Here is a 40,407-nt window from a genome sequence, read left to right as displayed (position 1 = left end):
CGAAGCGCGACGCTATCAGCGGCTTCGGCCGCCCGTTTGAGTTCGTGTAACGACAAGGCACGCTCCTGTGCAGCAAGAACAAATCAGCAGAGAGTTCACCAGGAGGCAGGCTGCAGCGGACATAAAAAAACCCGCCTCGTGTGGCGGGTTATGTGTCACTGCTATCAGACGCGCGCTAACCCACCATTCGATGAATGATGCTAATAATCAGCGCAATACGGATGTCGAGGCAGTTCATGCGTTCGATCTTCGTTGACTTGAGGCGCTTTGTCAATCCCTGTTGATTGCGATGCGCGCAGCTTTGAGCGCTCTGCATTGCGCACAACCCTGCCCGACGCGGCGCTTACGCGCGATAGTGAACAGCGTCACAGCTATCCCAAACCGGACCCGTCGATCTCAACGCCGGAGAGCCTGCGCGACGCGCAACCCGTGATCCGGCACGGCGGCTGGACGCCGCGCATTCAAGATACGCTCGCGCAGAAACCGGTCGAACTGCGCCATCACCACGTGGCGAGCGGACTGTGAAAAGAGCGCATGGTCGACCTTGTCGATCAGTTTCACATCGATGTTATTCAGCCTATCGAGGCGATTACCACGGGGTCCGAAATGAATTTCGAGTGCGTCCAGTCCTTCATCGAGCGAACCATAGATCAATGACGTCTGCACACCCTTGCGCTCCAGGTCGAGAACGAGTCTGCGCACTACGCCGCCCGGCGTGCGTTGGCCAAGCACCCACTCGAGCCCTTTACCGACGCGAGAGGAAAGGCGCGCGCCCAAACGCCGAGCGAGTTCGATCGCGATCGTCCGGCCATTTGCCTGGCCGGTCAACAAACGTAGCCATTTACGCGGATCGCGCATGGCGCGCCGGTATACGACGCTCGCCGCCATATGGCGAGCGCCGGGCCGCGTTTGCGCGCCGTCCCACGTGAAAAACGGCAGATTGACGGCCGCGCAACCCACCACTGCAGGGTGCGCCTGCGCCGTATGCAGGCTGACGTAGGCACCTGTGCACACGCCGAACATCACGGTTTCCGGATACCCCGCCGCCACGAGCCAATCGACACCCGCTTTGGCATCCGCGAGCGCATATTGCGCGTAAACCTTATCGAGCGACAGAGCGGCGTCACGACGCTGACTATCGCCGAGGCCGCTCAAGTCCATGCGCAACGAGGCGATGCCCTTGGCCGCCAGATAGCGCGTCATCAGCACCGTGAAGCGGCCGTCGCCGATACGGTGCACGCCGCCGGTATTGACGAACAATACGGCCGGCGCACCTTCACACGCTCGCCGCGGCTGACAGAACACGCCCGCATAGCCGCCACCCTCGAACACCACCGGCGTTTCACGCCCATGCGCGAAATCGATCTGCGCGGTCGTTGCGCCCGCAAGCATCGCGACGGGCGGCTCGGGTCCCGTGAGCGCGGCGGCACCGAACCATTCGAGCACGCTCGCGAACGCCTGATCCGGAGTTTCGCTGTAACTGGGATTGACCAGAAACTTGCCGTATTCGCCGAAAAATTGCAGATCGGTTGACGCACCGAGCGTCTGATAATGCGCGGCCACGCGCTTCAGGCGCGCGTTCTCATTCAGATCCTGCAGCAACACGCGCCGCGCGGGCGATTGCGTAGTCCGTTCGAGATCCACCTTGGCGAGCGCTTCGAGCGTATCCGGATACAAACGGAAGCCGTGTGCGCCGACCGTGTTGGCGGCCTCGTCACCGAGGCTGAGTCCGAGCGCCTGCTGCGAACTGAGCCAACTCTGATGCTGAAGCTCCAGCTCACGCATGTAGCCCTTGCCCGAACTGACGGGCATGAGCAGCACCAGATCGTCGACGCCGCCCATCTGTTCGGCGGCCAGCGCCGCCAGCGTCGCGCCAAAACGCAGCCCGCACAGACTCAGGCGCGTCACCGCGGTTTCGGCGCGCAGCCACAGCGCTGCCGCTTCGATGCTGTCGAGCCACGCACGCATGCGTTGCGGGCCGTCTTCGTTGCCGCTCGAATCGCCCGTGCCGGGATAGTCGAAGCGCAGCACCGCGATACCGCGCGCGGCGAGCCTGTCGGCGAGGTCACGCCAGCCTCGATAAGTGCACAGTGCTTCATAGCCAAACGGGTTGCACAGCACGACGCCCGTCTCGGGTTGCGTGCCGGCCGGACGGTGCAGCCATCCGAAACAGCCGCCGAACGTAACGGGTGTCATGGTGAGCTGAGCGGGCGTGATCGGCCGACGCAGCGCCACTTCAGGTTCGCGTTGCAATCGACTCCTCCGGCACGATGAGCGCGATCACGCTTGCGAGGGAATCGATGCTTTCAAACATCTCGTGCGTGATCAGCGCGCCTGGAATCTCCACGGCGAATTCGTCCTCGATGGCCATCATCACGCGGACTGCGCCGAGCGACGACAAGCCGGCGGCGTAGAGACCATCCTGATCGCCGAGCGTATCGACCGATACGGCGAGACAGGCGGTCTGGCGAAGAATGCGGCGCACATGAGTCTTCATTCTGATTTCCCCGATACTTCAATTTTTCACCGCGGCACTCATCCATCGAGCGCGCACAAGAAGACGTTGCCGCACTGCGCTCAGGTGAGCACATCGCCGGTCACACAGTGCTCGGCGAGAGCCCTCTTGTCGACCTTGCCATTTACATTCAGCGGCAACGTGTCCAGCATCACGACCCGTTGTGGTACGGCATACGCCGGCAAGCGCTCACGGCATGCCTGCAGAATCTGCGCGGCACCGCGTTGCGCACACGTCACGAACGCCACCAGGGCACCCGCGCGCCCCGCTTCGTCGACCGGCCACGCGATGACCGCGCACAGCGCCGCCTGACTGCATGATCGAACGACATGCTCGACTTCTTCGAGCTCGATACGGTTGCCGCGAATCTTGATCTGCGTATCCAGCCGGCCTTGAAACACGATTCCCTGACCGGGTACCTCGCGCGCGGCGTCAGCGCTCCGATACCAGCGCGACGCGCTGCGGCCCGCATACAGGTTCGAAATGAATCGGCGATTGCCGGGGTCATCCGCCGACAGATACCCGGACGCGACCTGCGGACCACCAATCAGCAATTCACCGCTGACGCCCGGCGCGACCGGTTCGAGCGCGGCGTCCACGATCAACAACTCCATCCCCGGCAACGCACGGCCAAGCGGCATCACCGTGTGGCGCGGATCGGCAAGAAATGCCGCAGTGACTTCGAAGGTGGTGCACGCAACCGTCGTTTCAGTCGGCCCGTACATGTTGAAAACCCGGCTGTTCGGCGCGGCGCGCCGCCAGGCTTGCACCAGCTGACGCTGCAGCGGTTCACCGCCGAACAGCGTCACGCGCAGGCTGGGGAATTCGTCCGGCTGCAGTTTGCGGAACTGCTGCATGAAAGCCGCGACAGAAGGTACGCTGCTCCAATGCGTGATTGCGTGTTCCTTGATGAAGGCCGCGTTGTAGATCGGCTCGACCGTCTTCGGTACAAACAGGCATGCGCCGTTCGCCCAGCACACGAACATGTCGTGCACCGAGGGATCGAAGGAAAGCTCGCATAACTGCACGTAGCGCGCTTCGGGAAGCTTTTCGAACAATTCCAGTTGCCCCGTCACATAGGCGCAAGCATTCTCGTGCGAAATCGGTACGCCCTTGGGTGCGCCGGTCGAGCCTGACGTGAACAGAACGTAGGCCTGGTCGTGCAACGCGCGAGGAGTGGCCGCTTCGGCCTCGTTTGGCCCGTCAGATAGCCGCGTCTGCGCGAAGCGGGCAGATGCCTCGCAGAGAGGGGATGTCTCCCTGAATTCCTGGGAGACTGTTCTGACTTCTTCGCTTACGTCGTCGAGCAGGAGAATTTTCGGCGACTCGTCCAGCAGCGACACCACTTCGTCGAGTAATGCGGCGCATCGCCGGTCGACCAGCATGAGGGACGCGCCCGATTGCTCGATTACCGCGGCAATACGTGCAACCGGCACGTTGGGATTGAGCGGCACGTAAGCGCAACCAGCCCTGAGGATTCCTAGCAAACCCGCATAGGCATCTATGCTGCGATGGGCGAACAACAGGCAGCGTCGCGCTCGGCCGGCTGGCAATACCGGGCCCAAGGCGGCCGCGATCCCACAGGCTCGCGAGGCAACCTCGCCGTAGGAATACGAGCGCTGGTCGACCCATAGCGCGGGACGATCCGGCTCACGCGCGGCAGTATCGAAGAAGAATGAATCCAGCATTCACGGCCTCGACGCATGGGGCACAGTACCGGCGTTGCCCAACCGGTCGCGCGAGCGTGCCGGAGCGGCGGCCAGCCATGCCAGCAGCCCGCTACCGGGCAACTGAGCTACCCGGCGGCGTGCTGCATTATCGTAGGAGAATTCACAAGACAAAGACGCGGACAGCAACCGGCCACGCAGGCTCGTCGCGCGCTATCGCTTGATGAGCCTGACGGTCAGGTCTTTGTAAGGATCATAGATGCCGGTGAGGCCGGCCTATGTGCGATAGCGCTCTCAACAGACGAATGAGCATTCGTCGGCGTGCCGCCGTCAGCACGCCGGGGCGCCGCGGCCAAATCAGTTGCGCGCGCTGCTCTGCTTCCTGAAGGCGCTGAGAATGCGCTGTTCCAGCGAGTTGTAATCGCCACCGAAGTGGTGATCGCCCGAGGTGCGAATCACTTCCACGCCGGTTTTCGTCAGCGACGGACACAAGGTGTCTTTTTCGTTCTCGCCGTAGAAGCACTGCACGATCGCGGGCGGCACACGGGTCAATTCCGGCTGGACTTTCAGTGCCTTGTCGCTTGCCGGCATGCCGAGCCAGCCGCCCACGCGGATCTGAAAATCGGCGTCCGGCGCGAAGCCGAGCAACGCGATCAGCGATACCTTCTCACGCAACGCGGGCGGCAGACGGTTATAGGCGAACGGCATCACGTCCGCACCAAACGAATAGCCGACGAGCGCGACGTGCTGTGCGTTCCAGCGTGCGCCATAGGTTTGCATCACCCGTGCGAGGTCGCGGCTGGTTTGCGCAGGCGGCTTCTCGCTCCAGAAATAGCGCAAGCTGTCCCAGCCGATCACGGAGACGCCGTCTTTCTGCAAAGCCTGGGCGATGGTCTTGTCGAGATCGCGCCAACCGCCGTCGCCGGATATCACGATCGCCATCAGGCCGTTCGGATGCGCGGCCGGCAATTCGATCAGCGGCAGATCGGACACATCGTCATCGCTTGTCGACACCGCTTGCAGATGTGGCGTGACCAACGCAACGAGCCGCGTGCGATCGGCGCTACCCGTAGCCACTTTTTCGACGAAACCCGGCACCTTGTCGCGGATCACCGTCGGATCCGGCGGACACGGCTGGAAGCGCGGATCGAGCGTGCGCTCGGCGTCCACCGCGACCGCGCCGGCAATCGTATTCGAGGGTGCCTGTTCGAGCACGTGCATGGCGAGCGTCGCGCCCTGCCCGGTACCCACGACGATCGGCGCGAAATAGTGGCTCGATTGCGACTGCCGTTCGAGCTGGTGGCTCAACGCTTCGGCATCACCCACCAGCTGATGGCAGGCTTCTTTCTTCGCACCGAGATTGGCCGCATAGCGGGCGGTGTCGACGCCGACGGTCAACGCGCCGGCCTTCGCAAGCGCGTCGGCGCTCTGCTGATCCGCCGCGCTCCAGCCGCTGGCTTGCGAGTACAGCACCACGAAGCCGCGCAACGGACCTTCCGGCTGCGTGACCTTCACGTCGCCATAACGGCCGCCTGGCACGGTGGTGGTCGCGGCGTGCGCAAGCGCGCCGCCAATCACGAGGCCCGCCACCACGGCGGCCCGGAAGAACGAATGCAATGTCATGAACGCCGGCCTCCCGCCAGCAATGACAGGTCCGCGAGCGTGAAGAACACGCCCACCGAACCCGACGCCGCGAGATAGCGCGGCTCCCAATGCGGCTGAAATTTGCTCTTGAAAGCGCGCAGTCCGCGGAAATTATAGAAACGGCCGCCGAAACGCCACACGATGCCGGCGAACCGGTGCCAGCGCGAAGCGAGCGGCGTGGGCTGCATGCCGGACAGCGGCGCGATGCCGAGGCTGAGCGAGCGGAAGCCCGCCTGCTTCAGATGCAGCGCAAGTTGCGTGAACAGATATTCCATTGCATACGGCGACGCGCTTGCTACATGACGCATCACGCCGACCGTCGCTTCGGTGTTCATATCGGTCGTCATGAAGGTGACGAATGCGGCCGGCTCGCCGTTCTGACGCACCAGCATCACCGATTGCGCCGCGAGGTACTCGTCCGTGAATGCGGCGACCGAGAAGCTCTTTTCGCGCGCGTCGCGGCTGTCGAGCCAGCCATCGGAAATCTCGCGCAGCGTTTCGAGCGACGCCGGCACGTGCGCCTGATCGATCACTTCGACGGTGAAGCCATCACGCTCGCCGCGCTTGAGCGCATAGCGAAGATGCGCGCGATGCGAGCCCTTCAGATCGAAGTCGTCGAGCACGACATGCGCTTCTTCACCGAGTTTCATCAGCGTGAGACCGGCGTCGAGATAAAGCGGCAACGCGTTGGCGCGCACCTGATAAAACGCCGCGCGCCCGCCGTGGGCATGCGCGAGCGCGACGAACTTGCTGATCAGAGCGGCCCACTCTTCGCGCGGCCCCACCGGATCGTGCAAAGCGGCCCATGTGCGGCCATATTTCGCGTACATCAGAAAAGCCTGCCGCGACTCGGAGAACAGGAAGCTCTTGTCGCCCATCAGCGCGAGGCCGGCGTCGCTACGCTCCTGCGCGCGAACGATTCGCGCCGCGTCGTGCAGATCTTCCGGCGCCGGCTTGACGAAGCGGCCCGGTGCGGGACGCAGCAACTGCCAGAACGAGAACACCGCCGCAAAGAGGCTGGCGGCCAACGTCGCGCGCAGCGCACGCGGCGCGCGTTCGTCGAAGGCGAATTGCCACCACAGGTCGCGCGTGTACGGCACGTCGCGAAAAGCAAACAGCATGACCCACGTGGCGAGCATCAGCACCATCGCAACCGAAACCAGCCAGCCCGCGGTAAAGCGCTCGGCGAACAGCGAGGAATGACGGTTGAAACGCTGGCGCGTGGACAGCAGCAGCACGATCAGCATGCCGAGAACGCCGGCTTCCACGAACGCAAGACCTTTGGTCAACGACAACGCGAGACTCAGCACTGCCAGCATGAGCGTCATCCACCACGCGGCGTCCAGCCGCCGCAGCAAACCACGCGCGACGAACAGCAGCAGCACCCCGAGCACGCTGCAGAGCATCTGCGAACTTTCGAGCACCCACAGCGGCAGCACGTCGCGCAGAATGCGGATGCGGTGCCAGAACGCGGGCGTCGCGCTGGAAATCACCAGCATGCCACCCACCACGAACGTGACGAGACTCAGGAACAGCGGCGCGAGCTTCGAGGCGGCGGCCGCGTGTTGAAACGGCAGTCGGCTTTTCAGCGCCCGTCCCTCGAAACCGGCGAGCAGCGCGGCCGCGACGATCAACGGGACACCGAAGTAAATCGCACGATACGCGAGTAACGCGGCAACCATATGATGCGTTTGCACGCTACCGTTCAGCGTGAACACCATCGCCGCCTCGAACACGCCGACGCCCCCCGGCGTATGGCCAATCATGCCGAGCAGCATGGCCGCGGCGTAGACCGTGATGAAGGTTACGAAGCTCACGTCCGCATGCGGCAGCAGCGCCCACAAAGCGAGGCCGGCGGCCACCACGTCGAGGACGGCGAGCGCCACTTGCGCGAGCAGATCGCGGCGCGCGGGAATGTCGAACGAGAGCCACTGCCAGCGCGTGCGGACCGGGCGCGTTTCGCTGCGGCAAGCGGTGGCCGCCAGTCCGAGCACGACGAGCAGCGCCGCACCGCTCCAACGCAGCGCGACCGGTTCGAGATGCAGCATCGGCGCGAGCGTGCCGGCCACGCCGAGCATGCCGAGCGCCGTCATCAGCACCAGCGCGAGCGCGAGCGAGACGCTCGTGAACACCGTCATGCGCCCGATCTGCGCGGGCGTGACGTTCGCCACGCTGTAGACGCGCGCGCGCACGGCGCCGCCTGTCAGCGCACCGAAACCGGTGGCGTTACCGAGTGCGGAGCCCGCGGTCGCACCGATCCACAGCGCCGCACGCGGCACGACTGCGCCCAGATAGCGCAAACCGACGGCATCGCGGCCGACCAGCGCCACGTAACTGAGCGCGGTGGCGCCGAGCGCGGCGGCCCATTCGCCGGCCGTCAGTTCACGCAACTGACGCATCACCGAGCGATAGTCCACCGCTTGCGAGAGATGTTGCAAGACGACCAGCAGCAGCGCGCCAAGCACTAGCGCGAGCAAGGGCGAGAGAAGCCCGCGGTCAGAAAGCGTTTTCGATGCACGGTCGAACATCGCGCCTAGCCGGTCGAATTTATTGTTATATCGATGGAACATGGTCAATGCGGGGCCTTGCTTGGAGCTGTCACGACGACAATTCGTCCGCCGCGGCGTCGCCTCTTATTGGCGATTACAAATGGATAACGGCACAGGGGTGAAAAGGTTGACAGTGTGAGCCCTGACGCGGGGTTTAACCTGGGCCCGCTGCATCGAATGCGGCACGCGGCATGACAGAGCGAAACGCGTGAATAAACGGTCGATATTGCCGATCGGATGGCAACGACACGCACCGCCTTTCGGCAGGGGCTGAAGTTTAAACGCTATTTGCGCGCTGCGAATGAAGAATCGACGGCGCGTGGTGACGGCCGGACAGGATGGGGACGGCGCGCAGGTAGCGGGTCACACTGGTGCCGATGACACTTTTGATCTGCGCGTTGATGACGCGCAGCGACCCGTGCGCGCGAAGCAACGCTCGACATTGTCGAACGGGCCTCGCGGCTACCTCACGCAACGGCACGCGAAAGCGTGCCGTGCAAACAGCAGCGGCGCAACGCTGCGCCCTGCTCTGCGAGTCAGCGCGCGAAGAGCGCGCCGCTTTTGATTACTCCGGACGACGATGCGCTTCAGCGATCACCGCGCAATTTTGCAGATGGAGATTCAGTGCATGCAGCGCCAGTGCGCGCAGCTTGCCGAAAAACGTGTTGCTCGTGGAGACAGTAGCGCGGGCGGCGGCGTTGGAAGCGGTGTTCATGACAGACTCCTGTATAGGGTTTATACCTAGGCAATAACCCGATTATACCGAGCTTCTGTCGCACTGCAACAAATATCAATAAAGTGTCGGACCTTTGCCGCAGAAGGCCGGCCGCCATAGAGACAATCTTAAAAAGGGTGACATCGGAGCGTTGTCTTTTAACCATGCGCACCGTACAGGTGCAATAATGCCGCTTTGACCGTGAACGCCCGACGCAGCCCGCCTTCATGACCGTCGTCCAGAAAGCCCTGATTGCGCCCCTTATCGTCGCGTGCGCGATGTTCATGGAAAGCGTCGACGCGAATGTGATCGTCACCGCGCTGCCGGCCATGGCGCGCGACTTCGCGCGCGATCCGGTCACGCTGAAAATCGCGGTGACGAGCTATGTGCTGGGACTCGGCGTGTTCATTCCCGTGTGCGGATGGCTCGCCGACCGGTTCGGCGCGCGCACGATCTTTCGCACGGCAATTGGCATTTTCGTGACGGGCTCGCTGCTGTGCGCCGCTTCGAACTCACTCGCCACCTTCACGCTCGCGCGCTTCGTGCAGGGTGTGGGCGGCGCGATGATGGTGCCGGTCGGGCGGATCATCATTTTCCGCGTGGTGCACAAGTCCGACTTCATCCGCGCGATGAACTATCTGAGCGTCCCCGCGATGCTCGGCCCCGCCGCCGGACCGCTGCTCGGCGGCTTCATCACCACGTATCTGCACTGGCGGCTGATTTTCTTCATCAACGTGCCGATCGGCATTCTCGGTATCTATCTGACCAACCGGCACATCGCCAACACGCGCGAGCCGGACCCGGGTCCGCTCGACTGGATCGGTTTTTTTCTTTCGGCTGCCGGCGCGGTGTTGCTTCTGCTTGGGCTGTCGCTGGTCGGCGGCGAACTGATTTCGAATCGCGACGCGCTCGGCATGTGCGCATGCGGCGCCATGTTGCTCGCGGCTTATGTCGCCTACGCGCAGCGCGTGCCGCTTCCGCTGCTGGACTTGCGCTTTTTCAAAGTGCCGACGTTCCAGGCGAGCGTGCTCGGCGGTTCGCTGTTTCGTATCGGCCTCGGCGCGTTGCCGTTTCTATTGCCGCTCATGCTGCAGGAAGGCCACGGCATGAGCGCGTTCGAATCCGGCCTGATCACCTGCGCGTCCGCATTCGGCGGCATGTTCATGCGCACGGTCGCCTCGAGCGTGCTGCATCGCTTCGGTTTTCGTTCGGTGCTGGTGGTCAATGCCGCGTTGTCGGGAATCTCGATCGCGGCCTGCGGACTGTTCTTCCCCGGCACGCCGACGTGGATCATCTGGATCGTGGTGCTGCTCGGCGGATTTTTCCCCGCGTTGCAGTTCACGAGTCTGAACTCGCTGACTTATGCGGAAATCGCCAGCCGTGACGTGGGACGCGCCACGAGTCTCGGCAGCGTGGTGCAGCAGATGTCGCTCGGGCTGGGCGTGACGATCGGCGGTATCGTGCTGCAAATCTCGCGCGTGCTGCACGGCCATCCCGGTATCACGTGGTCGGATTTCTGGCCGGCATTTCTGGTGGTCGGCCTGTGCTCGTTCGCGTCGATTCCGGTCACGCTGCGCATGCCACATCGCGCGGGCGAGGAGATCTCGCGAGGCGGTCGCGGCTGATTAGTTGTCGATCGGCTCAACGACTGAACGGCTGGGCGGATTTATCGGTTACGCGCACGGCACGGGCACGCTTCAGGCCTTCTTTCGGATCACGCTCACCTCACCGTTGCGTTCGAGAATCGCCGCGGCCACATCGTTCATTGAACGTGAGCCGGTTTTCTGGCGCACGCTCTCCTGAACATCGGTCGGCGTGATGAGCGCGGCGTTCATTTCGCGTGAGTTGAACTCGCCGTTGCTGAACACTTCCCGTTCGACACCGCCCACCAGCCGCTCCAGCAAGGACGAGCGAATACACGCCCACGCCAGCAAACGATGACACACGACGATCACGAACGACGCCGCCACCGTTGCGACAAACGGCGATGCCCCGACGATCGCCCGGCTCAGCGTTGCACCGAGTAGTATCACCACCACGGAATCGAACGGCGAGCGTTGTCCGAACGAGCGCCGCCCTGAGATCCGGATCAGCACAAGCGCGACCAGAAATACGACGATCGAACGAGCCCCCATCTGTAGCGGATCGAGTGTCCTGCCCTGACCGAACAGCAGGAAGATTGCGTCCATCATGCCGCCCTCCTCGCGGCGTACTGCCGGCTTAGTCGAGTGTTGATTGCGCGTGCCGGAAGCATTGGGCGGCTCCGTACGCCTTATGCGGCCGCTTTAGACGACTGCTTGAGAGCACCGCTTTACCCGACCGCTTCAACCAACCGCCCACCCCGCCAACGTATCGCCGAAACCACCTCGCGCGCGAGCTGCCGCACGCGCACTCGTAATCACGCGCGGCGCCGCGCTCCACGCGATACGCGCACCTATCGCGATCAGCCGGTCCACCAGCGCGACATCCTCGCTGCACGTGAGCGGCGGAAAGCCACCCGCGCGCCGGTACGCGTCGGCCGATACGCCGAGGTTCGCACCGTGAATATGTCGATGACCGTCCGCATCCACGTAAGTCTTGCGGAAATATTCGCGTACGCTGTGCGGATGCGGGGTCCAGTCGTCGACGGCAATCGAGCCGCACACCGCGTCCGCGTCGAGCGAAAGCTGGGCGACGAGCCAACCCGACGACACTCGGCTGTCGGCGTCGGTAAACGCGAGCCAGCGCGCGCCATCCGCAAGCAGGAAGTCCGCTCCGCTCGCACGCGCAATGCCGACATTGCGCGCTTTCAGTGTGAGCGTCTCGACACCGTAAGCACGCGCAATCGCGCCGGTAAAGTCGTCGCAGTCGTCGAGCACCACCACGATGCGAACCGTTTCCCCCGCCAGATCCTCGTGGCGCGACGCTTCGATCAAGGCCGCAAGGCAAGGCGCCAGCAACGCCTCTTCGTTATGCGCCGGAACAATCACGCCGATCATAGGAGCCCCTCGCGCTGCGCGACCGAACGGGCGTCGCGCGACCAGACGTCGATCAGCAGATCGGCTTCATCGTGATGCGCGAGACGCGACAGGCCGCAGCGTGCATCGAACAACGCATGCGCGGCGTCCGCGGACTCGAGCGCTTCGGCGAAGGGCCGGCGCCAGTGACAGGCGAGCAGCGTGCCGTCCGTCGTGAGCGACGCGGAGACTCGCGAAGCCAGCGTTTCGAGTTCCGCGGCGTCGAGGTAGTAAGCGAATTCGCTAATCACGATCAGATCGAACGGGCCGGCCTCGGTTGGCCACTCGCCCGGCACCGTGCGCTGTTCGACACGAACCTGCGGCGCGCCGGCGACGCGCTCGCGCGTCAACTGCACGGCGCGCGCGTGCAGGTCCGCGGCGAGCAGCATGTCGCAGCGCCTCGCCAGTTCAACCGTCAGTTCGCCGTTCGCACAGCCGGGTTCGAACGCGTTCCGGTAGCGCGGACGCGGCAGCAGCGCGAGCGTGAGCGAGCGCTTGCGGCGTTCGTACCAGCCTTCGCGCAGCTTCCACGGATCGTCGCTCTGTTGATAGAGTTCATCGAAGTAGGTGGCGGGCGAGCTCATGTCAGCGGCCCTCCGTGACGGGTGTCAGAGCATCCACGGGGCACCTCCAGCATCGCGATCATCACCGCCCTTGCCTGCCTCGTCCGCTCCCGCGGCGGCGCTCAGTTCACCAAGCGCGGCAAGATCGCGCTCCGCGTGGCTCTGCCGCAGAAACACCGGCAGGTCCGCCAGCGCACGCGCGAAGCGCGCATTGCGGCACAACGGGCCAGCCCCGAGCGTACGCGTTGCGTGATTCATCACGGCGCTCGCGGCTTCTTCCACCACGAGGCGGGCACGCATCGCTCCGCGCTGCAAATCGGCCAGCGGATTGGTGTCGATGTGCGCCGCGGTCTCGCGCAATACCGCAGCGGCGCCCGCCAAGGCAACCTCCACCGCACCGAGATGCGCAAGCCTATGCGAATCCGCCCGCTGCGTGGACGCTCCCCGCAGCATCCGGCCGATTTGCGCGGCGGCGCCGTACCAGCACGCCGCGATACCGGCGCCGCCGTGCCAGAAGCCCGGCCGGCGCACATAGTCGTGCGCGCCACCCACCAGCGTTGCACAAGCCTGGTTGAACGTCACGTCGGCGCTCGCCGTGGCCTGCATGCCGACGGCTTGCCATTTCGACGTATCGATCGTGATCGACGGCTGATCCATCGCCACGGCCGCAAGCACCGGTTCGCCATCCAGCCACGCGGTCACGAGCGCATGCGTGACGACAGCGGCGCCGGAGCACCACGCTTTCGTACCGGTAAGATGAAGGCCTTCGCCATCGCTTCGGAATCCTACTTTGACGGCCTGGACGCGCGCGTCGGGCGGCTCGGCGGCCCACACACCCCAGCGGCTTCCCGCCGGCGCCTCCGGGCCGTGCAATTCCGCGAGAATAGCGAGCGCGTCAGTGTGCCCTTCGAACAGTTTGACGAGGCCGAGATCGCACGCCGCCACCGCGGCGAGCGCGCGCCAGCGCGCGAGCGTCTCGCCGTGGCCCGGCAAGGGCACGACCGGCGCACGGTCATAGCCGCGTTCGACCAGCGCGCTCAACACGCCGCCCAAGGCGACGGAGTCGTTCGGATCGAAACGCGTGCCATGCAGATAATCTTCGAGCGATCCGGCAAGTTTCGCTTCCGTGCGCGCGCGACGCCCCGCGTTTTGCGGAGCCTCGGGGGTGATCAGGCCGGAGCCGTGCGGCGGCCGGGTAGTGACGCCGGCCCCACGTTCACGCGTATCGAGCATCGTGCCTCCTGAAGCTGTTCGATCGATTGCCGGCAGATCCTCAAAAGGGACCGCCGGCCATACGAGGCGGACAGCAAGCGGCGTGCCTCAGCCGGCGAAAGGCGGAGCACGCCAAGGTTTCTTCAGGAAAGCGGAAGCACGCGCAGACTGTTGTCGCGCTCTGGAATGAAGGAAGCGCGGGCTGATTCGAGCGCTAGCCAGTAGCGCGCCCGCTACGCCGCGCCTCTACCTCCGCGAGCAACGTATCGAACAACGCGAGTTCCACGGGCTTCACGAGATGCGCGTGGAAACCGGCCCCGCGGGTGCGCTCGCGATCCGACGCCTGGCCGAAACCGGTCATCGCGGCGTACATCGTATCGGCGAGCGCGGGCATCTTGCGCAGCACCGCGATGGTAGCGTAGCCGTCCATCTTCGGCATTGCGATGTCGATCACGGCGAGGTGCGGCGCGAAGCGCGGCGCGACCTGCAGCGCCTGCTCGCCCTCGTAGGCAATGCGCACTTCGTGGCCTTTGAGTTCGAGCAGCATCGCGAGACTGTCGGCGGAATCGCGATTGTCGTCGACCAGCAGAATGCGCAACGGCGCGACCTGACCGCTTGCCGCATTCGCCTCGTCGTTGGCTGCATCGGACGGCGCGGCGGCCAGCGGCAGACTCAGCGTGAACGTACTGCCGCTGCCCGGCCCCTCGCTGCTCGCGACAATGCTGCCGCCGTGCATCTCGACGAGTGACTTGCACAGCGTGAGGCCGATGCCCAACCCGCCTTCGCCCGAGCTCTGCGCATCTTTTTCCTGGGCGAACAGTTCGAAGATCTTGTCGAGCGAGCGCAGAGGAATACCGCAACCGCTATCGCGCACTTCGAGCACGGCCATGTGAAAATCGATGCGGGACGAAATTTCAATCACACTGCCCACCGGCGAAAATTTCGACGCGTTGTGCAAGAGGTTCTGCAGCACCTGGACGAGACGCGTCATATCGCCTCGAACGAAGATCGGCTCGACCGGCATAAGCAGCACGACGCGCTGCTCGTGCGCGTCCGTAAACGGCCGGGCTGCCTCGACGCCGCGCGCCACCACCTCGGCCAGATCGATGCGGCCGAGGCGCAGCTCGACCTTGTTAGACATGATGCGGCCGACATCGAGCAGATCATCGACAAGCCGAGTGAGGTGCGTAACCTGGCGGTCGATCAGATCGCGCGAACGCGCGAGCGTGGGGCTGACACCGGTTTCGAGTTGCATCACCCCGATCGCATTGCGCACCGGCGCGAGCGGGTTACGCAATTCATGCGCGAGGGTCGCGAGGAACTGACGCATGCGTTCGCCCGAACGCTCCAGTTCTTCGCGCTGACGCCGCTCGGTCAGATCGCGCGTGACCTTGGCGAAACCACACAGCCGGTTCGATTCGTCATGTATCGCTGTGATGTTGACGTTGGCCCAGAACGTCGTGCCGTCCTTGCGCACCCGCCAGCCTTCGTCCTCGACGTGGCCGAGCTGCCGGGCAAGCGCCAGTTCACGCGCGGGCTTGCCCGCCGCCGCTTCCTCCGGCACGTAGAACACCGAGAAATGCTGACCGACGATTTCATCGCGCGTATAGCCTTTGATGCGCGCGGCGCCGGCATTCCAGCTCACCACATAGCCTTGCGGATCGAGCATGAATATCGCGTAGTCCTTGACACAGTCGACCAGCAAACGGAAACGCTCTTCGCTTTGCCGAAGCGCTTCCGTGTACTCGCGTTGCGCGGTCAGGTCGCGCGTGATCTTGGCGAAGCCGGTAAGAATGCCGGCGTCGTTGCGGATCGCCGTGATCACGACGTTCGACCAGAAGGTCGAGCCGTCCTTGCGGACACGCCAGCCTTCGTCCTCGAAACGGCCGGTGAGCGACGCCTGTTGCAGTTCGTAGGCGGGCCAGCCGCGCGCCACGGCTTCCTCGGTGTAGAAGCGCGAAAAGTGCTCGCCGATAATATCCGTGTCTGTGTAACCCGCCAGTTTCAGTGCCCCGCCATTACAACTGACGATCCGCCCGGTCGCATCGAGCAGGAAGATTGCATAGTCTTCGATCGCCTGCACCAGAGACCAGTAATCGACATCGGCAGCCGGGTTCATGCGAGCCGGCGCCGCAGCCTTGGCAGGTTCGCCGTTTTCACCGGTAGAAGGGACATCGAGCTGTTTCATGATTTCAAAGGATGAGGGTTACGTGCAAAAGCATACACCGGCATCCGCTGGCCGCATCCGTTTATGGTGTGCCAACAAAGGACTGGCCGGCGGGCTTCGCGCCGCAATCCACGTGGAAAAACACCAGCTGGCGGGCCAGGCCTCCCGATTGCTACTGCCTGATCGCACCATCATCAAACGAACAGGAGTTGCAATTGAAAAGAGCATTTACCAGCCTCGCCCTTGCGGCAACATTGGCATTCACTTACACCGCAGCGCAAGCGGAAGGCTGCACCAAAGGCGCGGTAGTGGGCGGCGTAGCCGGCCACGTTGCGGGTGATCACGGCGTAGCGGGCGCGGCGGCGGGTTGCGCAATCGGCCACCACGAGGCCAAAAAGAAGGACAAGGAAGCCAGCGCGGCGGCCGGCGCCAGCGAATCCGCAGGGAAGTGAAAGGCGTGTAGAAAAGAGCCGGTAGTGACCTCTCCCGATCACTGCCGGCTCGATCTCGATGCGCTAGTTTCTCGGCACATTTAACCGGCAGCGTTGACCTTTTCCGCCAGCTTCGCGTCGTAACTGGAATGGACGTGCACGCGCTTCTTCTCCGGATACGCGTACGCGTACGCTTTGCGCAATGCCAGCGACGCCTCATGAAAACCCGACAGAATCAGCTTCTGCTTGTTGGGATAATTGGCAATGTCGCCAGCCGCGAAGATGCCGGGCCGTGAGCTCTCATAGTTGGACGTATCCACATCGACACGGCCGGCGTGAATCGACATGCCCCATTGCGCGATCGGTCCGAGATCGGCAACCAGTCCATATAACGCGACGATGTGCTCGGCCGCGAGTTGCGTCTCGCCCTCGATATGCCGCAAGGTGATCGACTTCAATGCATCGTCCTCTACCTGGAGGCCCGCAATCGCGCCGACCATGAAGTCCATCTCGCCCGCTTCGACCGCGCGCCGCATCGACTCGACACTCGAATCCGCCGCACTGAAACCGCTGCGCCGATGCACCAGCGTCACCCGCCGCGCGACCTTGCGCAGCGCCAACGCCCAGTCGAGCGCGGAGTCCCCGCCGCCTGCTACCACCACAGTCTTGCCGGTGAAATCGGCAATACGCGGCACGCTGTAATGCACGTAACGCGACTCCAGTGGCACCGCTTCGGCCAGCGCCAGCTTTTGCGGCACGAACGCGCCGTTGCCGGCTGCCAGCAGGATCGCGGCGACATCGAACACGAGGCCGCGATCGGTACGGACTGTCCAGCGCCCGTCGCCGCCCTGCTCGACCGACTCAACCCGCTGACCGAGATGGATCGGCGGGTCGAACGGCTTGCATTGCGCAAGTAGGCGCTCCACCAGTTCACGCGCCGTGCAGGACACAATGGCGGGAATATCGTAGATCGGCTTGTCCGGATAGAGCTCGATGCATTGGCCGCCGATCTTGTCGAGCCCGTCGACGATCTGGCACGACAGGCCGATCACGCCTGCCTCGAAAGCGGCAAAAAGCCCAACGGGGCCCGCGCCCACGATCAAAACGTCGGTGCGGATCGGCGACGGTGGCTGGTTGGCGGCGGATGTCATGCGCGCTCTCTTCGGATAAGTGGATGACCCACCATACAGAATCGCCCGAAGCCCGGCAACGATGCCATTACCATCGGTAAGGGTGCTCGGCGCGGCGAAATACGGATGACGTTGCGCGCGTGGCCGGCGTGAACGCGGCAGCTCAAACGCGGTTTAGAAAGCGGTCTCGCCGAACGCCCCTGCTCGAAGGCTGCTCGAAATGCAGCCGGGCCGATCCCCACCGCCCGAAGGCCGCTTAATAAACGGCCTCGTGCCGCGCCGTATCGCTCGCGACCTTGAAGGCCGCGGTCAATTCGCTCAATTGCCGCGCCTGATCCGCGAGCGAGTTGGCGGTCGCCGCGCTTTCCTCGACCAGCGCGGCGTTATGCTGCGTGACCTCGTCCATCTGCGTGACGGCGAGGCTCACCTGTTTGATCCCTTCGCTCTGCTCCTGCGAGGCCGTCGCGATCTCGCCGACAAGGCGCGCCACGCGCCCGACCGCGGCTTCGATTTCCTGCATCGTCTCGCCCGCCTCGTTGACGAGTCCCGCGCCGCTCTCGACGCGCGAGGTCGACTCCGCGATCAGCGAACCGATTTCCTTCGCGGCCGCCGCCGAACGCTGGGCGAGACTGCGCACCTCGCCCGCCACCACCGCGAAACCGCGCCCTTCTTCACCTGCGCGGGCGGCTTCCACGGCCGCGTTCAACGCGAGGATATTGGTCTGAAACGCAATGCTTTCGATCGCGGTGATGATGCCCGTCATCTTCGACGAGCCCGCGTGAATCACGCGCATCGTCTCGACCATACTGCCGACCGAATCGCGCCCGCGCGCGGCCATCTCCGAAGCGCGCAACGCCAGTTCGCTCGCGTGCTGCGCGTTCCCGGCATTCAGTTGCACGGTCGACGTGAGCTGCTCCATCGCCGCCGCGGTTTCTTCGAGCGACGCGGCCTGTTCCTCGGTGCGTTGCGACAGATCGAGATTGCCCGCGGCGATCTGCTGGGTCGACGAAGCGATCGAATGCGAACCGGCCCGCACGGTGGTGACGGTCGCGCCGAGTTTGTGCTGCATCGACGCGACGCCGCGCAACAGCGTCGCCATTTCGTCATTCGAACGAATCGGTACCTGGGTCGTCAGTTCGCCGGCGGCGATCGCGTCGAACTGGCGCAGCGCGTCGTTCAGCGGCGCCATGATCGCGCGGCGCAACGTGCGCCAACTGATGAACGCTACCGTGAGCCCCACCAGAATGCTGCCGATGCTCGCGTACAGGAGCGTATGAAAGAGCGTGGCGGAGCGCTCGTTCGCGTCGCTCGCCTGCTGGTTCAGATAGTTCTCCAGATCACCCTGGCTCGCGTTCATTGCCGTATACAGGCCGATCAGATGATTCGCGCGGCTTTCGTCCATCCAGCTCGCGTCGCCCGTGCGGATCGCTTCGATCAGTTTGTCGATACCGTCGCGACGCACGGCGGTACGCTTCGCGTCGAGATCCTCGGTGAGGCGCTGCAGTTCGGGCGTTTTCGGCAGGTCGCGAAAGGTGTTCCACCACTTGTCCGACTCGCCGAGCAGCATGCGGGCGCGCTCGAGTTGCGTGGTCAGTTGCGGCGAGTGCGGGTTGCTCATCGCCCAGTCGAGTCCGAAACGCGCCCGCGACATTGCCGTACCTGATTTGCCGAGCGCGACGACCGAGGCGAAATGAACCGAGTAAGCGTCGCGCTGCGCCTCGTTGCTTTCGTTCATACCGAGAATGCCGAGCACGCCGGTAGCGGTCAGCAATACGCCAAGAAACGCGATGGTGATCGCGATCCGCAAGTTGATGGTCAAGTTCCTGGTCATCGTGGTTTTTATCGCTCTGGCTGGTTTGGCGCTCTGGCTTTTGACGTACGGCCCCCGCGCACGTAAGCGGCCATATGTTCCATATATGGAACATATGGCCGTATTTGGAAAGTATAGCGATCCAGGACTCGGCGAAAAAATAATATTTGGCCAACGCGGTAAACGCGCAACACGCCGGTGACCACCCGTTTCGCCGGTGGTCAAGGCCCTCGAAGTTGAATAAATTAAATTTATGTAACTATAAAAAAACAACATTATTTTTATAACGACCGTCTTCGTATAGTCGAGCCCAGTTCAAATGCGCCTCACGCCAGGCGCCCTCTTTTCCCGCTACTGGACCACGATGAAACTACTCAAGTTCGCCCCTCTCGCGATCGCCGGCGCGCTCTCCAGCGCCGCGCATGCGCAAAGCAGCGTGACGCTGTATGGCCTGATTTCGGCGGGCGTCGGCTACGCGACGAACCAGGGCGGCAAGAACGCGTGGCAGGCGCTCTCCGGCACCAATCAGAATCCGCGCTGGGGTTTGAAGGGCGTCGAAGATCTGGGCGGCGGTATGGCTGCGATATTCCAGCTGGAGAACGGCTTTAACGTGATGACCGGCACCGCGTCGCAAAACGGCCGCCTGTTCGGCCGCCAGGCGTTCGTCGGGCTCGCCAGCAAGAAGTACGGCACGCTGACCTTCGGCCGTCAGTACGACACGGTGCACGACTATGTCGGCCCCGTGATCATCGCGAGCAATGGCGTGAATATCGGCGACAACGACAACGGCTATAACGACATCCGCGTGCAGAACGCGGTCAAGTACGTCACACCCGACTATCACGGCCTGAAGGCCACCGCCGAATATGGTTTCAGCAACGCGACCGGTTTCGCCAACAACAATGCGTACAGCTTCGGCGCGGGTTACGAGCACGGCCCGCTGAAGTGGAGCGTGGTGTACGCGCAGTACAACAATCCGTACAGCGCGACCAACCAGGACGGCGCGATTTCGAACGACTACGCCTCGTCGCTGCTGATCTTCTTGAAGAGCGCACTGCATCCCGCCGCGTACGCGAGCAAACAGCGCATCTTCGGCACGGGTGGTTTCTATACGATAGGCGCGGCGCAATTCGCGGCGCTCTTCACGGATGTCCGCTACGATTATCTCGACAACTCGCATCTGCATTTGCAGAACTACAACCTGAACCTGAACTACCACGTTACGCCCGCCTTCATTCTCGGCGCCGCGTATGCCTTCACCGACGGCAAATACGACGTGATCAACACGAGGCCCAAATGGCATCAGGTGAATCTGCAGGCCGACTACTTCCTGTCGAAGCGCACGGACGTCGCGCTCACGGTGATCGCGCAGCAGGCGGCTGGCGACGCGCAACACGCGCAGATTTTTGCCTACGCCCAATCCACCAGCATCCGTCAGATGATCGCGACGGTCGGCATGCGCCACGCGTTCTGACGATGATGAACGCCTCCGACACGAAACAGGACCGCCGCGCCTTTCTTCGCACGGCGATGGGCCTCGCGGCCGGCGCTTCAGCCTGGCCGATGCTGGCGGGCGCGGCGGGTTCCGCGAGCGCATCCGGTGCGGCCGATACGGCGAACGGCGCGTCGTCCAGCGCCGGATTGCAGGCCGGCACGCGACGCAGCGTGATTATCGATTGCGATCCGGGCCAGGACGACGCGATTGCGATTCTGTTCGCGCTCGGCGCGAGCGAGCGTCTCGACGTGCGCGCGATCACGACAGTGGCGGGCAACGTGCCGCTCGATCTCACCGAACGCAATGCGCGTATCGTGCGCGACTGGGCCGAGCGCACGCATTCGCTACCGATTTACGCGGGCTGCCCGCGGCCGCTCACGCGCGAACTGATCACCGCCGCCAACGTGCATGGCAAAACCGGACTCGAAGGCGTGCCGCTGCATGAACCGCTTGCACCGCTCGCGCCGCAACATGCGGTCGCCTTTCTGATCGACACGCTGCGCGCGGCGCCGCCGCACAGCGTGACACTCTGCGCGCTCGGACCGCTGACCAATCTCGCCACCGCGCTCACGGAGGCGCCGGAGATTCGCAACGGCATCCGCGAAATCGTGCTGATGGGCGGCGCTTTTTTCGAGCGCGGCAACATTACGCCTGCCGCCGAGTTCAACATCTACGTCGATCCGCAGGCCGCGCAAATCGTGTTCGCGAGCGGCGTGCCGATCGTGGTGCTGCCGCGCGACGTGGCCGTGAAAGCGCCGATCACGCCGGCGCGCATCGCGCCGATCCGCGCGCTCGGCAATCGCTGCGGCACCATGGCCGCCGACATCATGGCCGCCGAAGTGGCCTATCAGAAAGGCCGACGCGGTATCGAATCCGCGCCGATGTACGACCCTTGCGCGACCGGCTACCTGATCGAGCCGTCCCTGTTCAAGGGACGCGAAGTCAACGTAATGATCGAAACGGTGGGCGAATGGACGCTCGGCGAAACCGTCGTGGACTGGAGCGGCCACAGCGGCCGCAAGCCGAACGCGACGTGGATCACCGAGGTCGACGCGGACGGCTTCTATGCGGCGCTGCGGGCGCGACTCGCCACGCTGCCGTGAGTTTCGGGTTTAGCGTGCGTTTAAGCGTGTGCGTCGGGACAGGCGTGATGCGAACCGGGCGCGCTGCGTCAGATATGCGCCGCGATCCACTCGCGGCACGCTCGCACATGCGGGCCGCGATCGTCGCCGGCGAGCGAGATCAGCGCGATCGAACGGCTCACGCGCGGCTTGTCGAGCCGCAACGCGACCAGTTCCGCGTCGTGCAGATGCATCGTGTAGAGGCTCGGCAGCACGGCGATCGCGAGGCGGTTGCGCACCAGTTCGTACAACGGCTCGGTGTACTCGACGCGGTACGCGACGTTCAGTTGCAAACCTTCCGCGCCACCGGTGCGCTGCAACGCCTCGCTCACGCTGCCGCGCACGAATGCGGCGAGATCGCGGCCGACCAGCTTCGACCACGCGAGGCTCTTCTTCTGCGCGAGCGGGTCGTCGCGCCGCACCACCACGACGATCTGATCCTCGAACAGATCCTGGTAGCGCAGTGCGGCGGCGGCGTCGTCCGGGCTGGACGCATCGGGCTCGTGCACGCCGATGCCGAAATCGGCCGCGCCCTGGCGCACGGCGTCGAGCAACGCGGTGTTCGGCATATCGTTCAACGTGAAGCGCAGCGACGGTTGCTGCGCACGCAACGCGCAGAGCGCGGGCAGCAAGCGCGCCGCGGCCGAGGGAATCAGTCCGATACGCACCGTCTGCACGCGTTCGGCGAAGGTGCTGGCCATGTCGTCGAAAGTGCCGCGCGCCTGGTTGAGCAGGCGTTCCGCGAGCGGCAAGACGCTCGCGCCGGCATGGGTCAATGTCAGCCGATGCGCGGAACGCGCGAACAAGGGCCCGCCGAGCAGGAATTCGATCTGCCGGATCGCCGCGGTCAGCGCGGGTTGCGTCAACGCGAGCGACTGCGCGGCCTGCGTGAAGCTGCGGGCATGCGCTAGCGTGACGAAGTACTGGATTTGCCGCAGCGTGAGCGCGGGCAGCAGGGAAGAACGGTCGGTCATGGAAAGCAATGCATCGACGCAATGCGCAGCAGTATAAATGGCATGGTTACAGGATGAATCAATTGATCAATAACGAATCTTCAAGCGCCGATGCAACGAGCGGCGTGTCGCTTGCAAACGGCGGCTGGCTCGAACGGCGTTTCGCGCTCGGCGCGCGCAAGACCAGCGTGCGGGTCGAGACGATCGCGGGCATCACCTCGTTTCTCGCGGCCGCGTACTTGCTGGTGGTGATTCCGTCACTGCTCGCCGCGGGCGGCATGGATCGCGGCGCGGCGACCACCGCGACGATCCTCGTATTCGTGCTGAGCACGGTGCTGATGGCGCTGTACGCGAACTTGCCGTTTCTGGTCGGACCGGGTATCGGCGGCTCGGTGATTCTCGGCATTACGCTTGCGGGCGAACATGTCGCGTGGCAAACGGGGCTCGGCATCGCGTTCGTCTCCGGCGTGCTGTTTCTGATCCTGACGCTGGTGGGTGCGCGCAGTCTGGTGGTGCGGCTGATTCCGGCGCAGATCAAGCTCGGGCTCGGCGCATCGATTGGTTTGTTCATCGCGGTGCTCGGCTTTCGCAATGCGGGCATGGTGATCGCCAACGCGAAGACCAATGCGCTCGCGCTCGGCGACTTTTTGCGGCCGGGCACACTCGTCGCGCTGGTCGGACTCGGCGCGGCAGTCGTTCTGCAAGGACGCCGCGTGCCCGGCGCCATTCTGTGGGCGATCCTGATCGCGGCCGCCACGGGCGTGCCGCTCGGCGTCACGCATATGCCAGCGTCGTTTCTGTCGTGGCCGCACAGTATCGCGCCGATCGCGTTCAAACTCGATATCGCCGGCGCGCTGAGCGTCGCGTCCATTCCGTATCTGTTCGTATTCTTCGCAGCCGAATTCTTTTCCACGCTCGGCACCACGCTCGCTGTCGGCGCCAAAGCGGATCTGCTCGACGAAAACGCCAATCTGCCCAATATCAACCGGCCGTTTCTGGTCGATTCGATTGCCGCGACGCTCGGCCCCGTATTCGGCATTCCGGCGCTCACCGCGTTGGTGGAATCGGCGGCGGGTGTGGAAGCGGGTGGCCGCTCCGGCCTGTCGTCGCTCGCCGCGGCCGCCATGTTCGCGCTGATGCTGCTGTTCGTGCCGGTCGCGCTGGCGATTCCGAAAGAAGCGACCGCGCCCGCGTTGATCCTGATCGGCCTGTCGATGTTCAGCACGATCCGCCACACGCATTTCGACGACTTCACCGACTCCCTGCCGGTACTCTCCATGGTGCTGCTCACGCTGATGTCGAACAGCTTCGGCACCGGCATTGCAGGCGGCCTGCTCTGCTACGTCCTTGTCAAACTGCTCGCGGGACGTTTCCGCGAAGTGCCGTGGGGCCTGTATGTGCTGGCCGTGCCGCTCGGCTACTACTTCTATACCGTGGTCAAGCCGCACTGAGCCCCGCGCCTTCGCGCCACGAGTTCACCTTGCATTCGCACTACACTGAGTTTTGCGCACTACCGAAAACCATACCGACATGAAAGAGACAATGGGTAACGTGCCCGCATCGCGTCTGAACATCGGGCTGACCGACGCGCATCGCGCCTTCTTCAAGGCACTGCCGAAAGCCGAATTGCACTGCCACCTGCTTGGCGCGGTGCGTCATGAGACGTTTATCGCGCTGGCCGAAAAAAGCCATGCGCCGCTCAGTCGCGAGGAAATCGATTCTTTCTACAAGCGTGGCGAAAAACCGGTCGGCGTGCTGCGCGTGCTGCGCGCGCTCGACGAACATCTGCTCACGCAAGCGGACGATCTGCGCCGTATCGCCTACGAATATCTCGCCGATGCCGCCGCGCATCAGGTTCGTCACAGCGAATTCTTCTGGAATCCTACGGGCACGGTGCGCGTCTCGCACATCGCCTATGCCGATGCGCAAGCGGCAATCGTCACCGCCATTCGCGACGCCGCGCGCGACTTCGGCATCAGCGCGCGGCTGATCCCGAGCATCGATCGCGAAGCCGATCCCGACGAAGCCGTCGCACTGGTCGCCTGGATGTGCGCCAACCGCGCCGACGAAGTGGCGGGCCTCGGCATCGACTATCGCGAGAACGACCGGCCGCCGGAACTGTTCTGGAAGGCATATCGCCACGCGCGCAACGCTGGCTTCAAAACCACCGCGCACGCGGGCGAATTCGGCATGCCGTGGCGCAATGTCGAAACCGCCGTCGATCTGCTGCAGTGCGACCGCATCGATCACGGCTATACGATCGTGGACAATCCGCAACTGGCCGAGCAATATGCCGCGCGGGGCATCGTCTTCACCGTGGTGCCGACCAACTCGTACTACCTGCGTACGCTGGCCCCGGACGTGTGGGCTGAACAACATCCGCTGCGGCGCATGCCGCAACTCGGCCTGAAGATCCATCCGAATACCGACGACCCCACGCTGCACAAAGTGAACCCGAGCGAAGCATGGCAGTTGATGTACAGCCACTTCGGGTTCAGCGTCGCGGAACTGCGGCAATTCATGCTGAACGGGATTGACGGCGCGTGGGTCGACGAGGCCACGCGCAACACGTGGCGCGCGGAGTGGGCGACGGAGTTCGACAAGCTCGCTGCCACGCTGCCCGCCTGATCCGAACACGCGAAGCGGCGCGTTGTATCGCGCACGCGCCGCCTGCGCGCCCTCATTCCCCGATCCACGATCCGCGCAAATCACTGTCATGCAGCAGCTTCAGCAGCGTGCCCGCCGGCCGGCTCAACCGTTTCGCCGCGAGAGCGATGAATTCCACCGACGGCAGCACCGGCAGACTCGCCGTGTTCAGCGGCGGCGCAAGCCCCCGCGCGGCCAGATACTGTGGACGAACCGTGATGCCGAGCCCGCCGCGCGCGGCTGCGATACAACCCGCGTGACTGCTGCTCGTACATACCAGTTGCCAGCTGAAGCCGGCCTCGGCGAGCGCGTCGAGCACGACGGCCCGCGTCACGCTCGGCTCCGCGACCAGAATCAGCGGCAACGGCTGGCTCAGGTCGACCAGCGTGCCGGCGCGCGCCAGCCACTCCAGCCGACCGGTGAAGAGCGGCACGCCGCGCCGGTCGCCGAGCCGCCTTTTGCCGACCAGCAGATCGATCGCCCCCGCATCGAGCAGTTCGTACAGCTTGCCGGTCATGCCGATGGTGATTTCCAGTTCGACATCCGGATGCGCGTTGCGAAAGGCCGCCAGCACCGTCGGCAGAGGGCCGAGCGCGACGTCGTCCGAGGAACCGAGCCGCACGCGGCCTTTCAGACGCGGCGCGCGAAACTGCGACTCCGCCCGCGCCAGCGCCTGCAGAATCACGCTGGCGTGCGCGAGCATGGCTTCGCCGTCGGGCGTCATGGCAAGCGAATGGGTGTCGCGCACGAACAGGCGCCGGCCGACGCTCTCTTCGAGCCTTCGGATGTGTTCGCTGACGCTCGATTGCGTGAGGTCGAGCCGCCGTCCCGCCTCGGTAAAGCTGTGGCACGCGGCGACGGTCGAAAAGGTCTTGAGCCAGATGGGATTGAGCATGAGCCATTGTCGCCTCGCTTATCGGCAAAGTCGATAACAGTCAGCGCCTCTAGTGGGGTTCCCGATTGACGAGGATGTCAATATCATGACGGAATCGCCCCACCGAATGCTCCGGTTCCGGCTGCCGCCCGCTCATGCCGCCGCCCCGCCGCCCGTTAAAGATGACCAAGGATTCTTCCCAGACCGCACTGCTGTGGATCGTCGCCGCCGGCTTTTTCATGCAGTCGCTCGACACGACGATCGTCAATACGGCGTTGCCGTCGATTGCAAACAGCTTGCACGTCGCGCCACTCGCCATGCAGCCGATCGTGGTCGCGTACACCTTGACCATGGCGATGCTCACGCCGGCCTCCGGCTGGCTCGCCGACCGCTTCGGCACGCGGCGCGTCTATTTCGTGGCAATCCTCCTGTTCGTGATCGGCTCGATCTGCTGCGCGAGCGCGCATACACTCGGCCAGCTGGTGCTGGCGCGCGTGCTGCAAGGTGTGGGCGGCTCGATGCTGCTGCCGATCGGACGGCTCGCGGTCTTACGCAGCGTGACGGGCGAGCAGTACGTGGCGGCACTCGCGTTCATTTCGGTCGCGGGACAACTGGGGCCGATCGCCGGGCCGACGCTCGGCGGCTGGTTCGTTCAGGCGATCACGTGGCACTGGATTTTCCTGATCAACGTGCCGATCGGCGCTATGGGGCTATACGCGGTGCAGCGCTTCCTGCCGGCGCATGGCGAAACCCAGGCGCCGCCGTTCGACTTCATTGGCTGCGCGCTGCTGTCGCTGTGCATGATCGCGTTTTCGCTCGCCGTCGACGCGCCCATGCCGACGCATCGGCTGGCCTGGTCGGCGGCGCTCTTCGTGCTCGCCGCCGTGAGCGCGCTCGCCTACATTCCGTACGCGAAACGCCGCGCCAATCCGCTCTTCAAGCTTTCGCTCTTTCGCGAGCCGAATTTCAGCGTCGGTCTGATCGGCAACCTGGTGTGCCGCATCGGGTCGAGTGCCGTGCCGTTTCTCGTGCCCTTGCTGCTGCAATTGCAACTGGGCTATTCGCCGCTGCATTCGGGGCTGATGATGCTGCCCGCGGCGCTGGCCGGCACCGTCGCCAAACGCTGGATCGCGCCGCTCGTGCGCCGTTATGGCTATGACACGTTCCTGCTCGTCAATACCGTGATCGTCGGTTCGTCGATCGTGGCCTTTGCACTGATCACGCGCGACACGCCGCTCGTGGTCGGGATCGTGATTCTGGCGGTGTTCGGGGCATCCAACTCCATGCAATTCGCGGCGATGAACAGCGTCACGCTCAAAGACCTCTCGCATGCCGACGCCGGCAGTGGCAACAGCCTCTTTTCCATGGTGCAGATGCTCGCGATCGGGCTGGGCGTCTCGATCGGCGGCGGCCTCGTGAATCTCTTTTCCGCGCAAGTGGGATCGGCGGCGCTCGGGTTTCGGCTCGCCTTCGTGTGTGTCGGCGTGATCACGCTGGTGTCAGCCTGGGTGTTTCGTCACCTCGACGAAACACCTGCCTCGCGCACCGTGCGCGCGCAAGCGACCCAAGGCGCGGGCCGCTGACGGGACCATCGGCGGCGCGCGCAATAAAAATACGCGCGATTCCGCGTTGTCCGCTATTCCATCCAAGTATGCCCAATGCATGACGAGAGCCGCATGTTCCTGTTGCATCGGACGAGCTCATGCAGATTGACGCCCGCAGCGTGATTGACGCGGTAGCGTGGCTGTCATTCCACTCATGACATGACATCATTCGTCCGCCTTACCAGGCGGCGTTTCCCCGTTTTGGCGCGTGAATTCAAACGGACTTTCGCGTTAGCATGTCACGCATTAATGCATAACAAAGGACTCTCACATGCCATTTGACGAGCGCATGCTGAACGGCATGGGCGTCTTGACGGCGATCGTCGATTGCGGCAGTTTTGCGGCCGCTGGCGAAGCGCTCGACATGTCGCAATCCGGGGTCAGCCGTTCGGTCGCACGGCTCGAAGCGCGGCTCGGCATCCGGCTTTTCGATCGCACCACGCGCTCGGTCGCGTTGACCGACGAAGGCCGGCGCTTCTACGAACAGATCGTGCCGCTTCTGGGCGGACTCGAAGAAGCCGCGGCATCCGCCGCGCAGGGCGCGACCGCTGTTCGCGGACGTTTGCGCGTGAACATGGATCCGTTCTTTTCGCGGCTCGTGCTTGGGCCAAGGCTGGGCGGGTTTGTCGACCGGCACCCCGACCTGCAGCTCGAACTGATCACCCGCGACCAGTTGGGCGATATGGTCGCCGACGGTTTCGATCTCGCGATCCGTTTCGGCGATCCGCCAGTATCGACGCTGATTGCCCGCAAGCTGCTGGACACACGGATTCTCACCGTGGCCGCGCCGTCGTATCTCAAGAAGCACGGGCATCCGGTGAATCCGGCCGAACTCGAAAGCGGCAAGCATGTGTGCATCAAATTCCGCGATCCGCTGACGGGCTACCCGTTCAGCTGGGAATTTCATCGCGGCCGCAAAAAGACCGTGATTACGCCGCAAGGCCGTTTGACCGTCAACGACGTGGGCACCTTGCATAGTGCCTGCGCAGCCGGCCAGGGCGTCGCGCAGATTCTCGCGCTCGGCGCCGAATCGCTCATGGCGAGCGGCAAACTGGTCGAACTCTTTCCGGATTGGGGCGACGAGCTTTATCCACTGTACGCGCTCTATCCTTCGCGGCATCATCCGCCCGCGAAGGTCCGTGCGTTTTTCGAATTTGTCGTTTCGCTCACGGGCGGCGCACCGCGCGAACCGGCGGCCTGAGTCGTGCTTCGGCGACGTTTGCGCGGCACGCCGCGCCGCGTCAGGAAATCGTGTAGCGGTTTTGCGGGCCGCCGAGATACAGCCCGCGAGCGAGCGTCAGGATTTGCTCGCGATGCCGGTCGAACGCCGCAAGCACGGCCGGTTCGTCGGCGCCCACACTGGGGCTCAGATTCGAAATCACCGAACGGGTGACGACGAAAGCGATTTCGCGCGCATTGTCATAGCCCCAAAAATTGACGCAGTGGTGCGAGGCGTCATAGCTGCGGCTTGGGTTCGGGAAGTTGAGGGACATTTCGTACTCCCGCGAGAAAGGGTTCTCGTCCACGGTGCGCTGAATGACGGGCATGGTCAAGCGCTTGTTTGTAAGTGTGGAGGTCAGCCTGTTCTGGAATCGGCCTTGCGGCAGCAATGCTTGCGCGTCTTCGCTCGACGGCAGTCACCGGAGACGCGTGTCGCGCTCGCGTGGTCATCCTCCGGTAACACACGGCGCCCTGTCCGAGGTGCTTTCATCGTTATGGCAATCCGCCTCAATGGGTTGCAACGCAGCGTCCCTTCAACATAACGAAATGCCCTATGACAAACTCCGTCTCCGATTTTCGCATTCCGTCCGGGAACGCACCCGGCACGCTGCCGAGCCGGCACAACGCTGTCGCCCCGAAGCCCGCAGTCGTGGTGCCGAAAGACACGATCACGCCGGCCGAATTCGCCCAAACCATGCTGCACAAGTATGACGGCGGCAACCAATCGATCAACTACGCAAACGACACGAAAGTCACGCAAGCTCAGGAATCGACGACGAACCTGCTGATGACCGGCTACCCGCGAGGCTTCGCTAACGCGCGGGTGCGTCTGGAGGGTCTCGCGGCCGCTACGGCGCAGATGGACGAGGAAACCCGTGAGGGCTTCGCCGCGCGGGCGAAGGCCGTGATCGGCGAACCGGACGCACAACGCGACGCCGATATCCAGCAACTCAAAACAGACGTGATTGCCCAATTGAAGCGAACGCGCGCCGATCCGCTCAAACGCATGAATGCCGTGTTCAATATGCCGGCTGGCGCCGGGCTGCTCGGCGACGCCGGCACTCAACGCTTGCAGCAGCTGCGCGACCAGTACAGCGCATTTAGCGCACCGGCCGCGACAGCGCAGCAACGCGAGGCCAATTTCGCGCAGGCCGTCAAGATCAAGACTGATATGCAGCGCGATATCCTCAACAAGGCTGGCGACGTCTACGCGGCGACTCAGAAGTCATGGAACGATTCGGCCGCCCGCGTGAACGACATTCTCGACGCGGCGCAGCAGTACAAGCCTGACAAAATCAAACTGCCGAAAACCTCGGACGATCCCGACTGGGATGACAATACGCGCAAGCCCGCCTATGCGAAGACCTTCCCGTACCAGTCGGTAATGGAGAAGCTGCTTTCCGACGACGGCTATTCGAGCCAGGAGCGCGCCACATCATCGGCGCGTCAGCGCCCGCCGGAGCAGATCGCGCAAGATCTGCTGACGTTCCAGCAGGGCATGGCGGATCCAGGCTCGTCGATACATCGTCGCATGCAGGCCTTGCAGGACCAGGCGCTGACGACGATGGACAAGCCCGGAGAGGGCCTGAGCCACGTTGAAAAGCCGCAGACCTTCGAGGACGTCGCCAACAATCCACCTGCACCCGACAAGGACTACGTGGACAATCTCGCGAAGAACTACGGCGGCGCGCTCAAGGACATCGACGGGAAAAACCGCGAAATGCTGCGCGAGGATGTTCCCGGCCTTGCCGACAAGATTCTCTACGGCGTTGGCCGCGTGTTCGCCGACCTGTCGCCGATCCCGGGCGCGGACTGGCTGGCGACCAGGTTGCTCGATGCCGAATTTCCCGATCATGGCGGATTGAGCCGTGGACAGGTGGGCCTGATCGACGCCGGAACGGCAATCGGCGGCCTGTTGCTCGGCGGTCTGGGACCCGAAGGGGAACACCTCGCCGGCGTCGGCGAGCACCTTGCGTCAACTGGCGGCGCGCTCCACCCCGAGCCGTCTGCGTCACTGCCCGCCGGTGCGGTGGACATGTTCGAGCGCAATTTCGCGGGCAGCGGCAGCGAGGCCAAAGCCCCGAGCCCCACCGGATCCGACCATCAACACACGCCGGATGCGCCCGCGCTGCCATCACGCTACGCGGCACAACCTTCAGGCACGTTGCAGCCGGACCCGGCGCACGCCGGAGTCCTGATCGATTCGAAGGGGCAGAGGTACATTCAGGATAACGGCCAGAGCTATCCGGTGCGCTACGACACGGCCAACCAGACGTGGCGCGTCGTGCAACCAGACAAACCGACCGAGCCGGGCGTTCCGGTCGAGCGTCAGCCGGACGGCAGCTGGAAGCCGCATGACGCTGTCGGCCTGCGAGGCGGCGGAAACGAGTCCAGAGACCGACACACTGCCGTGGGCGACGAGCAGAAGGCCTACCAGATCCAGCAGGCACATCAGACATTGGCTCACTTGCAAACGCAACTGCAAACTGTCACGCAGGATGTGCTGTCGACCGCGCGAAGGCTCGAGGAGATACGCGGGCTTCAAACAACCACGGAACAACGGAAGGCGGACCTGCTGCAGCGGAAAAATCAGACAGAACGGGAGAGCGCCAACCTGATCGCCCAGCTTCAACAACTCGAAAGCACAGGGCAGCCTCGCGACGCGCAAGTGGACATGCGCATTCGCGAGCTCCGTGATCGAAGGCAAACCATTCGCGCGGAGCTCACCCGCTTCAACGATGATATGGCGAAACTGAGAGGGGAGTTGAACACTCTACTGCCCCAAATCCACCAACTCAACGACCGGCGGCACCAATACCAGCAAATGGAAAGACAACTTCAGACGCAGATCGGGATAGCGCAGTTTGAACTAAGCCAATTGCTGCACTAGTCAGCGGCAGCCGATTCGGCAGCACTGGCCGCATCGGCTGCGCCGCCGACAGGTTCGCGTTTCACCACACACTGTCGGCGGTGTCGCTTCACACCGCCTCCTCCAGCAACTCCCGCACAGCCGCCCTCGCCTCGCGCGCCAGTTCCTTGAGATCGACACCGTCGATCCGGTCATCGGCCACCACGCGCTTTCCAGCAGAAAACAGCGCCGCGAGCGATGGCCTGCCGCCCGACGCCACCGGCCCGATCGCCGGATCGTGCAAGCCGAAATAGCGCGGGTCGTCGAGCCGATATACCGCGAGATCCGCGGCGAAACCCACCGCAATCCTGCCGACTTCGTCGAGGCCCATGATCCGCGCGCCACCCGCCGTGCCCCAGTGAATCACATCGGCCACACTCGCGGCGTTCGCGCCGCCTTCGAAACTCCCGCCGCGAAACGTGGGTTGCGCGAGCATGCCGCGGCGCGCGCGTTGCGCGAGCCATGTCATGTGCACTTCGGAGATCATGTCGGCCGCTTCGTTCGACGCCGCTCCGTCGACGCCGATCGACACCGGCACACCCGCGTCGGCCATTTCGCGCACCGGACAAATGCCGCTGCCGAGGCGCCCATTGCTCTGCGGACAATGGGCGACGCCCGTGCCGGTTTGCGCCAGCAGCGCGATCTCGTCGGCGTCGACCTTGACGAGATGCGCGTACCAGACGTCGCTGCCGAGCCAGTCGTGCTCGCCGCAAAATGCAACCGGCGATTGCCGGTACATCGCATGCGCGCTGTCCTGGTAGCCCACCGTCTCCGAGAGATGGCTATGCAGACGCAGACCGAGGCGGCGCGCCACCGCCGCCGTCGCGCGCATTTCGGCAGGCGAGATCGAATACAGCACGGTGGTCGGCGCCATCACGACACGCTGCATCGCGCGCGGCGACGCGTCGTGGAAACGGGCGGCGAGCCGTTCGATATCGGCGATGTAGGCGTCCAGTGTTTCAGGGCGCAACGCGGTCGGCAGTTCGGCCTCGAGCTGGCGCGTTTGCGTCGCGCCGCCGCGCAGCAACACGAAACGCAAGCCGAGCTTCCCGGCCTCTTCGAAGAGAATCGCCGAACTGTCGAAGGGCATGTTCGGGTAGTACACGTAGTTGTGGTCGGCCACCGTCGCGCAGCCCGAGCGCGCCAGTTCGATCAGGCCAATGCGCGCCGCGAGCCGGAAGCGCCGCTCGTCGAAGAGCGCCCGGAAGCGATACGGCGTCGCGGCGAGCCAAGGCGTGAGCGTGGCGTCCAGTCCCGCCGTGTCGCCCTTGAGCAGCGACTGGAACAGATGATGATGCGTGTTGACCCATGCCGGATAGACGACGCAATCGGTGGCGTCGACGATCGTCTCGCCCGGCCGCGGGGTGAGCGCGCCGATCGCTTCGATCGTGTCGCCGACAATGCGAATGTCAGGACCGCTCACGCGCGCGGGATCGTCGGCCGAGCCGCGGCCGCCGGTCATGATCGCCGCCGCGTTGCGGATCAGCGTGCCAGGTGTCGTGTGCTGTGTTGTGTCGTGTGTCGTCATGAGTTCGAGCGAGAGTGTGAAGCTGAGTTCGAGACCGCGTCATTCAAAGCTGGCTGTCGTGCCAGCCGCGCAAACCCGCGCGCGACACCCACGCCGTGATGGCGAACAGCACCACGCCCGTCACGGTGATCAGCAGCAGCGCCGCGAACAGACGCGGAATATTCAGCTGAAAACCCGCCTGCAAGATCTGATAGGCGAGCCCCGCGCCGCTGCCGCCCGTACCGGCGACGAACTCCGCCACCACCGCGCCGATCAGCGACAACCCGCTCGAAATGCGCAGGCCGCCGAAGAAATACGGCAACGCGCTCGGAATCCGCAAACGCACCAACGTCTGCCAGCGGGTCGCCCGATTGATCCTGAAGAGGTTGATCAAGCCGGGGTTCACGCTGCGCAAGCCGAGCACCGTGTTCGAGATGATCGGGAACAACGCCACCAGCGTCGCGCACAAGACCAGCGCGACGTTCATGTCCTTGACCCAGATGATGATCAACGGCGCGATCGCCACGACGGGCGTGACCTGCAACAGGATCGCGTAGGGAAAGAGGCTCGCTTCGATCAGTGGACTCTGCACGAACAGCAACGCGATGACGACGCCCAGCACCGTGGCCAGCGCGAACGCCAACAGCGTGATCTTCAGGGTCGCGAGCAGGCTGCCGAACAGCAGCGGCGCGTCCTGCACCAACTCGCTCACGATCGCCGACGGCGACGGCACCAGATACGCCGGCACCTTCATCACCACGCACCAGGCTTGCCAGCACGCCAGCACCACGACGCCGACCATCCACGGCGCGATGGCCTTCATCACGCCGGGGCATTGCAACCACGGCTGCCGCTGGGAACTGGTAGCCGGCCTCGCAGCGGATTTCGCACGCTGCCCTGCGCCCTGCGCTGCAGCCGCAGCTGCCGCAGTCGGCGACGCGGCAGCCGCCCCGCGTCCCGACTTGCCCGAATGACCCGCAAGCACTTCGCCCGTCATGATTGCACTCCTGTTTCTTCGTTCGCCAACGACGCGCGATGCGCATCGGTAATCAACTCCGAGAGCGTCTTGCAATGCTGCATGAACGGCTCGCTGACGCGATAGGCGTCGTCGCGTTCGAGCGGACCTTCGATCGGCACTTCGGCGATGATGCGGCCCGGCCGCGCCTGCATCACGACCACGCGGCTCGACAGATACACCGCCTCGTAAATGCTGTGCGTGACGAACACCACCGTCATGCCGCGCCGCTGCCACAACGCGCGCAAATCGCTGTCGAGGCGGTTGCGGGTGAATTCGTCGAGCGCGCCGAACGGCTCGTCCAGCAGCAGCAGATCCGGCTCGGTCACGAGCGCACGCGCCAGGGACGCGCGCATCTGCATGCCGCCCGACAATTCACGCGGCAGCACGTGGCCGAATTTCGCGAGCCCCACGCCGTCGAGCGCAGCGGCCACGCGCGCGTCGGCTTCGCGGCGCGGCACACGCGCGAGATCGAGCGGCAAGCGCACGTTGTCGGCGACCGTGGCCCACGGCATCAGCGTCGCCTCCTGAAACACCATCGACATGCGCCGCCCCGGCGAGCCGACCGTCTCGAACGCTTGCCCCCACCAGCGCAGATGGCCGTGCGTGGGCGTTTCGATGCCGGCAAACATTTTCAGCAGCGTGCTTTTGCCGCAACCCGACGGGCCGAGCAGCGAAACGAACTCGCCGGGTTCGATGGCGAGGCGCACGTCCTCCAGTGCGATCGTGCCGTTCGCATAGCGCTTGTCGACGCGCTGCACCGAGAGCGACGGCGCGGCCACGTCAGCGATAAAGGCTTGAGTCGCCGCCATGATCATTCCTCCACGTGAATGGGCAATACTTCGCGAAATACTTCGGACTCGCCATGATCGTTCAGCAGCTTGAGCAGCATGCGGCGCATCAGCAAGCCGGGCTGATCCGATTCCATATGGCACTCCTGCTGACGCCGCACGTCGATGCACGCGTCGTAGTCGGTGGCTTCGAGAATGTCGCGGTCTTCGTCGGTGATCGGGCGATCCCAGTCGATCAGTTCCTGCGTCGAACACGCGTCTTCGGTGTCGTTGCGATAGAGCCATTGCGACAGCATCAGCGTGCGGTCGTCGATCGGCGTCGCGCAGTTGTAGATGATGTGATGGATACCGCTTGCCGGATACACGCAGCCAAAGCGCCGCGCGAACGGCATGAACCAGCGGTTGATCAGATGCCGCTCGGTGACTTCCTCGGTCGTGCCGGTGATGCGGTAGCTCGCCGGCGGATTGCGCACGGGCACATGCGTCTCGGCTTCGAAGCCCCAATCGTGCGGACGGAATTCGTACTTCGACGGTTTCGGATTGTCGAACAGGCCGAAGTTGCCTTTATGCACAAAGCTGAAATGCGAGTTGTCGAACGAGTTTTCCATCATGCGCAGCGGACTCGTTTCCCAACGCTCGTAAAACTGCAGAATGCGGCGATAGCCGGGCGCACCGTCTTCGGGAAACTCGGGAATGGGCTGCAACGGTTCCTCGAGCGCGACCCACGCGTAGCCGTAGCGTTCTTCGCAGCGATATGACGGCACCACGGCGCGCGACGGAATCGCGCCGCCGCCGTTCTGCGGAATTTTCACGCATTGGCCCGAGCAGTCGTAGGTCCAGCCGTGATAGCCGCAGGCGATATTGCCGTCGTTATCGACGAATCCCTTCGACAGTTTCGCCGTGCGATGGCAGCAACGATCGCGCAACGCGTGCGGCTTGCCGCCCGCGCCTTTCCATAACACGATCGGCTCGCCGAGCAAGGTAAAGGGCTGCGGTCCGGCGTCGAGTTGCGCCATCGGCATGATGGCGTACCAGAAGCGGCGCAGGACGTTTTGACGGGTGACCAGCATGTGATGCTCCTTCTTTCAGGCGTTCAGGCGTTCAGGCGTTGGGGCGAGCTGCGATGTCTGCTTGAAGGGCCGGCCTCAAGGCATCACCTTCGCGTTCTGAATGAATTGCAGCGTGTAGGCCGCGTGATAGTCGGTAGCGGGCTTGAGCAGTTTCGCGTCGACCATGTAATCGAAGGTCTTTTTCCAGCGCGCGTCGGTCATCGTGCCGATGCCTTGCGTGGCCGCATCGCCGCCGGTTACGAGCTTGAGTTTTTTCAGTTGCGCCACGCCGTAGGCGAGTTGGGCGTCGCTCATCTGCGGGTTGTCTTTCTTGATCAACGCATTGCCCGGCCCGGGATCGTTCAGATAGCTCTTCCACCCTTCCATCGACGCCTTCACGAAACGCGCCACGACGTCCGGCTTGTTTTTCATCGTGTCGCGCATCGTGACGATGGTCGAGTTGTACGGCGGATAGCCGTCATCGGCGAACAGGAAGAAGTGTGCGTTCGCATGAGCCTGCTCCGCCTGGAACGTTTCCGACGACGGATACGCCTGCATCGCCACGTTCGGATCGGCAAAGAACGGTTGCAGGTTGAAGGTGTACGGACGCGCTTGAGCCTCGGTGTAGCCGTACTTCGCCTTCAGCCACGGCCACCACGTCGTGCGGCCCGAACCGGCGACGAGGATCGTCTTGTTCTTCAGGCCGGCGAGACTGGTCACGTCGGCGTGGGTCATCATGCCTTGCGGGTCGTACTGGAACGCGGCGGCCACGGTGGTGACAGGAATGCCGGCTTCCACGCTGGAGAGCACCTGGAAGTCGTAGCCGAGCAGAAAGTCCGCCTGCCCGCCGGCCAGCAATTGCATGCCGTTGACCTGCGGACCGCCCATTTTGATCGTGACGTCGAGCCCGTATTTCTTGTAGATGCCGGTCGCGACGGCCTGATAGAAACCGCCGTGCTCGGCCTGCGCATACCAGCTCGTCAGCAGGCTGACGTGGTCGTCGGCGTGAGCCGGCGGCGCAACGAATACGCCGAGTGCAGCGCCGGCCATGACGGCGGCGCTAACGGCACGGGCCGCGATTGAATGAGCGGACACTGCAATGCGGGAGAGAAGATGCAACACGCGCATGACTGAACTCCGTGTGAATGTGGGAAGAGTTGGGATCGTGAGAAGGCAAGGCCGGATGCCGTACAAGGAACGGGCGATGTGACTGCCACGCTGCACGCATGCTGGCTCGATACGACGCGTGGGCAGGGATGAACGCAAAAACGAACGCAAAAGCGAACCCACAAGCGAACACAGCTCGCCGCGTGTGATTGCGGTGATGCACAACAGTCGGGTGAATATTCGGGGCAACTGCATCGCACGCTCCTTGTTGTCGGAACCGGACAGTTCCGTTCAAACGTCGAATTGCTTCGACGTGGGCGCACGATGCGCCCCAAGAGCAATGCCCCACGGTGACCGGCATGGACATGCCGGCTCGCTAGCCGCTTCTACTCTGATTTTCCTTTAAGCGAATGTTGTGCCAGCTGCTGCGAAGCAGCATGCCATGCGTGCAGTGGGCGTTCAGGCGCAATGCGTCAGCGGCGGCCGCGTCGCACTGACGTACGACTGCACTCGGGCGATGCGCGCCGGCACTGTCCAGGTGCAGATACGGCGCGAAAGCTTCGCTAATGACGCGCCGGATCGCGAGCCGGGCCTGCCGCTTGCTGCATCGAACATGTCATCCAATCAGGAGAGAAACATGAGCGAAACGAAAGTGCGTGGCGATCAGAAACCGGCTGATATGGAGCATCCGCAGCCGGTCGTGCACAGCGACAACGAGAAAAGCAAGCTGCCCGAACGCGACGACGAGGGCCGCAATCAGTCGCCCGCAGACCGTCCGGGCAAAAAACCCGGCGAGGGAGAACCCTCGGTTAGTTGAAATCGTGCGTGTTGGAGGGCGAGCGGCTTTGCTGCTTTTTTTCAGCGAAGCCGCATAAATATTCCCCTTCAGCGCGCTTTCATACGGCAAACATTTCTTCCTTATTTTTACCGATTATTTTTTTGGTGTGATGGACTATTTTTCTGCTTGCAGCGACGTGTGCGTCAAGCGGACCAGCTGCCGCCCCTCAACAGATAACAAAGGCGACGCTTATGTCCATCACTTCGACCCCCTCCACCCACCCCAAGGTTTCCATCTGTCTGCCCACTTGCGACCGCCCTGATCTGCTCGTGACGTGCATCGACTCGTGCCTGACGCAAAGCTACGGCAATCTGGAAATCCTGATCGGCGACGACTCGGCGGACAGGCGCACGGAGCGGTTGATCACAACGCGTTATGCACGCGAGCCACGCGTGCGCTATATGAGGAATCAGCCTTCCCTCGGCCAGGCGCGCAACGTCGCGAACCTGTTCAGGCGCGCGAGCGGCGACAAGATTCTGCTGATCCACGACGACGACCTGCTCACCACGGACGGCGTCGAAAAACTCGTGTCGCTATGGACGCTGCATCCGCGACTCGAAGTGGCATTCGGCGATCAGTATGAAGCCGACCATGGCGGCGCCATCGATTTCGCGGCGAGCGCGAAGCTGAACGCCGCGTTTCGACGCTCGAAGGCTGCCGAGGGCCTGCAATCCCTGCCGGGTAGAACCGGGCTCATTCAGATGTTCCCGAACAACGGCTGGATGGCCAACGCCGAACTCGTGAAACGGATCGGCTACAAAGACACGTACGGCGTATGCTGCGACTTCGTGTTCGGCACCGAGCTGTGTCTCGCGGCGCGCGAGGTCTTCTACCTGCACGACTACGTGTCCGTGTATCGCAAGACGGCAAGCTCGATCTCGCACAGCACGCGCGGCACGACGGCCGCGGCGACGCTCTGCGCGTATGCGTACGTCAAGGCATTGAAGCTGCCGGCGCAACTCGAGCCGTCGCGCAGATTGGCGTTGCGCCGTCTCGCGCCGATCGTGGTGTCGGCTCACGCGAAGAACCGTCAGGCGCTCGCCGGACTCAAGGTCGCCTTCGCCCATCTGTTCGCGTACCGCTATGGGCTGAACGCGCGGCTTTACTACCATCTTCTGATGCTCGCGCGTGGCGCGTTGAGCGCGCGCCAGCAGGCCGTGGCGGCGGCCGCGGTCGCTGCGGTGGCTACGGCGCCCGCGTTGGGCGTGGATCCGGCCGCCGTCGTGAAGGAGTTGGTCCCGGAGTTCGCGAGCGATCGATCGGAACCCGTGTGACGCGGCGCCGGCGCTGAACGCCGGTCGGCGCGGGGCGATAAGCGGGTTTTCTGCTAAGCATCCGCTGCTAAGCAAACGCGTATTTGTTGCTTGGTCTCACGCAACACGCTGACTAGGATAGGTGTGATCCATCACCAGACCTGAGGCGATACGCCATGTCCGACAGTGCCTGTTTCAAGCCGCGTGTGATCGAACCGGTCGTCGTCAACCAGCCTGAAGGATTGGGGCTCGCAGTGGAGTTGTGGCTCGCGCAACCCGTCGACGGAATCACCGGGCGGGCGCTGCAGATTCACTTGCGCAGCGGCGCGAAAATGGCGCAGGCCGAAGCGCTGCGCGATCTGCTGCACGCGTTGGGCACTGAGATCATCGTGGCGTGAGCGTGCTCCGCGCGGTCGATACGCCTTCCGCTCAAAGCGTTAAGGCCGCGAAAACGGCGCTCCGGATCTCCCTGGAACGCCGCTCGCGAACCGCTTCGGTCGTGCCTAACGGTGCGTTATGGTGCTTTGCAGATTCAAGGCTCGTGCCGCAAATACCCTTCTTTCGACGGATCGCGCATACGCAGCGAGACGATGCCGGCAATCGCGCAGAGCGCAGTGACGTACCAG

The 40,407-nt window shown here is 63.8% G+C and carries 33 protein-coding genes; 12 read left to right on the top strand and 21 right to left on the bottom strand.

Features of this window, described 5'->3' with window-relative positions; translation table 11 throughout:
- Positions 1–396 precede the first annotated feature (396 nt).
- The 6 genes from P0D71_RS34035 to P0D71_RS34010 all read right to left on the bottom strand — a co-directional run bounded on the left by P0D71_RS34035 (position 397) and on the right by P0D71_RS34010 (position 9,090).
- The gene (locus P0D71_RS34035; RefSeq protein WP_408483704.1) at positions 397–2,253 is read right to left on the bottom strand and encodes a serine aminopeptidase domain-containing protein; all 1,857 of its coding nucleotides are present in this window, start codon (positions 2,251–2,253) and stop codon (positions 397–399) included.
- Positions 2,237–2,497, bottom strand: coding sequence for an acyl carrier protein (locus tag P0D71_RS34030; RefSeq protein WP_091793813.1), 261 nt, complete (start codon positions 2,495–2,497; stop codon positions 2,237–2,239). The genes P0D71_RS34035 and P0D71_RS34030 overlap by 17 nt, the downstream gene beginning before the upstream one ends.
- Positions 2,498–2,577: 80 nt before the next feature.
- Positions 2,578–4,203: an amino acid adenylation domain-containing protein gene (locus tag P0D71_RS34025; RefSeq protein ID WP_408483703.1), complete on the bottom strand. Its 1,626-nt coding sequence runs from the start codon at positions 4,201–4,203 to the stop codon at positions 2,578–2,580.
- 336 nt (positions 4,204–4,539) lie between these two features.
- Positions 4,540–5,805 (bottom strand): virulence factor family protein, encoded by a 1,266-nt coding sequence (locus P0D71_RS34020; RefSeq protein WP_408483702.1) that lies wholly within the window; start codon positions 5,803–5,805, stop codon positions 4,540–4,542.
- Positions 5,802–8,354 carry a bifunctional lysylphosphatidylglycerol flippase/synthetase MprF gene (mprF, locus tag P0D71_RS34015; RefSeq protein WP_408483707.1) on the bottom strand — a complete coding sequence of 851 codons (2,553 nt, stop codon included), beginning with the start codon at positions 8,352–8,354 and terminating at the stop codon, positions 5,802–5,804. Before mprF ends, P0D71_RS34020 begins: the two co-directional genes overlap by 4 nt.
- A gap of 586 nt (positions 8,355–8,940) precedes the next feature.
- Complete coding sequence (locus tag P0D71_RS34010) at positions 8,941–9,090, bottom strand: hypothetical protein (RefSeq protein WP_408187173.1); 150 nt, start codon at positions 9,088–9,090, stop codon at positions 8,941–8,943.
- 227 nt (positions 9,091–9,317) lie between these two features.
- Here P0D71_RS34010 and P0D71_RS34005 point away from each other — a divergent pair, with 227 nt between their 5' ends.
- Complete coding sequence (locus tag P0D71_RS34005) at positions 9,318–10,715, top strand: MFS transporter (RefSeq protein ID WP_408483701.1); 1,398 nt, start codon at positions 9,318–9,320, stop codon at positions 10,713–10,715.
- 72 nt (positions 10,716–10,787) lie between these two features.
- On the opposite strand, the gene P0D71_RS34000 is transcribed toward P0D71_RS34005, so the two are convergent.
- From P0D71_RS34000 to P0D71_RS33980, 5 genes are all read right to left on the bottom strand, one after another.
- Positions 10,788–11,282, bottom strand: a complete 495-nt coding sequence (locus tag P0D71_RS34000; RefSeq protein ID WP_408353321.1) for a DUF421 domain-containing protein — start codon at positions 11,280–11,282, stop codon at positions 10,788–10,790.
- Positions 11,283–11,414: 132 nt separating this feature from the next.
- A complete protein-coding gene (locus P0D71_RS33995) occupies positions 11,415–12,068 on the bottom strand; it encodes a glycosyltransferase family 2 protein (RefSeq protein WP_408483700.1) in 654 nt (217 codons plus the stop codon).
- A complete protein-coding gene (locus P0D71_RS33990; protein ID WP_091793802.1) occupies positions 12,065–12,670 on the bottom strand; it encodes an SAM-dependent methyltransferase in 606 nt (201 codons plus the stop codon). Before P0D71_RS33990 ends, P0D71_RS33995 begins: the two co-directional genes overlap by 4 nt.
- A 24-nt stretch (positions 12,671–12,694) precedes the next feature.
- Positions 12,695–13,882, bottom strand: coding sequence for an acyl-CoA dehydrogenase family protein (locus P0D71_RS33985; protein ID WP_408483699.1), 1,188 nt, complete (start codon positions 13,880–13,882; stop codon positions 12,695–12,697).
- Positions 13,883–14,075: 193 nt separating this feature from the next.
- The gene (locus P0D71_RS33980) at positions 14,076–16,049 is read right to left on the bottom strand and encodes a PAS domain-containing hybrid sensor histidine kinase/response regulator (protein ID WP_408187168.1); all 1,974 of its coding nucleotides are present in this window, start codon (positions 16,047–16,049) and stop codon (positions 14,076–14,078) included.
- Positions 16,050–16,243: 194 nt separating this feature from the next.
- Here P0D71_RS33980 and P0D71_RS33975 point away from each other — a divergent pair, with 194 nt between their 5' ends.
- Positions 16,244–16,480 carry a hypothetical protein gene (locus P0D71_RS33975; protein WP_408187167.1) on the top strand — a complete coding sequence of 79 codons (237 nt, stop codon included), beginning with the start codon at positions 16,244–16,246 and terminating at the stop codon, positions 16,478–16,480.
- Between the two features lie 80 nt (positions 16,481–16,560).
- Here the strand turns inward: P0D71_RS33975 and P0D71_RS33970 are convergent, their stop codons facing one another.
- Positions 16,561–17,610 carry an NAD(P)/FAD-dependent oxidoreductase gene (locus P0D71_RS33970; RefSeq protein WP_408483698.1) on the bottom strand — a complete coding sequence of 350 codons (1,050 nt, stop codon included), beginning with the start codon at positions 17,608–17,610 and terminating at the stop codon, positions 16,561–16,563.
- 235 nt (positions 17,611–17,845) lie between these two features.
- Positions 17,846–19,420, bottom strand: a complete 1,575-nt coding sequence (locus P0D71_RS33965) for a methyl-accepting chemotaxis protein (protein ID WP_408483697.1) — start codon at positions 19,418–19,420, stop codon at positions 17,846–17,848.
- A gap of 343 nt (positions 19,421–19,763) precedes the next feature.
- Here P0D71_RS33965 and P0D71_RS33960 point away from each other — a divergent pair, with 343 nt between their 5' ends.
- Entirely contained in the window at positions 19,764–20,873 is a 1,110-nt protein-coding gene (locus P0D71_RS33960; protein ID WP_408483696.1) for a porin, read from the top strand.
- Positions 20,874–20,962: 89 nt separating this feature from the next.
- Complete coding sequence (locus tag P0D71_RS33955; RefSeq protein WP_408483706.1) at positions 20,963–21,997, top strand: nucleoside hydrolase; 1,035 nt, start codon at positions 20,963–20,965, stop codon at positions 21,995–21,997.
- A 68-nt stretch (positions 21,998–22,065) separates the two neighbouring features.
- On the opposite strand, the gene P0D71_RS33950 is transcribed toward P0D71_RS33955, so the two are convergent.
- A complete protein-coding gene (locus tag P0D71_RS33950; RefSeq protein WP_408483695.1) occupies positions 22,066–22,989 on the bottom strand; it encodes a LysR family transcriptional regulator in 924 nt (307 codons plus the stop codon).
- Positions 22,990–23,042: 53 nt separating this feature from the next.
- On the opposite strand from P0D71_RS33950, the gene P0D71_RS33945 reads away from it, so the two are divergent.
- Positions 23,043–24,419: an NCS2 family permease gene (locus P0D71_RS33945; protein WP_408483694.1), complete on the top strand. Its 1,377-nt coding sequence runs from the start codon at positions 23,043–23,045 to the stop codon at positions 24,417–24,419.
- 79 nt (positions 24,420–24,498) lie between these two features.
- Complete coding sequence (gene add / locus P0D71_RS33940) at positions 24,499–25,596, top strand: adenosine deaminase (protein WP_091793792.1); 1,098 nt, start codon at positions 24,499–24,501, stop codon at positions 25,594–25,596.
- 52 nt (positions 25,597–25,648) lie between these two features.
- On the opposite strand, the gene P0D71_RS33935 is transcribed toward add, so the two are convergent.
- Positions 25,649–26,509, bottom strand: coding sequence for a LysR family transcriptional regulator (locus P0D71_RS33935; protein WP_091793791.1), 861 nt, complete (start codon positions 26,507–26,509; stop codon positions 25,649–25,651).
- Positions 26,510–26,670: 161 nt separating this feature from the next.
- On the opposite strand from P0D71_RS33935, the gene P0D71_RS33930 reads away from it, so the two are divergent.
- A complete protein-coding gene (locus tag P0D71_RS33930) occupies positions 26,671–28,071 on the top strand; it encodes a DHA2 family efflux MFS transporter permease subunit (protein ID WP_408353299.1) in 1,401 nt (466 codons plus the stop codon).
- 292 nt (positions 28,072–28,363) lie between these two features.
- Entirely contained in the window at positions 28,364–29,293 is a 930-nt protein-coding gene (locus P0D71_RS33925) for a LysR family transcriptional regulator (protein ID WP_091793789.1), read from the top strand.
- Between the two features lie 40 nt (positions 29,294–29,333).
- Here P0D71_RS33925 and P0D71_RS33920 read toward each other — a convergent pair whose 3' ends face one another.
- On the bottom strand, positions 29,334–29,585 hold the full coding sequence (locus tag P0D71_RS33920; RefSeq protein WP_091800441.1) for a DUF1488 family protein: 252 nt from the start codon (positions 29,583–29,585) through the stop codon (positions 29,334–29,336).
- A 377-nt stretch (positions 29,586–29,962) separates the two neighbouring features.
- Between P0D71_RS33920 and P0D71_RS33915 the strand changes: the two genes are divergently transcribed.
- Positions 29,963–32,203 (top strand): GumC domain-containing protein, encoded by a 2,241-nt coding sequence (locus P0D71_RS33915; RefSeq protein WP_408483693.1) that lies wholly within the window; start codon positions 29,963–29,965, stop codon positions 32,201–32,203.
- An 88-nt stretch (positions 32,204–32,291) separates the two neighbouring features.
- Here the strand turns inward: P0D71_RS33915 and P0D71_RS33910 are convergent, their stop codons facing one another.
- The 5 genes from P0D71_RS33910 to P0D71_RS33890 all read right to left on the bottom strand — a co-directional run bounded on the left by P0D71_RS33910 (position 32,292) and on the right by P0D71_RS33890 (position 37,633).
- Positions 32,292–33,749 (bottom strand): isoxanthopterin deaminase, encoded by a 1,458-nt coding sequence (locus P0D71_RS33910; RefSeq protein WP_408483692.1) that lies wholly within the window; start codon positions 33,747–33,749, stop codon positions 32,292–32,294.
- A 43-nt stretch (positions 33,750–33,792) separates the two neighbouring features.
- Positions 33,793–34,551, bottom strand: a complete 759-nt coding sequence (locus tag P0D71_RS33905; RefSeq protein ID WP_408187177.1) for an ABC transporter permease — start codon at positions 34,549–34,551, stop codon at positions 33,793–33,795.
- Between the two features lie 170 nt (positions 34,552–34,721).
- Positions 34,722–35,555, bottom strand: coding sequence for an ABC transporter ATP-binding protein (locus P0D71_RS33900; protein ID WP_408298171.1), 834 nt, complete (start codon positions 35,553–35,555; stop codon positions 34,722–34,724).
- Between the two features lie 2 nt (positions 35,556–35,557).
- Positions 35,558–36,604, bottom strand: a complete 1,047-nt coding sequence (locus tag P0D71_RS33895) for a Rieske 2Fe-2S domain-containing protein (protein WP_408483691.1) — start codon at positions 36,602–36,604, stop codon at positions 35,558–35,560.
- Positions 36,605–36,679: 75 nt separating this feature from the next.
- On the bottom strand, positions 36,680–37,633 hold the full coding sequence (locus P0D71_RS33890) for an ABC transporter substrate-binding protein (RefSeq protein WP_408483705.1): 954 nt from the start codon (positions 37,631–37,633) through the stop codon (positions 36,680–36,682).
- Positions 37,634–38,327: 694 nt separating this feature from the next.
- Between P0D71_RS33890 and P0D71_RS33885 the strand changes: the two genes are divergently transcribed.
- From P0D71_RS33885 to P0D71_RS33875, 3 genes are all read left to right on the top strand, one after another.
- Complete coding sequence (locus P0D71_RS33885; RefSeq protein ID WP_177204973.1) at positions 38,328–38,507, top strand: hypothetical protein; 180 nt, start codon at positions 38,328–38,330, stop codon at positions 38,505–38,507.
- Positions 38,508–38,719: 212 nt separating this feature from the next.
- Positions 38,720–39,802 (top strand): glycosyltransferase family 2 protein, encoded by a 1,083-nt coding sequence (locus P0D71_RS33880; protein WP_408483690.1) that lies wholly within the window; start codon positions 38,720–38,722, stop codon positions 39,800–39,802.
- Between the two features lie 155 nt (positions 39,803–39,957).
- Entirely contained in the window at positions 39,958–40,179 is a 222-nt protein-coding gene (locus P0D71_RS33875; protein WP_095419203.1) for a hypothetical protein, read from the top strand.
- Positions 40,180–40,407 lie beyond the last annotated feature (228 nt).

The organism is Paraburkholderia sp. RL17-383-BIF-A (assembly GCF_046028015.1).
Lineage (GTDB): Bacteria > Pseudomonadota > Gammaproteobacteria > Burkholderiales > Burkholderiaceae > Paraburkholderia.
Note: the sequence above shows the minus strand (reverse complement) of the source record. Positions and strands in the feature narration are given on the sequence as shown.

What these genes read in the sequence shown, in the direction of transcription:
- P0D71_RS34030 (WP_091793813.1), bottom strand. Translation starts at nt 2,497, where the DNA reads ATGAAGACTCATGTGCGCCGCATTCTTCGCCAGACCGCCTGTCTCGCC.
- P0D71_RS34025 (WP_408483703.1), bottom strand. Translation starts at nt 4,203, where the DNA reads ATGCTGGATTCATTCTTCTTCGATACTGCCGCGCGTGAGCCGGATCGT.
- P0D71_RS34020 (WP_408483702.1), bottom strand. Translation starts at nt 5,805, where the DNA reads ATGACATTGCATTCGTTCTTCCGGGCCGCCGTGGTGGCGGGCCTCGTG.
- mprF (WP_408483707.1), bottom strand. Translation starts at nt 8,354, where the DNA reads ATGTTCGACCGTGCATCGAAAACGCTTTCTGACCGCGGGCTTCTCTCG.
- P0D71_RS34010 (WP_408187173.1), bottom strand. Translation starts at nt 9,090, where the DNA reads ATGAACACCGCTTCCAACGCCGCCGCCCGCGCTACTGTCTCCACGAGC.
- P0D71_RS34005 (WP_408483701.1), top strand. Translation starts at nt 9,318, where the DNA reads ATGACCGTCGTCCAGAAAGCCCTGATTGCGCCCCTTATCGTCGCGTGC.
- P0D71_RS34000 (WP_408353321.1), bottom strand. Translation starts at nt 11,282, where the DNA reads ATGATGGACGCAATCTTCCTGCTGTTCGGTCAGGGCAGGACACTCGAT.
- P0D71_RS33995 (WP_408483700.1), bottom strand. Translation starts at nt 12,068, where the DNA reads ATGATCGGCGTGATTGTTCCGGCGCATAACGAAGAGGCGTTGCTGGCG.
- P0D71_RS33990 (WP_091793802.1), bottom strand. Translation starts at nt 12,670, where the DNA reads ATGAGCTCGCCCGCCACCTACTTCGATGAACTCTATCAACAGAGCGAC.
- P0D71_RS33985 (WP_408483699.1), bottom strand. Translation starts at nt 13,882, where the DNA reads ATGCTCGATACGCGTGAACGTGGGGCCGGCGTCACTACCCGGCCGCCG.
- P0D71_RS33980 (WP_408187168.1), bottom strand. Translation starts at nt 16,049, where the DNA reads ATGAAACAGCTCGATGTCCCTTCTACCGGTGAAAACGGCGAACCTGCC.
- P0D71_RS33970 (WP_408483698.1), bottom strand. Translation starts at nt 17,610, where the DNA reads ATGACATCCGCCGCCAACCAGCCACCGTCGCCGATCCGCACCGACGTT.
- P0D71_RS33965 (WP_408483697.1), bottom strand. Translation starts at nt 19,420, where the DNA reads ATGACCAGGAACTTGACCATCAACTTGCGGATCGCGATCACCATCGCG.
- P0D71_RS33960 (WP_408483696.1), top strand. Translation starts at nt 19,764, where the DNA reads ATGAAACTACTCAAGTTCGCCCCTCTCGCGATCGCCGGCGCGCTCTCC.
- P0D71_RS33955 (WP_408483706.1), top strand. Translation starts at nt 20,963, where the DNA reads ATGCTGGCGGGCGCGGCGGGTTCCGCGAGCGCATCCGGTGCGGCCGAT.
- P0D71_RS33950 (WP_408483695.1), bottom strand. Translation starts at nt 22,989, where the DNA reads ATGACCGACCGTTCTTCCCTGCTGCCCGCGCTCACGCTGCGGCAAATC.
- P0D71_RS33945 (WP_408483694.1), top strand. Translation starts at nt 23,043, where the DNA reads ATGAATCAATTGATCAATAACGAATCTTCAAGCGCCGATGCAACGAGC.
- add (WP_091793792.1), top strand. Translation starts at nt 24,499, where the DNA reads ATGAAAGAGACAATGGGTAACGTGCCCGCATCGCGTCTGAACATCGGG.
- P0D71_RS33935 (WP_091793791.1), bottom strand. Translation starts at nt 26,509, where the DNA reads ATGCTCAATCCCATCTGGCTCAAGACCTTTTCGACCGTCGCCGCGTGC.
- P0D71_RS33930 (WP_408353299.1), top strand. Translation starts at nt 26,671, where the DNA reads ATGACCAAGGATTCTTCCCAGACCGCACTGCTGTGGATCGTCGCCGCC.
- P0D71_RS33925 (WP_091793789.1), top strand. Translation starts at nt 28,364, where the DNA reads ATGCCATTTGACGAGCGCATGCTGAACGGCATGGGCGTCTTGACGGCG.
- P0D71_RS33920 (WP_091800441.1), bottom strand. Translation starts at nt 29,585, where the DNA reads ATGTCCCTCAACTTCCCGAACCCAAGCCGCAGCTATGACGCCTCGCAC.
- P0D71_RS33910 (WP_408483692.1), bottom strand. Translation starts at nt 33,749, where the DNA reads ATGACGACACACGACACAACACAGCACACGACACCTGGCACGCTGATC.
- P0D71_RS33905 (WP_408187177.1), bottom strand. Translation starts at nt 34,551, where the DNA reads ATGAAGGCCATCGCGCCGTGGATGGTCGGCGTCGTGGTGCTGGCGTGC.
- P0D71_RS33900 (WP_408298171.1), bottom strand. Translation starts at nt 35,555, where the DNA reads ATGGCGGCGACTCAAGCCTTTATCGCTGACGTGGCCGCGCCGTCGCTC.
- P0D71_RS33895 (WP_408483691.1), bottom strand. Translation starts at nt 36,604, where the DNA reads ATGCTGGTCACCCGTCAAAACGTCCTGCGCCGCTTCTGGTACGCCATC.
- P0D71_RS33890 (WP_408483705.1), bottom strand. Translation starts at nt 37,633, where the DNA reads ATGGCCGGCGCTGCACTCGGCGTATTCGTTGCGCCGCCGGCTCACGCC.
- P0D71_RS33885 (WP_177204973.1), top strand. Translation starts at nt 38,328, where the DNA reads ATGAGCGAAACGAAAGTGCGTGGCGATCAGAAACCGGCTGATATGGAG.
- P0D71_RS33880 (WP_408483690.1), top strand. Translation starts at nt 38,720, where the DNA reads ATGTCCATCACTTCGACCCCCTCCACCCACCCCAAGGTTTCCATCTGT.
- P0D71_RS33875 (WP_095419203.1), top strand. Translation starts at nt 39,958, where the DNA reads ATGTCCGACAGTGCCTGTTTCAAGCCGCGTGTGATCGAACCGGTCGTC.